Here is a 57,010-nt window from a genome sequence, read left to right as displayed (position 1 = left end):
GTGAACTCGACGACGATCCGGTCGCCGTCGATCCGGGTCATGATCCGCAATGTGCCGGCGCCCTCCATCGCATCGACCGCGTTGTCGATCAGGTTCGTCCACACCTGGTTGAGTTCGCCCGCGAAAGCGTCGATCCGCGGTACGTCGGCGCCGTACTCGCGGATCACCTCGACGCCGTCGCGTAGCTTGTGCCCGAGCATCACCAGCGTGCTCTCGATGCCCTCGGTCACGTCGATCGTCTGGATCGAGCCGCGGTCCATCTGCGAGTACGAGCGGACCGCCGCCACCAGTTCGGTGATCCGCCGCGTCGACTCCTTCACCTCGCCGAGCAACGTCGCCGCGGACAGCGTGCTGGCCACCCATTCCAGACCGGGCTCCAGAGCATCTCCGAGTACGTCGGCCGCGCGCTCGCACCACTCGACGCCGGCGCCCGCGGCGGCCAACGGCGGCGCGATCAGCCAGTCCTGGGCGACACCGTGATCGCCGAGCCAGTCCGAGATGACGTTCTCGTCGTCGGCCAGGTCGACCGGATCCGGCGCCGCCGTACCCGAGCCAAGCTCCAGCCGCAGCTCGTCCAGTGCACTGAACTGCACCGCCGAGACCTCGCCCTCCGCGAGCCGGCGCAGCGCCGACAGCAACGTGACGCACGCAGTGTCGAGCGCGCTGACCGAGCGGGCAGCGGCCGCAGCTGGATTGTTGATCTCGTGGGCCAACCCGGCCGCCAATGTGCCGAGCGTGATCAGCGACTCCCGCTGCCGCGCCGTCGACTCGATCGCCCGCGCGGTCCCGTACACGCCCCTGATCAAGTGCCCGGCGAGCGGGAACCACGCGTCGACCCGTTCCCGCAGCAGATCGGTTGGCACCCGCAGTACCCGACCTTCGGCCAGGCCGCGGCCGCTGGCGAGATAGACACCGTGCTCGTCCCACGCGCGGAACCCGCCGGCCCAGCGGCCCGGGACGTCCATCTTGCCCATCACGGTGTCCTCGCGGCCGATTTTGCGGTGCAGCGCGATCACGCCGTCGACCAGCACCCACCAGAAGTCTGCCGGCTCACCTTCGTGGAACAGGTCCGCCCCGAGCTCGATCGGCACCTCGGTGCTGCCGTCGATCAGCTCCTCGAGCTGTACGTCGGTCAGTCCCGCGAAGAGCGGGATGTCTCGCAGATCGTCGGCGCGCATCAGACGGTCGCAAGGTAGCGGTGGACGAGATAGATCGACATGGCGCCTTCGCCGACCGCGGAGGCCACCCGTTTCATCGAGTCGAGCCGAACGTCGCCCGCGGCAAACACCCCGGGCACGCTGGTCTCCAGCGCGTACGGCGGCCGCGGCAGCGACCACCGATCGAACGCGAGCACATCGGGTCCGGTCACCACGAAGCCCTTCTCGTCGCGTACCACGGAGTCGCCGAGCCAATCGGTCCGCGGGATCGCCCCGACGAAGATGAACAACCAGCTGGCGAGAACCTCCTCGACGCGACCGGAGTTGCCATCGGCCAACGTCAGGCCCTCGAGGTGGCCGTCGCCCCGACATCCGACCACCTCTGTCCGGCACCGGACCTCGATGTTCGGCGCGTTGGTGATCTTGTCGATCAGGTACCGCGACATCGAGCTCTCGAGCGACTCGCCGCGGACCAGGAGCACGACCCGCTTGGCGTAGCGCGACAGGTTGAGGGCCGCTTGGCCGGCCGAGTTCGCCGCGCCCACGACGTACACCTCGTCGTCCTGGACCTGGCTGGCCTCGCTGGCGGTGGCGCCGTAGTAGACGCCGCGGCCGGTGAGGTCTGCGAGGCCGTCGACGTCGAGGCTGCGGTACGAGACGCCGGTCGCGACGATCAGCGCGCGGGCCTCGATCTCACCGGATCCTTCGAGCAGTACGGCGTGCACGGGCCCGCGCGACTCGAGTCCGACGACCGAACGCGCGAGCACCATCTCGGCGCCGAAGCGGGATGCCTGCGCGACCGCTCGTGCCGCCAGGTCCGAGCCGGTGAGTCCGCGCGGGAAGCCGAGGTAGTTCTCGATCGCGGCGCTGAGTCCGGCCTGGCCGCCGGGCGCTTCGCGTTCGACGATCACGGTGCTGAGGCCTTCGGACGCGGCGTACACGCCGGCAGCCAGGCCTGCGGGTCCGCCGCCCACAATGCAGACGTCGTACAGCGGTTGTTCGGCTCTGGTGCGCAGGCCGAGCGCCGATGCGAGGTCGAGGGTGGTGGGGGAGCGGAGGGTGTCGCTCTCCGGGATCAGCACCAGCGGGAGATCGTTGTCGGAGGCATCGGCCAGGTCCTTCAGCCGTTGGGCTTCCGGATCGCGCTCTACGTCGTACCAGCGATACGGCACGTGGTTGCGGGCCAGGAAGGTCTTGATGTCGTGCGACCGGTCCGACCAGCGGTTGCCGACGACCCGGACATCGGAGACGTGGTCGGGGTTGGCGTGCTGCCAGTCGCCGAGCAGGTCGTCGACGACCGGGAACAGTTGGTCCTCGGGCGGATCCCACGGCTTCAGCAGGTAGTAGTCGAGGCCGATGTCGTTGATGGCCCGGATCGCGACATCGGTGTCAGCGTACGCGGTCAGCAGTAGGTACTTCGCGCTCGGTGCGTGCACGCGGGCCCGTTCGAGCAGCTCGATACCGGTCATGCCGGGCATCCGCTGGTCGGTGGCGATCAGCGCGATCGGCTGGTTGCGCAGGGCCAACTTCGTCAGCGCGGCCAGTGCCTGGTCGCCCGAGGTCGCGCGCACGACCAGGTAGTCGTCACCGTACCGGCGGCGTAGATCCCGGGAGATCGCCGCCGACACCATTGGATCGTCGTCGACAGTCAGAATCGCTGGTTTGCTCACGCGGTGCCCCCCACCAGTGAACCGATCCCGTCAGAATGCCACGGGAGTACCTCAGTCCTCTATGAGTGCACGCAACGTTTCCTGCTCGGAGTCGGGCACATACCCGCCGTAGTAGTCGTACATGTTCTGGCGGGCCAGGCGCGCGGCGGCGTGGCCGTTGCCGGTGCGGATCGCGTCGACGACGTCGGCGTGGTGGTGCAGTGACTCGAGCATCAGGGCGCGACTGTTCGGCGCGTGCGCGATCTTGTCGGAGATCAGGCTGAGTACGACGCCGCGGACGACCTCGTTGCAGGTCTGGATCAACGAGTTACGGCTGATCCGCGCGATCAGCTCGTGGAAGGCGAGATCGGCCTGGCTGAACGCGCCGAAGTCGACGTCGATCGCGGCTCGCATCGCGACCAGCGTCTCCTCCAGCTCGTCGAGCTCCTCCGGCGTCCGCAGCCGGGACGCGACCTGGATCGCGGCGCCGTCCATGATCATCCGGAACCCGATCAGCTCGCTCAGGGTCAGCTCGTCGACGCGCGCCAGGCGGACCATCTGCTTGCGCAGCGCGGACTGCGAGAACGGCAGGATCTCCGGCCCGTTGGGATCGCCCGGGCGGGAGCGGACCACGCCGTTGCTCTCCAGCACCCGCAGCGCCTCGCGGACGGTCGATCGGCTGACCGCGAACTGCGCGACCAGTTCCCGTTCGCTCGGCAGCCGCTGGCCCGGGGCCAGGTCGCCGCGGGCGAGGGCGTCCTCGACCTGTTCGACGATCCGTTCGTACGCGCGCACGGGCTGTACCGGACTGAACTGCGGTCCAGTTGTCATCCGGCGCACCCCCTAGTCGCTTGACAGGCACCTGAGCAGGGGACAAATCTAGTGGCCCAGTTACACCTAGTCCACTGGTCGGACCAGTGAAGGAGTTGGCGTGAAGTCGTCGTTTCGCATCCGGGCGGTCGCGTTCGTCGCTTCCGCGGCGGTGCTGGCCCTGACCGCCTGCTCAGCGGGTTCGAGCACCTCTTCAGGCAGTTCGCCCGGCGGGGACCAGAAGCTGTCGATCGGCCTGGTCGCCGAGCCGGCCAGTCTGGACTTCACCACCACCGACGGTGCCGCGATCCCGCAGGCGCTGCTCGGGAACGTGTACGAGACGCTGGTCAAGCAGGACGACTCCGGCAAGATCGTGCCGTCGCTGGCGAAGTCGTGGACGGTTTCGCCGGACCGCAAGACCTACACCTTCGACCTGGTCGACAACGCGAAGTTCACCAACGGCAAGCAGTTCACCGCGAACGATGCGGTGTTCAGCATCAACCGGGTGAAGACCGCGTGGACGATCTCGCTGAAGGCCGCGATGGACGTGGTCTCCGGGGCCAAGGCGCTCTCGCCGACGCAGCTGCAGGTCACGCTGTCCAAGCCGAGCAACGACTGGCTGTTCCGGATGACCACCCGGATCGGCGCGATGTTCTCGGAGAGCGGTGTCAGCGCGCTCGCGACCGACCCGGTCGGCACCGGCCCGTTCAAGTTCTCGAAGTGGAACCGCGGCGACTCGATCGTCATGGTCCGCAACGACGACTACTGGGGCAGCAAGCCGTTCTTCCAGACGATCACGCTGAAGTACTTCAAGGACGCGACCGCGCTCAACAACGCCCTACTGACCAGCACGATCAACGTGATCGGCACCGTCCAGGCGCCGGAAGCGCTCAGCCAGTTCACCAGCAACAGCAAGTACCAGGTGATCGAAGGTACGACGAACGGCGAGGTGCTGCTGTCCTTCAACAACTCCCGGCCGGTGTTCAAGGACCTCCGGACCCGCCAGGCGATCCGGATGGCGATCGACCACAAGGCACTGCTCGACACCTGCTGGGCCGGTCGCGGCAAGCTGATCGGCAGCATGGTCCCGCCGACCGACCCGTGGTACGAGGACCTCACCGGCGTCGCGCCGTACGACCTGGCCAAGGCGAAGTCATTGCTGCAGGCATCCGGTGCGACCGGCAAGACGCTCCGGCTGCGACTGCCGACGTTGCCGTACGCAACGTCCTGCGGCCAGGTGGTGAAGAGCATGCTGGAGCAGGCCGGGCTGAAGGTGCAGATCGACCAGCTCGAGTTCCCCGCCGCCTGGCTGACCACGGTCTTCAAGAACGCCGACTACGACATGTCGATCATCGCCCACGTCGAGCCGCGCGACCTCGGTGCGGTGTTCAACGCGAAGTACTACACGCGGTACGACGATCCGACCCTGCAGGGCTATCTCGCCGCCGCGGACACCGGTGACGAGGCTGCGCAGGTCGACAACATGAAGAAGGCGGCGCGCCGGCTGTCCGAGCAGGCCGCGGGCGACTGGCTGTTCCTGATCCCGAACCTGATCGTCGCTGACAAGAACATCAAGGGCCTGCCGACCAACGCCATCACCGAGAACTTCGATCTCTCCAAGCTCGCCCGATGATTCTCCGCCTGATCGAGCGCACCGGCGTGTTCTTGGTCAGTCTTGCGGTGAGCTCGGTGCTGGTGTTCGCGTTCATGGCGGTGCTGCCCGGCGACCCCGCCCGGGTCGCGCTCGGTGTGAACGCGTCCGATGAGGCGGTGGCCGAGTTGCGGCAGCAGTTCGGCCTCGACCGCCCGCTGCCGACGCAGTACTTCGACTGGTTGGGCGGACTGCTGCACGGCGACCTCGGTACGTCGTACGTGTCGAAGGTGGCGATCGGGCCGCAGGTGTTCGATCGCCTGCAGGTGACGCTGTGGCTGGTCGTGGCCGGGATGATCATCGCGCTGCTCGTCGCCGTCCCGGCCGGCACGATCATGGCCGCGCGGCACCGCAAGCTGTCCGGGTTGGCGCTGTCCGCGGTCTCCCAGGTCGGCGTCGCCGTACCGGCGTTCCTCGCCGGGATCCTGCTCATCGTCGTGTTCGCGGTGAAGCTCGGCTGGCTGCCCGCGAACGGCTGGACCCCGCCCGCGCAGGACCCCGGGATGTTCCTGAAGCAGCTGATCCTGCCGGCGCTCTCACTCGGCCTGGTCCAAGGCGCCGTCCTCACCCGGTATGTCCGCAGCGCGGTCCTCGACGTCCTCCGCGAGGACTACCTCCGTACCGCGCGAGCCAAAGGCCTGAAGCCCTTTCAAGCCCTCTGGCGTCATGGCCTCCGCAACGCCGCCGTCCCCGTCGTAACAGTCCTGGGCCTCCAGCTCGCGACCCTTCTCATCGGCGCAGTCGTCGTCGAACGAGTCTTCGTCATCCCCGGCCTCGGTAGCCTCCTCCTCGACGGCGTCTCGAACCGCGACCTCCTACTGGTCCAAGACGTCGTCATGGTCCTCGTCCTCGCCGTTCTCCTGGTCAACTTCATCGTCGACCTGCTGTACGTCGCTCTCGATCCACGCCTGAGGACGGCATCATGAGGCGACTGAACCCGAGCCTGATCGCCGGCGGCGTGATCGTCGGCCTCATCGTTCTGATGGCGCTCGTCTCGTTCGTCTGGACGCCGTACGACGCCACCCTGGTCACGCCCGCGTCGCGGTTGCTGGAGCCGTCGTGGTCGCACTGGTTCGGGACCGACAAGTTCGGGCGCGACGTGCTCAGCCAGATCATGGTCGGCTCGCGTACGACGTTGTTCGTCGGCGTCGTCGCAGTGGGCGTCGCCGCGGTCATCGGCGTACCGCTCGGGATCCTGGCCGCGATGGTCCGGCGCTGGCCGAGTGAGGTGATCATGCGCGGCAACGACCTGCTGCTCGCGTTTCCTGCGTTGCTGCTGGCAATCATGTTCGGCGCCGTGTTCGGGGCGAGCACGCTGACGGCGATGATTGCCATCGGCATCGCTTCGGTGCCGAGTTTCGTCCGCGTGATCCGGAGCGGCGCGCTGCAGGTGATGCGGACGGAGTACGTGCTCGCGGCCCGTGCGGCCGGACGACGGCCGTTGCCGGTCGCGGTCCGGCATGTGCTGCCCAACGTGACCAGTCTCATCACGGTGCAAGCCTCCGTGTCGTTCGCGATCGCCGTACTCGCGGAGGCGGCGCTCTCGTTCCTCGGATACGGCACGCCACCGCCGACACCGTCGTGGGGCCGGATGCTGCAGGAGAGCCAGGAGTTCCTGTTCAGCGCTCCGCGGCTGGCGATCTTCCCAGGGATCGCGATCGCCATCGCCGTACTCGGCTTCAACCTGCTCGGTGACGGCCTCCGCGATCGCTTCGACCCGAAACTGGAGGACCGCCGATGAGCGACGTGCTGACGGTTCGCGGGTTGTCCGTCAAAGTCCGCGACACGACGCTGGTGTCCGATGTCGACCTGACTGTCGGCGCGGGGGAGCGGGTCGGGCTGATCGGGGAATCGGGGTCGGGCAAGTCGTTGACCGCGTTGAGCGTGCTCGGACTACTTCCCGAGGACGTGTACGCCGGCGGCTCGGTCCGCCTCGACGGTGTCGACCACGAGTTGATCGGTGCCGACGAACGCCGCATGTCGCAGGTCCGCGGTCGCGACATCGCGATGGTCTTCCAGGAGCCGATGACCGCGCTCAACCCGACCATGCGGATCGGCGACCAGCTCACCGAGGCGATGCTGATCCACAAGACCAAGCCCAAGTCTGCAGCACGTGCGGCCGCCGCGGAGCTGCTCGAACGCGTTCAACTCCCGGCCGACGCCCTGCGCGCGTATCCGCACCAACTGTCCGGTGGCCAACGGCAACGAGTCGTCCTGGCGCTTGCCTTGGCCAACGATCCGTCCCTCCTGATCTGCGACGAGCCGACGACCGCGCTCGACGTCACTGTCCAGGCTCTCGTCCTCGACCTCATCGTTCGCGGCGTCATGGACCGCTCGTCCGCGCTCCTCTTCATCACCCACGACCTCGCCGTTGTCGCGACCGTCTGCGAACGAGTGCTGGTGATGTACGGCGGACGGGTCGTCGAGTCCGGTCCCGTCGCCGACGTGTTCACGCGCCCGCGCCACCGCTACACCGAGGGCCTGCTCGCGGCGTCCGACCTCGACACGACCACCCGTCGACTGACGACGATCCCCGGCAACGTGCCGCCCGCGGGCAAGTTCCCGTCGGGCTGCGTCTTCCGCACCCGCTGCGCCTACGCCACCGCGCTGTGCGAAGAGTCGCCGCCATGGTCGGGCGACGAGGCGGAGGGCTTCGCGTGCCATCACCCTGCGGGGGTGACTGATGCCTGAGCACATTCCGACGACGCACGAGCTCGAGACGCCGACCGCCATCCAGGTCGTCGATCTCGTCCGCGACTATCCGCGGCCGCGCACCTCGCTGTTCCAGCCCGCTCCGGTCGTACACGCGCTGCGCGGCGTGAGCCTGGAAGTCAAGCAGGGCGAGCGATTCGGCATCGTCGGCGAGTCCGGCTGCGGCAAGTCCACGCTGCTCCGGATCATCGCGGCCCTCGACCGCGCGACGTCCGGCAATGTGATTGTCGAAGGCACCGATATCACCCGTTTGTCCGACCGCCGCCTGCGCTTCCTCCGTGAGAACCTCCAGCTCGTCTTCCAGGACCCGATGAGCTCGCTCGACCCACGGATGCGGGTCCGCGACATCATCGCCGAACCGCTCGTCGTCCAAGGCCATCCCGCCTCGGGCGAGCGCGTACGCGAGCTACTCGAAGCCGTCGGCCTGTCCGCGGACGCCGGCGACCGGTACCCGCATCAGTTCTCCGGCGGTCAGCGTCAGCGCATCTCGATCGCGCGTGCACTCGCGCCCCGCCCGCGCATCCTGATCGCCGACGAGCCAGTCAGCGCCCTCGACGTCTCCGTCCGTGCGCAGGTCCTCAACCTGATCTCCGACCTGGTCGACGAGCTCAATCTCACGCTGGTGTTCGTCTCGCACGACCTGTCCGTGATCAAGCACGTCTGCGACCGCGTGGCCGTCATGAACGCCGGCCAGATCGTCGAGACCGGCTACACCGGCGACGTGTACGCCGCTCCGCAGCACCCGTACACGCAGCGCCTCGTCTCGGCCATCCCCACGCTTCAGCGCGCGCTGTCCGGCGCGACCACGTCCGACCTGCTCGCGAAGGGAGATCCAGCGTGAAGTTCCCAGCCGGCCTGCCGATCGGTGAGGCCTGGGTCGAGGCGGCGGCAACAGCTCCGGTCATCTTCCCGTACGACGGTTCGACGGTCGCGGACGCACCGGTCGGCGACGTCGAGCTGGCCCGGGCCGCGCTCGACAACGCCCTGTCCGTCCGCGAGACGGTTGGCCGGCTTCCGTCGTACCTGCGTCGGAAAGTCCTGCAGAGCGTGCATTCCGCGGTCCTTGCCGCACGCAACGAGTTCGTGGATCTGCTGGTGCTCGAGACCGGCAAGCCGCTTGTCGACTGCCGGGTGGAGATCGATCGGACGCTTCTGACCCTGGAGACGTCGGCGGAAGAGGTTGCTCGGCTGCACGGTGAGACGGTGCCGCTGGATCTGCTGCCGAGTGGTGAAGGTCTGCAGGGTTTCTGGGTGCGTAAGCCGATCGGCGTGGTCGTCGGGATCACCGGCTTCAACTACCCGTTGCTGCTGGCGGCGCACAAGATCGCGCCTGCGTTCGCGGCCGGCTGCCCGATCATCGTGAAGCCGGCGCCGCAGACGCCGCTTGCCACGCTGTGGCTTGTGCACCTCATGCGTTCCGCGCTTGCTGACGCGGGTGCACCGGAGAGCGCTGTTCAGTTGGTGACCGGCGGAGCGGATGTCGGCGCGGCGCTCACCACCGACGGTCGGGTTGGTGCCGTCTCGTTCACCGGATCTGCGGCTGTCGGTCATCGCATCGCGCGTGACGCTGCGCCGACGAAAGTCCTGCTCGAACTCGGCTCCAACTCCGCGCTGGTCGTTGCCGAGGACGCCGATCTGGACGCGGCCGCCGATGCGATCGTTCGCGGCGGGTACTACGCCTCCGGCCAGGCCTGCATCTCGGTCCAGCGCGTCATCGCGGTGGAGTCGATCCGCTCGGAACTGCTGGAGAAACTCGGTGCTCGGCTGCCGACCGTCGTCGTCGGCGACCCGCGCGACCCTCTGACGCGGGTGTCTGCGCTGATCAACCCGGCGTCCACCGATCGGGTCCGCCAGTGGGTCGGGGATGCCGTTCATGCCGGCGGGTCGATCGCGTACGAGGCGCCGGGCGACGTACTCGGGCCGATCGTGCTGACCGACGTACCTGATGGTCTGCCGGCGTGGGACGAGGAGATCTTCGGACCGGTCATCGCGGTGCGATCGGTGCCGGATGTCGACAGCGCGTTGCGGGCCGTGAACGAGACGCGATACGGCTTGCACGCGAGCGTCTTCACGTCCTCGCTGGACACCGCGTTCGCCGCGATCGATCGGCTCGAGGTCGGCGGAGTGGTGATCAACGACGTACCCGGATTCCGCTCCGACGTCATGCCGTACGGCGGGGTGAAGGACTCGGGCACCGGCCGTGAGGGACCGCGCTTCGCGATCGAGGAACTGACCACAACCCGCATGGCGATCATCCGTCCACGCCCGTGAGAGGTGGCCCGTATGGAGTACGCGAATCTGTTCCGGCTTGATGGCAAGCACGCGCTGGTGATCGGCGCGGGGAGTGGGATCGGGCGCGAGAGTGCGCTGGCACTGGCTGCGCAGGGTGCGCGAGTGACGTGTGCTGACCGGGACCTCGCGGCGGCTCGTGCGACGGCCGGGTCCGAGCTCACGGCGTACGAGCTGGATGTGCTGGATGACGCTGCGATCGCGCGGGCGGTGGACGAGCTGGATCCCGTCGACGTGCTGGTGTTCACGGCGGCGACCAATGTGCGGAAGCGGATGCTCGACTACACCGGCGAGGAGTTCGACCGGGTGGTGTCGCTGAACCTGCGGGCCTCGTTCGAGCTGATCCGCGCGTTCGGGCGGGGGATGGCGGCGCGGGGGAGTGGCAGCATCATCGGGTTCAGCTCGATCCGCGGGACCACGGTCGAGCCGGGGCAATCGGTGTATGCGGCAACGAAGGCCGGGCTGGTGCAGTTGTTGCGTACGGCGGCGGCCGAGCTCGGGCCGTCCGGCGTACGCGCGAACGCGATCGCGCCCGGCGTCGTCGAGACCCCGCTGACGGCGCAGATCAAGGCCGATCCCGCGTGGTACGCCGCGTACGCGCAGAAAGGTGCGCTCGGCAGGTGGGCGCAGCCGAGTGAGCTGGCGGGCGCGGTCGTGTACCTCGCGTCCGACGCGGCGAGCTTCGTGACCGGGAGCGTACTTGCGGTCGACGGCGGCTGGACCGCGGTCGACGGCCGCTTCGACCCACCGAACTGAGGGGTGTGTGTATGAGTCTCGCCGATCTGACGGCGGTTGAACTGCTGGCGAAGTACCGCGACGGCTCGGTGTCACCGGTCGAGGTGATCGAGGACGTGCTGGCCCGGGTGGACGCTCTCGAGCCGCAGATCTGTGCGCTGTACGCGCTCGACGCCGAAGGGGCACGGGCGGCGGCGCTCGAGTCGGAACGACGCTGGCGGGAGGGGGCGGCGGGTGCGCTGGACGGCGTGCCGGTGACGGTGAAGGAGAACATCGCGACCCGCGGTACGCCGGTGCCGCAGGGGACTGCGGCGACGTTGTTGAGCCCGGCGGTAGAGGATGCGCCGGCTGCTGCGCGGCTGCGGTCGGCCGGGGCGGTGATCTTCAGCAAGACGACGATGCCGGAGTACGGGATGCTCTCGTCGGGGGTGTCGACGTTCCATCATCTGACGCGGAATCCGTGGGATGTGACGAAGACTGCCGGTGGGTCGAGTGCGGGTGCGGCGGCCGCGGCGGCGGCTGGGTACGGGCCGATCCATATCGGGACGGACATCGGCGGGTCGATCCGGTTGCCGGCGGGCTGGTGTGGGTTGGTCGGGCTCAAGCCGACGCACGGGCGGGTCGCGGTCGGGAATCCGTATCCGGGGCGGGCGATCGGACCGTTGACTCGTACGGCCGGTGACGCGGCGCTGGCGTTGTCGGTGATGTCCGGGTACGACCCGCGTGACCACACGTCGTTTCCTGCTTCCGACGACGAGTTCGGGGTCGAGCTCGAGGGGCTGCGCGTTGCGTTGTTGCTCGATGCCGGGGTCGGGCTGGCGGTGGATCCGGCCGTGATCGCGGCGGTGTCGGCGACGGCCGACGTACTGTCGAAGGCGGGTGCGCTGGTCGAGCCGATCGACCCGATCATCACGCGGGAGATGCTCGACGGGCTCGATCGTTTCTGGCGGATCCGCTCCGCGACGGACATCGCCGCGCTGCCCGAGGAGCGGCGCGCGAAGGTGCTGCCGCAGATCCGGGAGTGGGTGTCGACGGCGGGGGATCTGTCCGGGTCCGACGTGTTCCACGGGTACAGCCAGATGGGTGCGATGGCGGCTGCGGTCGGGCAGGTGTTCACGGCGTACGACGTGATTCTGTCGCCGGTCGCGCCGATCACCGCGTTCCCGGCGGAGCTCGCCTATCCGACGGACGACCCGTCGAAACCGTTCGAGCAGATCGGGTTCACGGTCCCGTACAACATGTCGCAGCACCCGGCGACCACGGTCAACGTCGGGTGGTCCGCTGCGGGGCTGCCCATTGGCGCGCAGCTCGCCGTACCGCATCATCAAGACATGAGGGCACTGGCATTGGCCGGTTACCTGGCCGACCACCAGACCGAGAGCCGGGCCTGGCCGATGGAGTAGCTATGGGTGACTCCGGGTTGATCGCGCACTGCTACCGCATGCTCGGCTCCATCACCGACGCTGTTGAGATCGCTGGTTCCACGTCTGGTTATGAGGCTGCCACTCGCGCGTGTCTGCAGCGCGCGGGGAGCCGTCCGCTCCCGTCCGACCTGGCCGCTCCCAGCGCGCATCCGGAGGGAGCACTCTCGGAAAGCTCCGAGATCCTCTGGCTCGAACCCATCCCCGAACATCTGATGGACGGCCGCCCGATCGACCTCGGCCTGATCGCCGCCCTCCAACGCATCCCACCGCGGGAACGAGCCGCGACCATCCTCCACGACATCGAGGGCTGGCCCACCGCGCGCGTCACGGACCTCCTGGGCGACGTACGACCCACACCGCTCACCGTCAGACCGAGCGCCGTCGTCCCTGACGAAGCGCTCCTCGCCCGTTATCGAGCCGCCTTCGAGCAGTACGACGTACCCGCGATCGTCACGCTCTTCACCGCCGACGCGATCTGGGAGATGCCGCCGTTCACCTCCTGGTTCCGCGGCGCCCGCGACATCGGCCGCCTCATCTCCACCCACTGCCCAGCCGAACGCCCCGGCGACCAGTACCTCGTCCCCCTGAAAGCCAACGGCCTCCCCGCCTTCGCCGTCTACATGCGAGACCCCCGCGACAACCTCCACCGCGCCTTCCAGATCCAGGTACTGACCCTCACCGCGACCGCAATCGTCCACGCAGTCGCCTTCTTCGACCTCTCCCTCTTCCAAACCTTCCACCTACCCGACCTACTCCAAGGCCTCCCACCCAACCCCTACGACGGCACCCTCAAACCCCACGTAGAACGCCGCCACTAACCAACAGCCCCAAGCCGAGCAACCGCGGCGTCGGTCGGTTAGGTGTCCGTGTCCGGGCCTATCGGTTAGCGTTCGTCCAGGGGAAAGTGTGATGGGATGGAGCGGCGCCGGACGAGCTCAGCGGTTGTCCGCCGGCTGACTGGACTGCTCGCAGCCGGCCTGCTGGTCGCTGCCGTGACCGGGCTCATCAAGCTCGGCGAGCCCCACGTCCCGACACTCAGCCTGCTGGTGCTCTATCTGCTCGCCGTACTGCCCATCGCGATCTTCTGGGGTACGCCACTCGCCGTCGTCACTGCCGTGCTCAGCGTGTGGGCGTACGCGTACTTCTTCGTCAGCCCGTTGCACTCCCTCCTGCTTGCCGACGCCCAGAACGCGATCGGCTTGGGTGTGTTTCTCGTGACGGCGGTGGTCGTGGGCGAGCTTGCGGCTCGGCTACGGCGGGCGGCGCTGGAGGCCCAACGGCTGTCGAACGAACAATCCGCGCTCCGGCGGGTCGCCACTCAGGTGGCTCGAGCGGTAGCGCCGAGTGTCCTGTTCACAGCCGTGACCGAAGAGGTGGGGCGACTCTGCGGCGCCGATCTCGCGCGGATGGAGCGGTACGAACCGGACGGGACGGTCACCGGTGTCGCGGCCTGGAGCCGGGTGCCCGCCCATCTGGCCGTCGGTGAGCGGTTCGATCTCGACGGCCTGAGCATCGCCCGCGAGGTACGCCGACGCGCCGGACCGATCCGCCTGGACAGCTTCGCCGGTGCATCGGGCGCGATCGCGCAGGAGGCGCAGACCATCGGAATCCGTTCCTCGATCGGCTGCCCGGTCACCGTGGGCGGCCGCCTCTGGGGTGTCGTTGCCGCCTCCAAGACCAACGACATACCGTTCCCGGCCGCGACCGAGGCACAGATCGCGGGCTTCACCGAGCTCGTCGCCACCGCGATCGAGAACGCGGAGGCCCGGGCCGAACTGATGGCATCCCGCGCCCGCGTGGTGGTCACCGCCGACCGGACGCGTCGGCAGATCGAGCGCAATCTGCATGACGGCGCACAGCAGCGGCTCGTCTCACTCGCGCTCCGGCTGCAGACAGCCCAGACGAAAGTGCCGCCTGAGTTGTCCGAGCTCACCGCGGAGCTGGACCAGGTCCATGGCGGACTGACCGACGCCCTGGACGAGCTCCGCGAGACGGCGCGCGGAATCCACCCGGCGATCCTCGCCGAGGGCGGCCTCAGCCCGGCACTGAAGTCACTGGGCCGCCGGTCGACGATCCCCATCCGCCTGACGCTCCGTGCGCAGCCGCGCCTGTCGGAGCGGCTCGAGGCGAGCGCCTACTACTTCGTGTCCGAGGCTCTGACCAACGCCGCGAAACACTCGCAGGCTTCGCTGGTCGTGGTCACCACCGACATCACCGGCGACGCGCTCCGCGTCGAGATCCGCGACAACGGACAGGGCGGCGCGGACTTCAGCCGGGGCACCGGGCTGCTCGGCCTCCGCGACCGGGTGGAAGCGCTAGGCGGCCGGCTGAACCTCGACAGTCCCCGCGGCGCCGGAACCACCTTGACCGCCGAGTTCCCGCTGACCGGCAGCTGACGTCCGCCGGAGCCAACGTTCGATTGCACAGAGAGTCGCGTTAGCTGGAATGCGCCGGGGCCCTCGTCGCGTGATTCTGGAGCCATGGGGTTGCGCTGCTTCATCGTCGACGACAGCACTGACTTCCTGGACGCGGCGCGGTCCCGCCTCGAAAGTGACGGGGTCACCGTGGTCGGAGTCGCCTCGACGATCGACGAGGCGCTGGCGCGACTGGACGGCGCCGAACCCGACGTCGTACTCGTCGATGTGAACCTCGGCAGCGAGAGCGGCCTCGACCTGGCCCGGCGGATCCAGATCGAGACGAATGTGGACCCCGCGCAGGTCGTTCTGATCTCCACCCACGCGGCGGAGGACCTGATCGATCTCGTCGAGAGCGTGCCGGCCGCGGCTCTGCTGTCCAAGACGGCGTTGTCGGGTGACGCTCTCCGCCGGATCCTCGACGACAGGTAGGTCTACCGTGGGGAGATGACGATCGACTCGGCCGTCGATGGCGGTGCGACACGCAGCCGCGTCGTCCTGGCCGAAGACGACGTACTCCTGCGCCAGGGGCTGGCCAGCCTCCTCGAGCAGGCGGGTTTCGAGGTCGTCGGACAGACCGGCGACAGTGTGTGGATCCTCCCGCTGGTGCGGGACCTTTCGCCCGACCTGGTCGTGGTGGATATCCGGATGCCACCCACGCACAGCACCGAAGGGCTGGACGCCGCCCGGGAGATTCGGCGCGAGTTCCCGGCCGCCGGGATCCTCGTCCTGTCGGCCCACGCCGAGGTCGAGCACGCCATGGAGCTGCTCGCGTCCGGCCAGCGGATCGGCTATCTCCTCAAGAGCCGGGTGACGGATGTGGGCGACTTCATCGAGACGATGGAGCGGATCCTCAGAGGTGGCTCGGTGATGGACCCTGCCCTGGTCCAGGAACTGGTCAACGCCCGCCGGGACGGCGACCCGCTCGCCGAGCTCAGTCCACGGGAGCACGAAGTGCTCGCACTGATGGCCGAGGGTCGCTCCAACTCGGGCATCGCACGCCGGCTGTGGGTGACCGAAGCGACTGTGGAGAAGCATGTCCGGCATGTCTTCGCCAAGCTGCGCCACCCGAGACCAGCGACGACCATCGCCGGGTGCTGGCTGTGGTCCGGTATCTCGACGCCCACTGACTACCGGTCAGCCAGACCCAGGATTCCGGTTAGCGGGTAGCCCCTCTGGACGCTGGCCTTGCTGACGCCCGCCCTCCGACGGCGGATCGTAGTGACGAGATCAGCGGCCTGGGGAACGACCAGAGGGACCGATCGCGATGTTCACGACAAGGCCCCGGCCCGGAGCCGATTGGTGGCGGACCGCCGTCATCTACCAGGTCTACCTCCGCAGCTTCCACGACTCCGACGGCGACGGTGTCGGTGATCTGGCCGGTGTCCGCGCGAAGCTCCCGTACCTGCGGGCCCTGGGAGTGGACGGCATCTGGCTCAACCCGTTCTACCCCTCACCGCAGCACGACCACGGGTACGACGTCTCCGACTACTTCTCGGTCGATCCCCGCTACGGCACCCTCGACGGTTTCGACCGTCTGGTTGACGACGCGCACCGGCATGACATCAAGGTCCTCATCGATCTTGTCCCGAACCACTGCTCGACCGAGCATCCCTGGTTCGCCGCGGCGCTGGCCGCGGGCCCGGGGAGCCCTGAGCGCGCGTGGTTCCACTTCGCCGACGGCCGGGGCGAGGAACCGCCCAACAATTGGCGCTCCGTCTTCGGCGGCCCGGCCTGGCAACAGGTTCCCGACGGCCAGTGGTACCTGCACAGCTTCGCGCCGGAGCAGGCCGACTTCAACTGGCGCCACCCCGACGTGGCGGCGTACTTCGAGCAGGTACTGCGATTCTGGCTCGAGCGCGGCGTCGACGGCGTCCGAATCGACGTGGCGCACGGGTTGCACAAGGCGGCCGGACTGCCGGATCACGGGCAGGCGATCGACGACGAGCTCACCGGTGACCCGCTCAACCCGCACGCGTGGAACCAGCCCGAGGTGCACGACGTCTGGCGCCGTTGGCGGCAGATCGCCGATGGATACTCGGCCTTCACCGGCCGCGAACGCGTGCTGATCGGCGAGGTCGGCGTACTGGATACCCGGCAACTCGCGCTGTACCAGCGGCCGGACGAACTGCATCAGACCTTCTACTTCGAGTTCCTGCGCGCGCACTGGGACGCGCAGATTCTCTCCGACGTCGTCGATCGCGGGCTGGGCACGATCCAGGACGCCGGCTCCTCGGTCGCCTGGGTGCTGAACAACCACGACATGCCGAGATCCGTCACCCGCTACGGCGGTGGGGCCCCAGGCGCACACGCCGGGGACGTCGATCTCGGGACCGCACGTGCGCGGGCGAGTGCGCTGCTGATGCTCGCGCTGCCGGGAGCGGCGTACCTCTATCAAGGCGAGGAGCTCGGTCTGCCCGAGGTCACGGATCTGCCGGACAATGTGCTGACCGATCCGATGTTCCACCGCAGCAACGGGGAGCGGCGAGGCCGGGACGGCTGCCGGATTCCCTTGCCCTGGTCGGCCGGCCAGGAGGCTTTCGGCTTCTCCCGGTCAGATCCGTGGTTGCCGCAGCCTGACTGGTTCGCCATGCATGCTGTGGACCATCAGCTGGGCTGGGGCGAATCGATGCTGCATCTGTACCGCGAGGCACTCGGCGTGCGCCGGCGGCTTCCGGCACTGGCTTCGCACGACTTCGATTGGCTGGCGACCGAACCCGGCGTACTGGCCTTCACCCGCGGCGACGGCTTCTGCTGCGTCGTCAACTGCTCGTCGAGAGTGGTCGCTGTGCCGGTCGACGGCGAACTACTGCTCGCGAGTCACCAGGACGCGGGCGACAAACTCTCGCCCAACAGCGCGGCGTGGTACCTGCTGTCGTCGCCGACCCCCACCTAGCAGGCGGGCCTGGCGTCTTGAGAACCCCTCCAACACCTCGGCGCCAGGCCTGCCCCTCCAAGGAGTTCCGATGCGACAGATTCGGATAGCCAAAGTCGTTCGCAGAAAAGACAGACGGTACGACGACGACGCTGTGCTTCCGCTCGACCCCAGGGACCCGGACATCGTCCGAGCCAAGCAAGCACAACTCAGAAGTGCCGGGTCGGTCGGTAAATGAGTTCCTGGAGTATTGCTGCTAGAACTCGCCGTAGATCTGGACCTTGGTGCCGATCGGGGTGTCGGCGTAGATCTGGTGGATTTCGGGGCGCATGACTCGGACGCAGCGGTGGCTCGCGGGGTAGGGCTTGATGAGGGAGTTGACTCGGGAGCCGTGGAGGGCGATGCCGGGGCGGTCCTTCAAGAAGTACAGGGAGTCGTACATGTACGCGTCCTCGTACAGGCTGCTCTCGTGTGCGCCGGCCCACTTGCGCCAGACCTTGCCGGTGCGGTTGGGGGTGTCGTAGCCGGGGGCGCCGGTGGAGATCCAGACGATCCGCTTGTAGGTGTTCCCGACGATTTGGTACAGGATCTGGCAGGTCTTGTTGACGTAGATGCCGGGGGAGCGGGTAGGCGTCGGGCGCTTGGTTGCGTTGAGCACCGAGTACGCGTCGTTCAACGTGAGGCCGGCGCGGCTGACCGGCAGGCCGTTCGTCTCGCGCCACGCGCACAGCGCCTGCTTGGCACGCGCGGTTATGTCACCGTCGATGTCGCCGACCGGGTATCCGAGCTTGTCCAGCTGCCGTTCGACCCGCAGCGCGTAGTACGCCGGCTTCTGCTTCACCTTGGGCTTCGGCGGCACAGTCGGCTTGACCGTCGGCTTCACGGTCGGGGTGGCGCTCGGCGTCGTACTCGGGGAAGAGACTGTAGATGAAGGGGTGTCCGAGGGGCTCGTCTCGCTCGCGGCCACGTCGGAACATCCAGCGAGCACGAACGACAACACGACGGCACCGGCGACAAGACCTCGACGACGCGACACGGGCGACCCCTCTCTCAGCCTTTTCAATGTCGCAGAACCACGCCGAGTAAGCGTGCAACGACCCGCCGAGACTAATGCGCCGAAGGTTCCCCGACGGTGTCAGTAGCCATTCCCGTCACCGAACCGTTGCCGAGCTCCGGCCCCGGATCGTCCCGCAACCGGCTGTACAGATACCCGTCCCGCAGCCGCCCGGCCCGGAACTCGCACCCGCGGATCACGCCTTCGAGCCGGAAACCCGCCTTCTCCAACGACTTCTGCTCGGCCAGGTTCTCCGGATGGGTCGCGGCCTGGATCCGCTGCACCTGCGTGTGCTCGAACAGGTACGCCGTCAGCAGCGCCTGCGCCCGCCACCCGATCCCACGCCCGCGGTACTCCGGCAGCAGCGCGATCCCGATCTCCCAGTACTTCGTCCTGCCGTCGAACGACCCCGACCGCCAACTGACGAGCCCCGGCGTCTCCGCACCGGTCCGGACCATCAGCCGCCCGTCCTCAGCGCCGAGGAACCCGTCCTCGGCAAACCGCCGGACCGGCGCCTGCGCATCGCGAAACCCGTTCCAGTCCAGCCCGATCAGCCCGGGCTCCACCACAAACCGTTGGAGCAACGCGACATCGTCTTCCCTCACGGGCCCCAGCAAGACATCCATAGCTGCCAGACTAAAGGGCATGGAGTTCCGCATGCTCGGTCCGCTGGAGATCGTCGTCGACGGACGTGCGGTCCCCACGCCGGCGCCGCGGTTGTGTTCGCTGCTTGCGATTCTGCTGCTGCGCCCGCACCGCCCGGTGCCGATGGATGAGCTGATCGACGGACTGTGGCCCGACGGCGTACCTCAGCCGGCGCACCCGACCCGGACCGTCCACACCTACGTACGACGGTTGCGCGACATCGTCGGCGCCGACGTACTGCAGACCCGCGGCCGCGGCTACCTGCTCGCCGCCGAACCATCCGACCTCAACGCGTTCCGCGCCGCGTTGACTCAGGCCGCCGAGGATCCGGCCCGCCAGGTTGAGCACCTCCGCCACGCCCTCGACCAATGGCGCGGCGACCCGATCGAGGTGGAGCCAACAGCCGCGATCGGCCTGCGCGAGGAGCGGCTGACCACGATCGAGCAGTACTACGACGCGCGCCTCGCCCGCGGCGACCACGCCGACGTACTCCCGGAGCTGCAAACCCTCAGCGCACAAGAACCGCTGCGCGACAGCCTGATCGCCTTGCTGATGACCGCGCTCTACCGCTGCGGACGCCAGGCCGACGCGTTGTCGACGTACGACGGATTCGCGGGGCGGCTCGTGGACGAGTTCGGGCTCGACCCGACCGACGAACTGCGCGAGCTCCGTCAATCGATCCTGACGTCCGCGCTCGACGACGAATGGCAACACCAGGACCAGCTCCCGCTCGACATCCGCAACCTCGTCGGCCGCGACGACCTGGTGACCGACGTCGTGAATCTGCTGACCGCGACCGAAGGCGTCCGGATCGTCGCGCTCTCCGGCACACCGGGTGTCGGCAAGACGGCCGTCGCCGTACGCGTCGCGCGTGAGCTGACCGACCGTTTCCCCGACGGGCAATGGTTCGTCCGCCTCCGCGGCGCATCGGACCAGCCGCGGCGCGCGGATGACGTACTGGTCGAGCTCCTGCGCGCATCTGGCGTCGACTCGCACGCGATCCCCGACGACGGCGATGCGCGCGCTGCGCTCTTCCGGTCGCGCCTGGCGACGCGCAGCATTCTGCTCGTCCTCGACGACGCGCAGGACGCGGCCCAGATCCGTCCGCTCCTCCCTGGTACGCCGACCAGCGCCGTACTCGTCACCAGCCGGAACCCGCTGGACGCTCTCGCCGCGCTCGACGGCGGCATCCCGATCCGCGTCCCGACCCTGACCCCGGAAGCCAGCACCACTCTCATCCACTCGATGCTTCAGGCAACCAATGACGTCGAGGAGCTCGTCGACCTGTGCGCCGGCCTTCCGCTGGCTCTTCGCATCGCGGGCGCCGTCGCCTCCCGCGGCTCGGTCGCGGCCTTCGTCTCCCGCATGCATCGTACGGGCGCGCTCGCCACGCTCGCCATCGACGACGACACCGCGGTCAGCTCGGCGTTCCGAACGTCGTACGACCTGCTCGACCCCGCCGTACAACGCGGCTTCCGTCTGCTCTCGCTCTTCCCAGGTCAGGAGTTCGCCCCCGACGCGGCCGCGGCGCTCATCGGCCCGACGTACGACCAGGTCCTCAACCGCCTCGAATCCGCCAGCCTGCTGGAATCCGTCGGCCACGACCGCTACCTCATGCACGACCTCGTCAAGGAGTACGCTGCCCAGCTCGCCGCCCCGGCCCTCGACGCCTGGAAGTCCTTGTGTCGTTGGTACGTCGGCACGGCGAACGCCGCAATGCTGATCCTGGAACCAGGCGCCGTCCGCGTCCCGATGCCGTCGTACGACGTCACCGTCGCGGATCCGGAGGCGTGGCTGACGGCCGAGCTGCCCAACGTCGAGGCCGTGGCGCAGCGCGCGCTCGAGCTCGGGACGCCCGATGTCGCCTGGCAACTCGCCGATATCGTCCGGCTCTATCTCTACGAGCACAGCCGGTACGGCACGTGGCGCGCCCTGGTCCGGCTCGGTGAGCTCGGCGAACAGACGTCCGGTGACGAGGCCGGGCGCGGCGCGATGCTGCACGCGCGCGGCGTACTCGAGCGGCAGTCGGGGGCGAACGACGAAGCGATCGCACTCTTCGAGCAGGCTGCGGAGCTCTATCGCGCCTGCGGGTTCACGCTCGGCGAAGGTGCGCTGCGGTGCAACATCGGGGTCAGTTACAACGCCCAGGGGCGGTTGCGCGAGTCCGCCAAGGCGTTCGGTGAAGGGCTGGCGGTGTTCCGGGCCTGCGGTGAGTTCGCGCGGATGCCGCGCGGTCTGAACGCGCAGGCGATGAACCACATCCATCTCGGTGAGTTCCGCGAGGCCGTTGCCTGTGCCACCGAGTCGCTGCAGCACTCTGGTGCGCACGGCAACGATCGACTTGTTGCCCTGGTCAACCGAGCTGGCGCCTATAAGGAACTCGGCAATTTGGAGCTCGCGGCAACGGACCTATGCAACGCCGAGCCGCTGGTGGAGAACCGGCTCGACGGGATCCAGTGGGGGCTGGCCAAGGCCGCGGTCGAGAACCGGCTCGGTCATTTCGAGGACGCGCGCCGGATCGCGACCGACGTACTGCGTGACAGCCGCGAGATCGACAACAGCTACGACACCTGCATTTCGCTGCAGGCGCTCGCCGACTCCTACCTGCACGCCGGCGATGTCGCGACCGCCCGGACGTACTACGAGGAAGGCGACGCGCTGGCCGCGAAATCCGGCTATGCGACCGTCATCGCCGAGCTGCACTGCGACCTTGCCCTGTGCAACTTCCTCGACGGCGAGGTCGAACTCGCCCACGCCCAGGCGAGCCAAGCGCTGGCCGACTCGGTCGAGTACGGCATCGGGCGGCAGTCGGCCCGTCGCCTGCTGGCCCGCTGCTGCGAGGCCCTCGACCGTCCTGACGAGGCGGCGGCCCACCAGGCCGCCGCCGACGCGTTCTGCCGGCAGACCGGCTACGTCCCGCGCTGAGGTTTACAGACCGAGGTCGCGGAGGAACTCCGGCTTGTACGCCTGGACCACGACGTACCGCTGGTCCGGGACCTCCATGCCCGCGTTCTTCGCCGCGTCGCTGGCCGCGTCGTGCGGACCGACCGGCACGCTCGGATCGGTCCAGTCCTGCTCGGCCGGGTTCCAGCGGGTGATCGTGTATGTCGCGTCGAGGTGGTCGTCGGCGACCAGATCCTTGGCGGTCCGCTCAGCCTCCTGGGCGTCCGCGAGCGTGTGCGTGTACATCAACATCCGGTTCCCGTCTCGGGTCACCGTCACCTGACTCCCGAGCCGCTTCCGCGCGTCGTCATCCAGATCCAGCGCCCGCAACCGGTCCCAGAACGTCAACCCGTGCCCTTCGTCACTGAGCACAACCTCAACCCGAAACTCCTCATCCGCCATAGCGCACACCCTACCGACCCCCGGGCGGCGCTCCACGCGCGGACGCCTGAGATGTGGGACAGGTGAATCGATTTCTTTCGATCGACTACAGTTCTTAGTCATGGAGCTGAGGCACTTGGAACACTTCGTCGCGGTGGCTGAGCAGAAACACTTCACCCGGGCCGCCGAGGCGATGTCGATCTCGCAGTCGGGGCTGTCCGCGTCGATCCGCGCGCTCGAGCGTGAGTTGCGGGCGTCGCTGTTCGTCCGGAACACCCGCAGTGTGGAGCTCACCGAGGCGGGGCGGGCGCTGCTGTGCGAGGGCCGCCGTACCCTCGCCGCCGCCGAAGCCGCGAAGGATGCTGTTGCCGCGGTCCAGGGGTTACTCCGCGGTCACCTGACCGTCGGCCTGGAGCAGTGCCTCGGGGTGGTCGACGTACCGGCGTTGCTCGCGAAGTTCCGTTCGGCGTACCCGGCCGTCGAGATCGAGGTCCGGCAGGGCGGCTCGACGCCGATGCTCGACGAGCTCGCCTCCGGCCGGCTCGACGTCGCGTTCGTCGCCACCGCCGGCGACCCGGTCGACGGGCTGGACCTCCGGCCGCTGTCCCGCGAGTCGATGGTGCTCGTCTGCGCGCCCGACCACCGCCTCGCGAAGGCGTCCGGGGTCACGCTGGACGACCTGATCGGCGAGTCCTTCGTCGACTTCGACCCGACCTGGGGCGCCCGTGCCATCTCGGACAGCGCGTTCACCCGGGCCGGGGTCGCTCATCCCGTCACGATCGAGGTCAACGACGTACACACGCTCCTCGCCCTCGTCGCCTACGACCTGGGCGTGGCCCTCGTCCCCGAACGCATCGCCGCCAAACACGGCGACCACGTCACCGTCTCCCTGGCCCCCGGCGCCGCCTCCGCCTGGCAAGTCTCAGTAGCCGTCCCCACCGGCCCCGCCGCCTCCCTCGCCGCCGACGCCCTCATCGGCATGCTCCCCACCACCGCGGTCCACGCATAAAACAGCCGGCCGCTGATGGGGCGGCCGGCTGTTTTGACGGGTCTTACCAGGCGTAGTCCTCGGGGGAGGTCTTGTAGCCGGGGAAGATTTCGTCGAGGCGGTTCAGGGCCTTCTCGTCGAGCTTGATGTCTACTGCGCGTACGGCGGACTCGAGCTGCTCCATCGTGCGCGGGCCGACGATCGGGCCGGTGACGGCGGGCTGGTGGAGGAGCCAGGCGAGGGCGACCTCACCGGGCTCGTGGCCGAGCTCGTCCGCGAACGCTTCGTACTGCTCGATCTGCGGACGCAGACGCTCGAGCGTCTCCTTGGCCCGGCCCTCGAGCCGGCGGACGCCCTCGTTCTCCTTGCGTACGACGCCACCGAGCAGACCGCCCTGCAGCGGCGACCACGGGATCACGCCGAGGCCGTAGTACTGCGCGGCCGGCAGGACCTCGCGCTCGACGTCGCGGACGAGCAGGTTGTAGATCGACTGCTCGCTGACCAGGCCGATGTAGTTGCGGCGCGCGGCCGCCTCCTGCGCCTGCGCGATGTGCCAGCCGGCGAAGTTGCTGGAGCCGGCGTAGAGGATCTTGCCCTGCTGGATCGCGACCTCGATCGCCTGCCAGATCTCGTCCCACGGCGTCGCGCGGTCGACGTGGTGGAACTGGTACAGGTCGATGTAGTCCGTCTGCAGCCGCTTCAGCGACGCGTCGAGTGCGCGGCGGATGTTGAGCGCGGACAGCTTGCCCTCGTTCGGCCAGCCGTCGCCCATGTCGCCGTACACCTTGGTCGCCAGCACGGTCTTGTGCCGGTTCGCCGGGTCCTTGGCGAACCACTCGCCGATGATCTCCTCGGTCCGCCCCGGGTAGATGGCCCGCCCGTACCCGTTCGCGGTATCGAAGAAGTTGATGCCCTTGTCATGCGCCGCGTCCATGATCGCGTGCGCGTCCCCCACCTCGGTGTGAGGACCGAAGTTCATCGTCCCCAGCACGATCCGACTAACCGACAACCCAGTACGCCCAAGATGAGTGAAGTCCATACCCCCACCCTTGCTCGCCGCGGCCAACTCTTCCAACAAAAGAATCAGGACAGTCCCATCAGCTGAGCTTCTGAGTCAGCCTGGCGCGGACCATTTCGGTCGGCGTCGCGCCACCTTCGGCGATCGCATCGAGCAACGCCCCGACGAGCGCCGGCGCCTGGGCGTGCCGAAGCTCAACACCCTCACACCGACGGCGAAGCGCGGCGAACATCGGCGCCTCCGGTTCCGGTACCAGGCCACCTCCGACTACTACGGTCACTGGTCTGACCAGTCCACAGGTCCGCGCGAGACTGCCGATGTACTCCGTGAGCCGCTCCGCCTGCGTATCGACCAGCCCGGCCACCACCGGGTCGTCGTCGATGAGCGCAAGTACGGCGGGAGCATGCGCCGCCTGAGCCGCGAAGTTGAACGCGTTGCCGCGCGCCGTCGTGAGCTCGAGCATCTCCTCCGGCGTGGACGCACCGACCAACGGCGGGAGTACGGCGGCGAGCTTCGTCGACTCACCCATCCCGAGCTCAGCCAGATACACCGCCCGCAACGCCTCGCTCACCAGACCCGCGGCGCCGAGCGGATGCTGCAGCCACCACGACAGCGCCCATTCCTTCGCCGGCCCTCGTCCCGCGAGCGCTGCGCCCGTACCCAGCACGACCGAAATGCCCTGCCCGTCGAGCCGACCGCACCGGATGAGCGCGAAACCGTCGTTCTTGATGCTGAGCTGCTTGAAGAGCGGCTGCAGGGCCGCAGCCCAGAACTGCTCATCGGCCGGCCAGTCCACGCCCGCCAACCGGAACGCTGCGTGCTTGACGTCGGACGGCCTGAGGTCTGCAGTCTCGAGCACCTCGTCGACGAGGCCGAGGACGACCGACCTGGCCGCCTCCGGCCCCGCCGGCGCGTAGATGTCGCCGACACCGCCACGAGCAAGGCCGAGCAGGTCGCCATCAGCGGTGGTCAGACCAGCCCAGGTCTTGGTGTTCCCGGCGTCGACGGCGAGGAAAACGTCTCTCACCGCAGGAGTCTCTCCGGCAGGTACGCCGAGTGCGCGGCGGCCATCTCGTCGTACAACGGCTCAGCGATCGCCAGGTCGGGCACGAGCGGATTCGCGATCAGCGCCCGGATCGCGTCGGCGCGGTTGCCCTCCCAGGCAGCCTTCGCCGCGAGCATCTGGTAGTCGGCGAGCTGCCGCGTGATGCCCCGAACGGCAAGCGGCAAAGCTTGTTGCGGCTCGATGTGGCAACCCTTGCGGTTCACGTTGCAGTACACCTCGACGACAGTCTCCGCATCGAAACCGGGCAGCGCGCCGTCCGCGTTCGGCAGGTTGACGGGCAGGCGCGCACCCGTGTCGTTGTAGTAGGCACTCATCACGTCGATCGCCAACTCCAGCTCGTGGATCCCGCCGCGCGACCGGGCCGGATCGAGCTCGGGGTGGCTGGCCTCGGCCTGCTCGCGGTAGTGCTCCCAGTACCCAGGAACCTCGTTCATGATCACTTCCGACCGGGTCCGCGGCGCGGCCTGCTGCGCTCGGAACACCTCGTTCCGGAAGTAGTAGTAGTTGAAGTAGTCGGACGGGATCGACTGCATGACCACAGCCAGATGCAACGCGCGCTTGGAGTTGTCGTCGAGCGTCGGGTCGTCCTTGCGCTCTTCCCACGCGGCCTCGAGCAGCGGCATGACGTCCTTGCCGTCGTACAGATGCTCGTAGCTCCAGCAGTTGTGGTTCACGCCGGCCATCGTGACCTTGGCCCGCTCGGGGTCGAGGCCGGCGGCCCGCAGTACGACGGGCGGGAACACGAGCGGCCCCTCGCACATCGAGTAGATCGGGACCGAGGTGTAGCTCGAGACCGCCTGCGACACGATGTTGACCGGGTTGGTGTAGTTGAAGATCACCGCGTTCGGCGCGACCGCCTGCAGGTCGTCGGTGATGCCGCGCATGTCGTTGATCGAGCGCAGGGCCATGAAGAACCCGCCAGGGCCCTGCGTCTCCTGCCCGATCACACCGTGCTTGATCGGGATGCGCTCGTCCAGCGCCCGCGCGTCGAAGTTGCCGGGCCGGAAGCTCGTCAGTACGGCGTCGACGTCGGTCAGACCAGCACGCTGGTCCGTCGTCGCGGTGACCGTGATGCCGTCGCCGCCCTGGGCCGCGAGCTTCTCCGCGATCCGGCGGACGATCTCCAGCCGCTCCGGGTCCTTGTCGATCAGCACGACTTCCGAGCCCGCGAACTCCGGCCCGTGCCACAAGAACGACGCCATGGTGCCGGCCGCTCGGGACGATCCGCCGCCGATATAGGCCATCTTGATTCGAGCCATGTCTAGGAGACTCCTTCTCGTTCTGACTTTTGTGCGGCTTCTTCGTCCGCGTAGATGAAGGCGTTGCGGCAGTCGTGCACGATGGTTGCCGGCCACAACGGGTCGTACTGGTCGGCCTGAGTGATGCGGTCGAAGGCGTACGCCTTGTTCTCGCCCCACAGCAGCATCACCGCGGAGTGCGAGAGCTCGACGAGTTCCGCAGTACCGATCGTGACGCCGTACGACGGAACCTCGGCGGGGGACTGCAGATTGGGAAAAGTGGACACGTTGTCGCGGCGGGTCGACTCGGGTAGCTCGACGACCCGGGTGGGCGCGTGGCGCGGCGTACCGGGGCCGTTGAGGGCGACGTGACCGTCACCTTGGCCACTGGCCAGGAGAAACAGGTCGATGCCGCCGCGGTCGAGGATCTCCTGCTTGAATGCTTCGGGCTCGTTGGGGTCCGGGGTGAGGAGACTGGTCGGACCAAGGCCGAGGGGGCCAAGCAGGTTCCGTTCGGCCCAGCCGATGCAGCTGTGCGGCGCGTGCGGGTCCAGCAGCTCCCAGCGGCTGCCCTGCCTGGTGACGTACTCGTCCATCATCACGATCTGAAGGCCGTCCAGGCTGGCTCCGGATTCTTTGAGGGCAGCTGCGACGGGAGTGGCGCTGCGGCCGGCGGGGAAGCCGACGATGGCGCTGCCTGTCGTCAGTTGCTCGAGAATCCGTTGCGCTACGGCCTCGCCGAGCCGGGCAGCGTCGGGTACCACAGTGATAGGCGTTGTCACGTCACTCCTTGACCGCGCCGGCCATGACGCCGCTGATGAATTCACGCTGGAAGAACAGGTAGAGCGCCACGACCGGCAGCGACACGATCAGCGATCCGGCCGCCATCAGATTGACCTGCAGTACATGCCGTCCCTGGAAGGCGCCCAGGGCAACGGTCGCGGTCTGCTTGTCCGGATCGCCCAGGAAAATAAGGGAAAGGAAGAAGTCGTTCCAGGTCCACATGAACGACAGCAGGACCAGCGTGAGTACGGCGGGGCGCGCCATCGGGACGAGAATGCGCCACAAGGTGCTCCAGACTCCAGCACCGTCGACGGCAGCGGAATCCATCACCGAACGGGGGAGTGATCTGAACGTCGCTCGCATCCAGTACGTCCCGAACGGCACGCCCATTCCGAGTTGAATGATGACGAGCCCCAGCCAGGAGTTGGTCAGGCCGATGCTCTGGAATTCGTAGTACAGCGGGATGACGATCACTTCGGTCGAGACCATCATTCCCAGCAGGATGACCGGGAAGAGGAAGCGTTCGCCAACGACGCCGAGGACGCCGAACGCGTACCCGGAAAGGATCGCCAGCACGGTTTGCCCGACGACGGCGGACACCGTAATGACCAGGGACGCGTACATCGAGTGCGCCAGATTGCCGTCGTGCCAGGCCGCACTGAAGTTGCTCCACGCGATGTTGGAGAAATCGAGTGCGCCCGAGGTGTTCGGGCTGAGTGAGGTGAGGACGAACCACGCGACCGGGAACAGTACACCGACCGTCAGCGCGATCACGATGACGTAGTTCGAGACGCGTTCGAATCTGGAGATCATCGGTCTTTGTTCTCCATGATCCTCGTAATGCCGACCGCGATCGCGAGACACAACACAGCCAGTACGACGCCGGTCGCGGAGGCCCTACCGACATCGGGATTGACGAATGCCAACTGGTAAAGGAGAAGCGCCGGGGTTGTCGTCGCTGTCCCGGGTCCGCCCTGGGTGGTGATGTAGACCATGTCGAAGGTCCTGAGCGCGCCGGTGATGGTCAAGGTGAGGGCGATTGCCATTTGCCCGCGCAGGCTGGGCAGCGTGATCAGCCAGAACTCCTGCCACCGTGTCGATCCGTCCAGTCGCGCGGCCTCGTACAACTCGTCCGGAATCGCGAGAATGCCGGCCAGGAACAGCACCATGGTGAAGCCGAACCCGCCCCAGACTCCGATCATGCCGAGCGACGGCAGCGCCCAGGTGAAGTCGCCGAGCCAGTTGCGGGTGAGGTGTCCGAGACCGACGCCGCGCAAGATGCTGTTCAGCGGGCCGTCCGGCGCGTAGATGCGCTTCCAGATGATTGCGACGACGACGCTCGTCAGCACCTGCGGCAGGAACAGGAACCAGCGGTAGATGCCTTCGCCGCGGATCTTCGCTCGGCTGAGGAGCGCGGCGCTGATCAGGCCGAGACCGAGCGGGATCAGGCCGAACATGAGGATCAGGACGAGGACGTGCCCGAAGGCGGCGTACATCCTCGGGTCGCGCCCGAATTCGAGGTAGTTGCGCAATCCGACCCACGTCGGTTCGCTGACGCCGTCCCATTTGTAGAACGAGTAGTTGACCGTTTGGAGCAGCGGCACGAGCACGATCACGACGTACAGCAGGAGCGCGGGGGAGAGGAAGAGCAGGCCCATCCAGCGCCGTTTGCGGGCTTGCCGCGAGACGGTTCGGGTTCTGGTTTTGGTGCGACCGATCGCTAGAACGCTCATCGGGCGGCCTGGAATTTGTCGTAGTCGGCCTGCACCGCCTTGACCAGATCCGCCGGGGTACTCCGGCCGGCCAGCAGCAGTTGGACCTGACCGCCGAGCGTGTCGAGCATCGAGGGCGTCGACCAGTCGAAGTACGGAACGTATCCGTTGTCCTTGTCGAGCGACCGTTGGCCCGTGATCTCGGTGCCGAACTCGGGGTTGTCCGCGGGCGCCTTGACGTCATTCAGCAACGGCAGGAGACCGGCTTCGACGACGTACTGCGCGGTTTGCGGGCCGGCGAGGAAATCGAGGAACGCAGCTGCGACGTCGGGGTGCGCGCATTTGGATCCGAGCGCGACGGCGGTGGAGGCGCCCGTACCGACGACCTTTCCGCCGGTGGCCTGGGGGAGTTGGACGTAGCCGTACTCCTGCTTCTGATTTCCCTTGAAGGCAAGGGTTCCCGTGTACTCGAAGCGGAAGGCGGATTTGCCTTTGAGGAACGCGTCGATCGCGTCGGCGTACTGGATGCCGGCATGGTTGGGCGTGAGCCAGTTCTTGTCCTGGTACGACTTGAGATGCTCGGCCGCCTCGGACATCCCGATCTCGTCGGCCTTCACCGACCCGGTCGAATAGACGAAGTCGTTGATCTTCTTCTGATCGCCGAAAAGGTCCTGCAGGGCAAGGAGAATCGCCGTCGACGAACCCTTGTCCTGCGACCCGTAGCCGATCGGGATGATGCCCGCGGCTTTGGCCTTCGTACAGGCGTCTTCGAAGGATGCGAGATCGGTCGGCGGCTTGACGCCTGCTTTGTCGAGGACTGTCTTGTTGTAGTAGAGGCCGATCAGCGACGAGCTGGCGACGGGGGTGGCGAACAGCGACCCGCTGCCCATCTCCGCGCCGTCGGTTGTGAACTGCGTCTGGCGCAGGATCGTGCTCGGGAACTTGTCCCAGCCGAACGACTTCGAGTACCCGTCCAGGTTGAGCACCAGGCCCGCCTTCGACAGCGTGCCCAGCGACTGCCAGCCGTTGTTGACCGTGATGATGTCCGGCGGGTTCTTCTCCTTCAACCGCAGGTTGGCCGTCTGCGTCAGTTGACCCCAGTCGACCGACGTGCGCTTGATCGTGACGTTCGGGTACTTCGCCTGGAAGCCCTTCACCGCGCTGGCGACCCAACTGGCCGAATCGCCGCCCCAGAAGTCGAGCATCGTCAGCGTCACCGCGCCGGCTTTGGCGACGTCGATCGACTTGGCGGGTGTGGTCGGTGCGCTGCTCGCTTTCGTACCCTTCGGCGCGCATCCGGCCAGCGTGAACAGTCCGAGCGCGGCCCCCGACTTCAACACGTTCCGCCTGCTGACCATCGTGACTCCTTCGTCTGTGACTTCCGGCCACCTTACGACGCTGAAACCAGTTATGCCAGTGTGAACCAGTTTGGGATTGTGCCTGGCTTGGGTCGTGAAACTGGTATAGTGACCGCCGTGACTGAGCCCGCCGTTGAGCGCGTCAAGAAACGGATCCGCGAGGGGATCGTCCGCGGGAAGTACCCCAGCGGCAGCCGCCTGCCGAGCGAACGTCAGTTCGCTCTGGAGACCGGGCTCAGCCGGATGACCGTCCGCGCCGGCTTCCAGGCCGCCTCCGACGACGGCCTCATCGCCCCATCACCTCAACGCGGCTGGTACGTCCGCGACCTTGTACTGCGCGAGCCCCCGAGCCGGCTCCAGTCATTCACCGAGATGGCCCACGAACTCGGCTTCCGCCCCACCTCGGAAATCCTCGACCACCGAGAACGCCCCGCCACCCTCGACGAGGCCCACCGCCTCCACCTCGCCCCCACCGCCCCCGTCACCGCCATCCGCCGCCTCCGCGGCATGGACGGCCGCCCCGTAACCGTCGAAGACCTGGTCATTCCCTTGGCCGTAGCCCCTTGGCTACCCGGCACCGACCTGACCGACGCCTCCCTCTACGAACTCTTCTCCACCCACGGCATCGAATTCGCCTACTCCCGCTACACAGTCCAAGCCCAAAACGCCACCGAAACCCTGGCCACCCTCCTCAACCTCACCCCCGCCGCAGCCATCCTGGTAGCCACCGAAGTCGCCTACACCCAAGACACCACCCCCCTCCTCTCCGGCACCAACCACTACAGAGGCGACGCCTACCAATTCACAGCAGACCTCACCCGCTGACTTTGGTAGGAGAGAGTCGGCCCATCGCGGTGCTACGCGCGACTCCTTCGTCGCCGTGCTCCGCGCCGCACCCACCCACCCCCGGGCTTATCGCCCGGAGCATCCCTTCCGGCTATCGCCGGACGTGGCGCTGCCGCGCGTTCGACCGCCCCGCCCCGCGGCGCACCGGGATAGGCGAGCGGAACCTCTCGAGGCGCGACCGCCTCGGATGGTGCGACCGCAGTGGGTCGATCTGCGTCAGGACCTGCCCGCTCACGAGCCCTTGCGCCACGACGTGGCCCAAGCCGCGCTCCACCCCCAGAAACCTGGAGAGAGCGCCGCCATTGCGGATTCAGCGTTCGCGGGAGGGATGCCAGTCAGGAAGCGAGTCGGCGTCTCGCGGAAAGAGCCGCTCGTCTTCAATCAGAAGGCCGCGATCTGCGTCGCCATCGAAGGGTGGATTCTCATAGTCGAATTCGGCATCGAGTTGCCCGGACCTGTCGAGCGTCAACCGGGCGTTGTACCAGGTCCCCTTCCTCTCCTGATACATCGCTTCACGAAGCTCGGCCGCGGCGTCCTCGCCGTCGTCGTCAAGCTCGCACTCCCGATCGACCGTACCGTCCTCGCAGGTTGCAGCCACAATCGTCCGGGTCATTCCGCCCGCTCCGGAGACCTTCAGCTCGAGCTGCTGCCAGCCCGATGGAACGGACCGCGCGAGCGCCTGCCCGACTGCCGCGAGTTGCGCTTCCGCTTCACCGATCATGTCAGCTCCTCCCTCGCTTCGGTTTGTTGTCGATGGCAACCCGCACGACTCCACCCGCATGCTTGTAGCGAACTCGAATGGTATCCGGTCGGAGGCTGTCGTCGGAGTACTTGAACCCGACGGTGACATCGATCGACTCACCCTGCTCGATGAGCCGACGCCAATGGTTCTCCAACGTCTTGTACTGGCTGAGGTTGACGTCCGACCCGCGCATCGGAAGCAGATTCAAAGTCCCGATCGGACCTCTGAAGATGCGCGCGAAGATGTGACCGGCATGATCTCCGGGCAGCTTGCCGGCCAGCCTTCGTTGTGCGCCGGAGTCTCGCGGGTGATCGAGATCGATCAGGTCGAGCACAGCCCTTGCTCCGATCACTCGGCCCACGCCGTCAGTGTCGTACTCAAACTTGCCGTCGACGCGGATGGTTGAGTCGGCCGGCGGGCTGTTCAGTTGCGGAAGGTGGTCTGGATCTGTCGTCGAGAGTTCGATGACCTGACGCTGGTCTGTAGAGGGGGTGTTCGGCTTTGCTGAGTCTCTTTCGAGTTCGATGCGCACCTGTTGCCGTTCAGCGGGCGGGACCCGCTGAGCCACCCGTACCCCGCTGACCATCTCCTCGGCCCAGGCTCGTGCCCGTTGCGGCGCCAGACTTGCGTAGTGCGCAGCCTCGTCACAGCGTCTGGCCGCCTCATCGAGCTGAACAGCGGCCATCTGTGCGGCCCTGTTGCTGGACATCGAACCGATCAACGCTGCGTTCTCTCGACAGGCTTGAGCTGTGCGCTGCAGAAACGCAACCATCCTGGGCATTTCGTCGAGTACATCGACCAGACCCTGAGCAACACGCTGGAGTTCGGAGGACATCGACGGATGGCATCAGATCTGGTTTGCGTAGCTGCGGCATCCAGCCTCAGCGATCTGTAGTGCTTGGACGGCTTGATCGACCGATTTGCCCGCAGCATCAAGCACCGCAGCGATATCCCGATCGGCACCGGTCGCCGAGCCCGAGATTAACGCCTGAACGTGTTGACTCGTCTGCTCGAACCGAAGCTTGAACGCGGCAAGGCTCCCAGCGCCCTGCCGCGACTGGTCAGCCAAACCATGTAGCTGAAACTTAAGCTGTTCGATCTGTGAAATGTCCGCCTCACTGAGGGTCGACTGCTGAGTTGTGTTGGAACGGCTGGCGCAGTGCAGGCCTTGTCACTACACCGCGCCAGCCGGTCTCGAATTCCCGGCCAGTGGCCCTCTCGAAGGTGTCCTTGATATTGGTGACCGTTGACAGTGCGGCGAGCTGCAGCATGCTAGGAACCACAACCGCGAAGACCTGAAGATTCCGCAGGAGATAGCCCGGCGCGAGTGGCCGGCTGTAGTCCGCTGGACGGTCTAGAACCGGAGTCACCACGGATCCTTCACATGTGGCCACCACCTGGCACCGCCATAGGCTCGTTCGTAACCCGGAGACTCGCGAATCGGCGATGCATCGCCGCCTCGAACCGAGCTGCGTTTGCCTGATCAGCGAAATGCTCGATGATCTTGTGCTTGCCATACCAAACGCAGACGCGGTGGTCGTCCGGTCGTGAGTCAAGAGGAGCAGTCACAGATCGCGCACCTCGCGATTGATGTCGCGAACAAGCTCGACGTACAGCAGACAGGCGACGATGCTCAACAGCCAGAATCCCTGGCTCATGACCCACCTCCCGGTTGTTGTCCATCGCGGTTGTCCGTCGATGCACTGATCAGCCTGCTGTTCCCCCGCTTGCCGCCCAATGGCCGTCTGTGGCACTTCTGTGGCACCTTCGCTGCGAACTGGGGGTGAACCTGCTTTGATTGCAGGGAGGGAGGAATGCTGTGCGCACTGTGAACACTTGGACCGGCCGAGAAGCAAGAGCGCTCAGGCTGGCTCTGCGCTTCAGCGTGCGAGGGTTCGCCGAGCATCTCGGTGTGGGGATCCGAACAGTGTCGAAGTGGGAGTCGAACGGCGGCATGCGGCGCCCTCAGGCTGCGATGCAGGCAGCGCTGGATACCGTCTTAGCGCGCACCACCGCAGAAGAGCAGGCTCGATTCGATGAGCTGACTGCAAACTCGATAATGGTCGGTACGGGGCGGGGCACAGCGAGAGTTTGGAGCAACGACGAGTGGATCGATGATCTGGACCGTGCTCGCCTCAGTGCATCGCAGCAGAACTTCAATCTCGCCTCGATTCTGGCTGCACGATGGCTCGCTCGGACTGACTCCGGCCGGCTCGACGACGAGTCTGTCCATCTTCGGGGACGCACTTTGATGCTCCTTGGCGATGTCGCTCGCGACCAAGGACGTTTATCGGGGCCGGGCTCAGCATTGTCCGCGTACCGTCAGGCTCTCCAGGTATTCGGCGACCTGCGGGCAGAACGCCGTATGGCGCAGGTCGAGCTACTGCTCACCGTGGTACATGAGATGTCGGGACAACTCGAGCGCTCTGCCAAGAGCTATCAAGAGCTCTCAGCTGACCCGCGCCTGAGCGTGCTCGACCAGGTACGGGCACGTCTTTGGATCGGAACCGCTCTGACGAAAGTGCCGGAATCAGCCGGCATCGAGAAGTTGACGGCCGTCGCGGTGATCGAATCGGCGATCTCTGAGTTCGAGGAACTCGACGAGCCGGACGAGTGGAACGTCGGGCATCAGAAGTTGGCTCTCGCACATCTTGCACTCGACAGGTGTGATGACGCGCACCGTCACATTGATATCGCGCAGGCTGCTCAGGGAGCCGGCACGCCCCTCCAGAACGTGAAGCTCGACACCGCACGTGGACACATCCTCGTGTCCGATCGTGAGACACGTTCCGAGGGTTTGGCGACGTTGGAGCGCTGCCGAGACCTGGCCGGCACACATCAGTTGTTTCATCAGGTCGCGAGCATCGACCGAATCATTGGATCGATCGAGGCTCAAGTAAACCCATGAAAGGTGAGTTGATGACTGACGGAGTCTCGGCGAAGGAGATCCATGACGCCCGGACGATCTGGGACTACCACCTCATGCACCACCAGTTGGAACCGGTCAATGTGGGCATCGGACTGGGTAGCCATGATCTTGGAGTCGCGACTTTTGCCGCGAAGTTGTACCACGAGCAACTCTTCCCGGTGATCGTCTTCACCGGTGCCAGCAGCCGCACCACAGCGGCACGATTCCCTCGTGGCGAGGCTGTGCACTACCGCGAACACGCTGTCGAACTCGGCGTGCCTGCCACCGCAATCAGAATCGAGACGCGTGCCACCAACACCGGCGAGAATATAGCCCTGACGCGAGCCCTGCTCGCGGCTACCGGCACATCAGTCAGCTCTGTTCTGCTCATCTCCAAGCCCTACATGGAACGGCGAGCATTCGCCACCTGCCAGAAGGTTTGGCCCGAGGTCCGAGCCATCTGTGCCTCCGAGCCGATCGGTTTCGACGACTACCTCGCGAGTATTGGAGACACCAAACTCGTGCTGGACATGCTGGTTGGCGATCTCCAACGGGTGATGGAGTATCCGGCTCTTGGATTCGCAGTCGATCAGGTCGTCCCAGACGACGTTGAGTCGGCCTACCACCGCTTAATCTCGGCCGGCTATACCAGCCGCCTGATGACCGTATGAATCGATCGCCTGGACAGCTCTGCGCAATCCACCAGCCGAACCTGTTCCCGCGCCTGTCTACGCTGGCGAAGTTGTTCGCCGCAGATATCTGGATCGCACTCGACGACGTCCAATTCGCGCGCCGCGACTACCAGCACCGTGCGCGACTGGGCAGCCGTGATGACCCGAGCGCTCAGCAATGGATGTCTCTACCGGTCGGTGCACCGAACGGCCGCGACAGCCTGATCAGGGACATCCGAGTCTTGGAACGGGACCGATCAGTTCGCCGTATCCTCGGGATGACAAGGCAGCATCACGGCCGGGGTCGGCATTGGCCAGAGATCGAGGCCACCATCGCCCAGGTGACCCAAACGATCACCCAAACCGATTCACTCGCAGAGGCCGCGATCGTATCCACCGCGTGCCTTCTCGAACTACTTCGCTGGCCTGGCGCAGTCGTCCGCAGCAGCGACTTCCGCGTGTCGGCCGACCGCTCAGCGCGCCTCGCTGATCTCACCTGTGCTGTTGGTGCCGCCGAGTACGTGTGTGGAACGGGCGGCGCGCGCTACTTGCAGACGGCCCCGTTCCAAGACCGAGGTATCGAGATCGTCCACTTCTCGGTTCCAACGGATGGGAACCCAGAGGTCTGGAGGGGCGCCACGCGCATCAGCAGCCTCGCCACCTTCGCCAACGCCGGAGCGTCGGCTGTGCGCCACGCGTTCACACATGATGTCGACCTCAGACATCATCTGGGTCCCAAGAACTCGGTCGCTCGTCCGTTACCACCAGAGGTGATCCCAGAGGCTGCGCCCACCGCTCTCTGAATATGCGCTGTGGGCAACATCTACGACGAGTCGGCATCACTTGCTACGCAATCACCCTCCCTAGCTGGGTGGGGCCCAACAGGAGTGCAGACCGTGATCTAGTTGGGCCGTCGCGCCTTTCTTGGCCGAATCTCATCTGCGACTATGCCTCCGCTCGCAGTTTGGAGCCTCCGCTTTGGGCGGTCGACAATGTTTGCGGCCCTGTTCTCGTAATTCTCCAGAGGGTTTGCAGTAGCAGATGTGCAGTTGTTGCACTGTCGATCGGCCTTACCGGTCGCACTCGCAGTCGAAGCAGCAATCAGGCGACGACGGATGCAGCCTGGAAGACCTCTGTCGGCATGGGGTGGGTTAGTTGCCAGGTGATGGCTATGGGGCGGCTGCCGGTGTGTGTGGTGTAGGTAGCTGGGCCCAGGAAGAGGTAAGGGGCAGTGCCTAGGTCTGTGAGTTTGTGCTGCCGGGCGAAGATCAAGATGCTCGTGTCTAGGTCGCGATGGTTGAGGTAGCGCTGACCCGTCGGGGAGTCCACGGACGTGTTGCTCTGCGACTCCCAGTGGAACAGGGTCGGGCTGATTGCGTAGTCGCGGTACATCGTCGTGGGAGAGTAGTCCGCCTCAGATTTGGTGAGGGTGACCAGGAAGGCGTCAACGTTGCGTTCCTGGGCGTAGACGACTCCGGATTGGAACGTGCTCGGGCGCCGCTGAAGGTTGGCATAGTCGAGGGCAGCCAGGATCTCCTCGCGCTGATATTGGGCATGCACGCGCAGCGGCAGGTCGCCGAGCGGGCTGGCAAGCCGGGCGGTGCGGTGGCGAGCGTGGTCCATCGCGAACTCCGTGACCTCGAGCAGTTCGTCCCGGACGGCACGTTCCTGACGAAGTGCGTTGAGACCGTCGGCGTAGGACGAGAACCCCCCACCGTTTGGCCATAGTGAGAAGAACAGCATCCGGGCGTAGGCGCGGTGGGTCGGCGGCAGGTCGTCGTACGTCGGGCCGTCGTCCTGGAGGAGGCGTCGATACGTTTGAAGTCGCTCGGGGTCGTCCACGTGGGCCAGAGCGCGTACACGTCGCAGGAGGCTCGACTCGTGCGCGGCGCCCTGCCGAGTAGGCAGCCCGGCGTCGCGGCGGAGAGCGGTCCAGCTCCGCCCAGTCCGCAGTACGTCGCTGAGGTCGGCGCCCGATTCTTCGAGGAATGTTGGCAGGGTCTGCTCGCCTTGCGCCCTCAGCTCCTTCACCATGTCCTGCCAGCGTCCGGTGACTTGGCCGCGGAGGTTGGAGAGGACCACTTCCTGCGCGACTTTGTCGAGGACGATCTGACACCCGGATGGTAGGAGCGGGAAGCCTTGTTCGACCTGTCGCTCTAGACCTCGGCGGGTATTGCCGGTGAGAGCTCGGAATCGCAAGTCAAAGCGAAACTCTTTGCGTTGGTGTCCGACGAAGTCGAGTGCGGTGAGGACGGGTTTGCCGTCCGCCTGCCGCAGCCCGCGACCCAGCTGCTGGAGGAAGACCGTGGGACTCTCGGTCGGGCGGAGGAAGAGCACGGTGTTGACCTCGGGAAGGTCCAGCCCTTCGTTGAAAAGGTCGGCGGCGAATAGCGCGTTGACGCGGCGGTCCTTCAGGTCACGTAGCGCCTGGTCGCGCTCCGCGCTCAGGGTTAGTCCAGAGACAGACCGTGCCGGGATGCCGGCGTCGTTGAATACCTTGGCCATGTAGTCGGCGTGCGCGATCGAGACGCAGAAGCCGAGCGCTCTCATCGTGTGTACGTCGGAGAGCTTGTCCTGGACTTCACGCAGGACAATGGCTGCGCGGCTGTCGTTGCCGGTGTAGAGCTTCTCGAGCTCCTGTTCGTCGTACCGGCCACGCTTCCATTGCAGATCTGTCAACTGCGTGCCGTCTGCGATGCCGAAGTAATGAAACGGGCAGAGGAGATCGGCTGACAAGGCCTCCCAGAGACGCAGCTCGACCGCTGTTCTCCCGCCGAAGTAGCTCAGCAGGTCGAAGCCGTCGGTACGTTCCGGCGTCGCGGTCAGCCCGAGCAGTTCGCGGGGTTGGAGGTGGTTGAGAAGGCGTCGATAGGTAGGGGCAGCCGCGTGGTGGAACTCATCAACTACAAGGATCTCGAAGGCGTCGGCCGGCATCGTCGTGACGTCGTACGCGTGGAGGGCTTGCACTGATGCGAACACGTGTCGCCAGCGCTCGGGGCGCGTGCCGGAGTGGTACTCCTCCCCGAAGCTGGCATCGGCCAGCACTTCGCGGTACGTGCGGAGTGATTGCTGCAGGATCTCTCGTCGATGGGCGACGAACAGGAGCGACGGCGCAGGCTCACCACGCTGAAGCGCGGCGTCGCGCAGCCGCCGGTAGTCGAGCGCGGCGATGACGGTCTTGCCGGTACCAGTCGCTGCTACGACGAGGTTGCGATGTCTGTCGTGGACTTCACGCTCGACCTCGATCTCCTCGAGCATCTCGGCTTGATACGGCCGCGGCCGTACTTCCAGGCCAGCGAGCGAGACCGTCACACGATCCGACGCCTTGCGATTGCCCGCTTCTGCCAGCGCATCGTCGAGGCGGTCACGGTCGCGCGCCGGATCGTAGGACTCGAAGGTCGAGTCATTCCAATAGGTGTCGAAGGTTGCGCCGAACTTCTTCAGCAGACCCGGCGTGCCGATCCGCGAGAGTCGGACGTTCCACTCGACGCCATCGAGCAGAGCGGCGCGCGAGAGATTCGACGATCCGACGTACGCCGTGTCGAAGTTCGTGTTCCGCCGAAACAACCACGCCTTAGCATGCAGGCGAGTCCGCAGTACGTCGTACTGGATCTTCACCTCGGCGCCGAAGTCGTTGACCAGCCGGTCAAGGGCCGGTCGATCGGTCGCGCCGAGGTAGGTGGTGGTGATGACGCGGAATGGGGCGTCACGAAGGCGCAGACGACGCAGCTCGGGCTCGAGCAGGCGAAGGCCGTACCACTTCACGAACGCGCAGATGAGGTCGACCTCGTCGGAGGTGTCGATCTCGGCACGCAGCTCCGGCCCCAGGGATGGCTCGCCATGGGAGTTGGTGAGCAGGGCCGCGTCGGAGAGCGGAGTACTAGGACGCGCATCGCCGTACGTCGTCATGCCCGGTCGAGCCGGCGGACGTACGGCGTGCAGCTGGCGAACCGCGCCATCAGGCAGCCCGTCGGCGTGCTCCGCCAACCGCAGGAGCAGGTCGTTGACTAGCGCAACGCGCTTCCCCCCATCACGAGTACTGCCAAGCACCCGCAGTACGGCGGCACTCACATGCCGAGCCAGAACCTCAGGCTGATCAGCCTCGTCGACATCATGAAGCACAGCAACCTGCCCGCCCGCCTCCCCAGCCACGATCGCCTCAAGCAGCCCATTAGTGACGAGCGCGTCGTAAATCCCCGACTCCATCCAACAATCACCCCTTCAAGAGGAGCTTGCCAGAAGCCACCGACAGCCATCCGGATTTGAGACCGCCACAACCGTGTCTTGTCGCTTGCCGCTGGAGGCCGGATCGAAGGTGGAGGTCCAGATTGACCTCGTGTATCGCACTGACAAGAATCGTCCCGACTTGATTGCCGTCAGGTACTCGATCGACGGCGTAGTTACGCAACAGACCATTCGAAACGCACCGCGTCCTAGTAGAGGAACCTCACATGTCGATTCCTGATCAAGCGAGCCTGGAGACCATTGGTTTGGCCATGGTGAAGGGGGTGCCTGAGGGATGGGCGAAGGCTGTTCTGACGGTGTCGGCGGTCGCGGCGACCATGGAGACTCAGCTCGCGGTTGAGATGTTGGACGGCTCGGTTGAGGCGGGGCTCAGCATCGATGTCGAGGCGCAGATGGCGTGTGACGATCTGCGTGATGCGATGTACGAAGAGGGCAAGGGGACTTGGTACAACGCAGTGTTCAGCGTGACGCCGGGCGATGGCATCGAGGCGGAGTTCGACTACGACAATCCTCCGTTCGACGGCGGTGGGACGCCAGATCTGCTGGAGGACGATCAGCGTGCGTATCCGCGGGACGCCGTACACCTTCCGAGCTGGCATCCATCCCGCAGCGAGTGACGCTAAGCGCACATTCCTTGTCAGGTCCGGGGTCCGGGGTCGGGGGATCGGGTGGTGCTTGGCCGTCACCGGGGTTCGGGCGGCTCGGTGTCGGTGTCGAGGGTCCAGCCGAACTCTGTGGCGAGGTCGTCGGCGGAGATGTAGTCCTCGGGGCGGTTCGTCGTTAGGCGCCGTTGGGTGAGGTCACGGATGTCTGCGGCCTGCCTGGTGTCCTCGGCTAGTTCCTCGAGGTGCTCCCAGTGGTCGAATGGGACGACTACGGCTTCCGGGCGACCGTCGTCGCCGAAGATCAGGGGCTCGGGCTGACCTGTGCGGAAGCGCTGCAGCATCCGAGGGAGGTTGTACGCCGCCGTTGCGGTATCGATCACGTTGACCTGGTCGCCGTTCGGGTGGTCCTGCGGTGTTTCCGTCGACATCTGAGCTCCTTCGCCGGCTGTCTCCACGCTAGACGAGTCGGGGGCCGTTCCGTGATCGTTGATTGAGGCAACAGTGCTATAGCTCGTGGCCACGTGGGCCATATCTGTCGCCTGGTCTGGTGCGAGGCTCTTCTGCGGTTGGAGTGCGTCTGACGGCGCCGGAGGCCGGCGCGACGTTGGATGCTGCGGCCAGGGCTATGCGGAGGTCTGCTGGGAGGGGCTGGCGGATTGGGGCGGCGGAGCTGGGCGGGTGCCTGTTCGGTGTGGGTGATGGGCGGATGGCTCGTAGACGTGCTCCCGATTGGCGGCCGAGGCGGGATGCGGCCTCTTCAAAAGGGCGGTCGGCGGCTCGGTGGGCGTAGGCGACGACCTGTCGGTAGGGCGGGCCGCCATCTTCGGGCTCGAATTCGCGGTAGATGAGTCGGTGGGATGGGCCGAGTTCGATGTTGTGGCGTGTCTCGGGGACGACCGCGAGTTTGATCTCTGCGCAGTCGCTGAGGTCGTGGCGGTGATAGGAGAGACGCTTGCCGTCGTACTCCTCTTCCAAGCCGTCAGCGAGCGCGCGAAGGCCGATCTGCAGACCGCGGAACTCGCGTGTGCGCAGGCCGCCAGGGCCTTGGGTCTTTGCGGCCTGGCTCAGCGCCGCGAGTTGTTGCATGACTTCCGTCCGCAGCAGCAGGCGGTACTTCGTCATCGCGGCTTGAAGTCGGAGTCATCGATGTCTTCATCGAGATCCCAGCCGATCTGCGCTGCGGCCTCTTCGAGCGGGACCGAGGGCTGTGGATCCGCCAGGCGCCGGCGGACTTCGTCATAGGCGTGATCGAAGCCCTTTTCGTCGGCGGCGAGAGCGTCGAGGCGGCGCCAGAGGTCGAAGGGGATGACTACGGCCTCTGGTTGGCCGGCGTCGCCGAAGATGAGGGGTTCGGGCTCGTCGGCGCGGAAACGTTCGAGCATCTGTGGGAGGAGCCCGGCGGCGGTGGACGTCTTGATGACCCAGACGCGATCCCCATCGGGGAGGAGGTACGGCGTTTCTTCGGAGTCCATCGTTGTCCTTCCAGTGCGTGGAGCATCGTCATCAGGATAGGAGTTCAGCGTTGATGGGGAGCTGAGTTATCCACAGGGTTGAGGGTGTGCCAGAGGGTGTAGGGGATCAGGACGGCTTCGGGTTTGGTGGTGCCGAAGATCAAGGGGTCTTGGTAGCCGAGGCGGAAGCGGGTGAGCATGTGGGGGAGGAGTTCGGCGGCGGTGGTGGGGGTGATCAGGGAGGTGGGTTCGGGGTTGTTGGGAGGCATTGGTGGGCCTTTCGGTGGGGTTTTCAGCAGGATAGGAGTTGGGCATTGTGGGGTGGGGGAGTTATCCACAGGGGGCCTGGGGCAACTGATGGGAGTGGTGGATGGGTGAGCCGCGGTGGGTCGAGGTTCGGGTGGTGGCGGATGCGGGGATGGATGCGAAGCGGTGTGTGAAGGCGGTTCAGCAGCTGCGGAAGGAGTTGGCCGGGGAGGGGCTGCCTACGCAGGATGTGAAGGACGCGGGTGGGCTGGCTCAGGACGATGGGTCTATTGCGATCGCGGTGGCGTTGGTGGGGGCGGGTGGGGCGGTGCCGACGTTGGTCGCCGTACTGCGGGACTGGATCCAGCGGCGGAAGAGTCCGGGGAAGATCGTGGTGACGTTGGGGGACGACTCGATCGAGCTGGAGCGGCCGACGGCCGACGAGCGGGCGGCGTTGCTCGAGGAGTTCCTCGATCGGCCTCGGTAGTCACACGTTTGAACGGCGGCTCGGGCGTTGTCCGGGGGAACCGGCGGGCGTAGCGTCGATGGCGGGACCGGTGAGGATTGCAGGTCCCGGGGGGAGGGGATTGCGGTGGGGCGGTGCAGGATTCGGGGTGGCCTTCGGCTGCCGGTTGTTCGTTGTGGATCCGGGGGGCTGCGGCGGGACTGGCGGGAGCGCCGGCAGGTCTGAGGTCGAGCCCGACGAGGAAGCTCTGCCCGGACGTCCCTCCAGAAGGGTGGAGCCCAAAGGAGCCCGGAGTGCGTGAGCACTCCGGGCTCTCTGCGTTGCGTCGGCAGATGGCTACCGAACGTTGCGGAACCACGGCCTGACCCGCGATCATGAGTCGCGATCCTGGGAGGGTTCTGTGGGGGTTTGGGTGCAGGTGGGGTTGGTGGACGACGATCCGGAATTCGCGGATCGGGGGATTCGGCAGTTGCGGCGGGAGTTGCGCGAGTTCGACACCCGCGACGTACGAACTGTCGCGCCAGAAGGCAGTAAAGGCGACGCCGCCGTCGTCGGCCAGGTTGCGATCGCGTTGGGTGGCGCCGGTGGGATGGTGTCGGTGCTCGTCACGATTCTCAAGGACTGGCTGGTACGGCGGAGCCCGCAGCAGCGCGTGACGTTGACGATCGGCGCGGACTCGATCGAGGTCGACGCGGCGACGACCGAGGAGAAGGAACGGTTGATCGAGGCGTTCCTGCGCAAGCATGAAGCGAGCTGAGTCGTGGGGCGTCGACGGGCGTTGCTGGTGGCGACGTACGAGTACGAGGACACTGCCATGCGGCGGCTGGTCGCGCCGGCGCAGGATGCCGAAGCGCTCGCGCGAGTCCTCGAGGATCCGGATATTGCCGGGTTCGAGGTCGAGGTACTGGTCAACGAGCCGGAGAGTCGGGTCGGCCGAGCGATCGCCCGGTTCTACGCCACCAGCGAGCGTGATGACCTGACACTGTTCTACTTCAGTGGTCACGGTTTGAAAGACGAGAACGGCCGGCTGTATCTCGCGATGAAGGACACCGAGCACGACAGCCCGCGGTTCACGGGCCTGCCGACACAATTCGTGAATGAGGCGGTGGATGAGAGCGCCTCGCGGCAGAAGATCCTGATCCTGGATTGCTGCTACGGCGGTGCATACGCCGTGCAGCAGTTCGCGAAGGCGGACACGGCCGTTCACACGAAGGAGGCGCTTGGCGGCCGGGGGCGTACGGTGCTCACCGCGTCGGACTCCCTCCAGTACGCGTTCGAGGGCAGCACGATCCACGGTGAGGCGCCGCAGTCGGTCTTCACGAGGCATCTGGTGGAAGGTCTGCGCACCGGCGCGGCCGACCTCGATGCGGACGGTGACATCACTGTCGACGAGTTGTACAGCTACGTCTACGAGGCGGTCGTTGCGGAGCAGCCGAACCAGCGGCCGCAGCAGGTCGCGCAGATCGAGGGCCGGACGGTCATCGCATCCAATCCGGGCTGGCAGTTGCCGGAGTACCTGGCGACGACACTCGAGAGCCCGGTGCCGGCGATCCGGCAGACGGCGCTGAATCCACTCGGGCAGTTGCTTCAGGCAAGCAATGAGCATGTTCGGCAGACGGCCAGGGCCAAGCTCGAGGAGCTGACGGACGACGACAGCCGGGCAATTTCCGCCGCTGCGCAGGCGTACCTCGACGGTCCGACGGTGGGGCCGGTGGCAATACCCCGGGTGCGACGACCTGCACCCGCGCCGACCTTCGGTGGTGCTGCGACGGCGACGGTACGGCGTTGGCGGGATCGGGTGCGGCTGCCCACGATCGACTGGCCGGTCTTCCTGTTGACGGTGGCGGCCGCCGGGTTCGCGGTCGTGTCCGCGGTGTTGCAAGCTTCGTGGTACTCGATCGTGGTTGCGGCCGTGCTGACTGTCGCACTGATTGCCCAGTTGAGGCTCCGGGAGGCGGGGACTTCCTTCGTTGCCGGCCTGTCGGTGCCGGGGCTTGTGAGTGCTCTGTTGCTGACGAGTCGGCTGACGAATCTCATCCCGAGCGGGCTTCAGAGCCTTCCGGGTTACCTCGATGCGGCCGCGCATGTCGCTTGGTTGGCGGCGGGTGTTGTGGCCTTCGTCCGGTGGCGTCCTGGGCGGCCGCGTCCTCAGCTCCGGCTTGTGTTGCTGGGTGTGGTCGCGGCGATCCTGGTCCTCGTGATGGTGGTCGATGCCTCTCGGAGTGGACCGCACCTTCTGCAGCCGGATCTCGTCCGTCGCCTGACGCCGGTGGTCCTTGGCATCCTTGGTGCCGAGTTGGCGCTGGCCTGTCCGTTGTTCAACTTGGGACGGCCGTTCTTCGCCGGCTGGGTTCTCGGCGGATTCGTTGTCTGGATTGGGCTCTTCAACCCGGCCGGAGGGCCCACCGCGCGTTCGGTGATCTTGTTCGCGGTGTGGTTCCTGCTCGGCCTCGTCGGTGTCATCAGGCCGGCCGGGACCGGGCTGCCCACACGACGCTGGTTGATGGCGGCAACGGTGGTCGCTCCCGCAGTACTCGGTGGTGTCGCGGTCGCCGTCGTACCGCCGGCTCCGAGATCCCCGATCGCGATCGGCCTGGCGGTCAGCCCGGACAGCCAGTTCCTGTACGCCGCCGACATCGGCAACGCACGCATCCTGAGGCTGAGTACGACGACCCGCAAACAGGTCGGCGACGCGCTCCGAGTCGGGACCCAGCCCAGCCGACTCGCCCTCTCGCCGGACGGGAAGATGCTGTACGTCGCGAACTCCGGCTCCGACACGATCTCGGTCATCGACGTCGCCGCGTGGAAGGTGGTCGGCCAGCCGATCGCCGTTGCACCCGAGCCGACCGAGTTGACGGTGAGCGTTGCCGCCCATCGCGTCTACGCGCTCAGCAAGAAGAGCCAGACGATCACCGAGGTGAACACCGAGACGATGCAGACGGTCGGCGGTCCGTTGGCCAGCGGACCGAACCCGGCGGATATCGCGGTCGACGAGAAGGGCGAGCGGCTGTACGTCGCCGACAGCGTGAACTCCGTCGCGGTGATCGACACGAAGACCCGTCAGCCGACACGTACCCCGATCAAGGTGAATTCCCAGCCGCACGACCTCACGCCGGGACGGGACGGCATGTTGTACGTGATCGGCCAATCGACGTACGCGGTGATCAATACGAACGTCGAGTCGACCCGGCCGGTGCCGCAGGAGTTGCCGGACGGGGCGAGGATCGGGGCTTCGGACGGCAAGCGGCTCTACATCCTCGGCACCGAGGGCACCGACGACGTCGTCCAGATCGTTGATCTGGGCAAGCATCAGGTCGTGGGTTCACTCACCGACGACCTGGGGGCAGCAGTGGAGCTGGCCGTCAGTCCGGACGGCCAGCGGATGTACGTCAGCAACTTCTACCAGGACGGCATCCTCGTACTCGACACCGTCGGACCCAAGGTGATCGGCAAGATCGAGCTGCAAACGTGAGCGGGCCAGCTCGCCCGAGAGCGAGCCGGCCCGGTGAACTCACAGGCTGCGGAAGAACTTGCGCAGGTCGGCGGTGACGTCGTTCGGGCACTCGAGGCTGGCGTAGTGGCCGCCCTTCTCGAAGTTCGACCAGTGCACGATGTTGGTGTTGTCGCGCTCTGCCAGCGGCCGGATGGTCTTGAAGTCGTCCGCGAAGACCACAACGCCTGTCGGTGCGTTGTTGACCTGCGGCTCGACGCCGGAGTTCGCCTCTTCGTAGTGGTACCGGCCGGCCGCAGCCGAGCTGTTGGTGAACCAGTACAGCGAGACTTCGGTCAGGATCTGGTCGCGGCTGACCAGGCTGGTGCCGTTGCCGAAGCTGTTGAAGAGTTCGTTCCAGGCCAGCTGGCCGACGGGCGAGTCGGAGATGCCGACGGCAACGGTCTGCGGGCGGGTCGAGTTGATCGCGTTGTACCCGCCGACCGACTGGAACCACTTCAGGTGCTCGAGCGCCGCGTAGTCCGCCGGCGTGAACTTCTCGAACTCTGCCGGGTCGCCCGACGGGAACGAGAACAGCTGCAGCACGTGCAGCCCGAGGAAACCTTCCGGGTTCAGCAGGCCGAGCTCCCGCGAGATCATCGCGCCGCCGTCGGACCCGTGCGTGCCGTACGACTCGTACCCGAGCCGCCGCATCAGCTTGTCGTACGTCCGCGCCACCCGCGCCATCGTCCAGCCCCGGTCGACCAGCGGCGTACTGAACGCGAAGCCCGGCATCGACGGGACGACCACTGAGAAGGCGTCCTCGGCGGATCCGCCGTACGACTCCGGGTCGGTCAGCGGGCCGATCATGTCGAGGAAGTCGACGAACGAGCCGGGGTAGGTGTGCAGCAGGAGCAGCGGCGTCGCGCCCTCGACCGGGGACGGCACGTGGATGAAGTGGATCGTCTGGCCGTCGATCTCGGTCAGGTAGTGCGGGAACTCGTTCATCCGCGCTTCCTGCTCGCGCCAGTCGAACTTGTTCTGCCAGTGGTCGACCATCTCGCGGAGGTAGTGGTTCGGGGTGCCGAGATCCCAGTCGTCGCCGGGAGCTGGCTCGGGCAGCCGGGTCCGCGCGAGGCGGGCCTGCAGATCGTCCAGGTCGGCCTGGTCGATGTTGACGGTGAAGGACTGGATGCTCTCGTTTGTGCTCATGGGTTTACCGTAGAATCCGTATAGGAACATTAGATTCCTATTTGGGAGATTGCTTTGCTCGAGACTTCGCAGCGCCTTCTCAGCCTGCTCGCCTTGCTGCAGACCAGGCCGGCCTGGACCGGCACGGAGCTGGCCGAGCGGCTCGAGGTGACGACGCGGACGATCCGCAACGACATCGATCGGCTTCGCGAGCTCGGGTACCCGGTCGACGCGACCCGCGGGCCGTCCGGTCACTACCAGCTCGGCGTCGGCGCCAAGCTTCCGCCGCTGCTGCTCGACGACGAGGAGGCGGTCGCCGTCGCGGTCGGGCTGCGGACCGGTGCCGGGGTGATGGGCATGGCGGAGAGCAGTACGCGCGCGCTGACGAAGCTCGAGCAGGTCCTCCCGCACCGCCTCCAGCGCCAGGTCAACGCGATCCACCAAGCGATGGAGAAGGGGCCCGACAACACCGGCTCCAACGTCGCGGATCCCGAGATCGATCCCGCCGTACTCGCGACGATCGCCGCCTGCATCCGCGACGAGCACTACCTCCGCTTCGAGTACGCCGTCGCGCCCGGCAGCCCGGCGCGCGGGGCAGGATCCGGCGTCGTACAGGACCTGCCGATCCTCGTCGAGCCCTATCGCCTGGTGAGCTGGCAGCGCTACTGGTACCTCGTCGCGCGGGATGAGGCCGGGACGTGGCGTACCTACCGCGTCGACTGGATGTCGTTGCGGATGGCAACAGGTCGCCGCTACCAGGCCCGCCCGATGCCGGGCGACGACTACACCGATTTCGTACTGCGCGACGTCGCGTCCACCGGCTGGAAGGTCCACGCCCACATCACCGTCGACGCCCCCGCCCAGGAAGTGCTGTCCCGCATCCACGCCGCCGTCGGCATCGTCGAATCCATCGACGACAACACCTGCGTCCTCGTCACCGGCGCCGACTCCCTCGAGATCGTCGCCGTCTACATCGGCATGCTCGGCCTCGACTTCCACGTCGACGGCCCACCCGAACTCCTCACCCACCTGAAAACCATCGGCAACCGCTACCTCAAGGCAGTCCCCTAACGCGGAGGACTATTTCAGCGACCACTCCTCGAAGAGGATGCCCGTGAGATCGGCCTGGCGTTGCTCCACAATCGTTGGTGTCCAGTGGGACTGCGACAGCACCTGCGAGGTCAACGCGAACGTCGTCACGCCTCGGCGCCCTTGAAAGTACCTGGACTTCTTCTTGTCGAAGTCATAGTTCTGAGCCTCAGAGTTCTTCGACCTGTTCAACAGGACGAGGTTTCCGATCTTATGCGTCCATTTGTCGCGGTCGGCCTGCGGAAAGACCGTGAGCCACTGGCTGTCCTTGCCTGGAGTCTGAGGTAGGACATGCTCCACGGTGATGATCGGGAAGTCGTACGTCACGCCGGAGTGATCGGCCAACGCCTCATCAAGCCGAAGCAGAACGTACTTCCTGATCTTCGTCACCAGATACAGATCTCCGGACAGCCTCGCCCGAGTGTCGTCGATCTCGTCCGGACTGAGGTCGAACGCCTTCGCGTCGAGTCCGTCGCCGTCGTCCAGTTGGCGCAGGAGGTCGATGTACCGCGCCAGTCGTGGTGTCACATACACCCGGCGAATGAACATGCTAGCGGCGAGCCGTTCGAGCTTCTGCAAGAACGTTTCGATCCACGCCGGATCGCCGCGATGTTTGTGTAGCGCCCAGAGTGCAGGCGCCTGCCAGTCGCTGGTGTCGAGTTGAGCGAGGCGCTTGAACCATGTGTTGATGTCGTCTTGCTTGTAGTCGGCTTTGAAGGTGGCCGTTGTGATCTCTTCGTACGCGCGGGCGTAGGGCGAGATAACGTCGTCGACGAACTCCCTGGCACGCTGAGGCAGATACTCGCTGAGCACTTGGTCCGGGAACTCTCGCAGCAGATTCTGTTCGGACCGGCGCTTGGTCTTGATCAGTCTGATGTGCAAGAACAGGTCGGCGAATGCATCACGCCCGAGCGTTTGCTCTGCGTCGTTCCACTTCTCGGTGTAGTCGTTCTCGGCGCTGTCGGGGATCTCGCCGATCACCTTGGACTTGAAGATGTCCGCTGGGCTGAGGTCGAGGCCGCGCGAATTCATCACGCTGAAAATTCGATGCGCGGAGTCCAGATCCGGAGTGTTGACAACTACAAGGAAGGTCCGGGCATTGAGCAACGTGGCAAGGGCGGATCGTCGTTCCGCAGTCCATCCAGCCAGTTCTGCGGACAAGGCCTTGGTGTTGTCACGGACGCACTTCTGCGCATCGGTATCGAGTTGGCTGTCGCTGAGATTGACGACATCCGCAGTTCCGCCCATCTGCTGGATGTACCGAGCGAAGAAGTCCTTGTCGCGCGGTCGGAGTGTGAGCCGAGGTTTGGCCTCGCGATTCATCAGCTGCTGTCCTGGCTCGACGATCGTGTTCTGGATCTCGGCGGCGAGTCCGTGATCAGGCGAGAGATCTCGAAGTACTGCGAGCAGGATGGTCAAGGTGGTCAGTCGTTGCTGCCCGTCAATGACGGATGCGGGCGGACTGTTGTGTTCCTTGACAAGCACAATAGATCCGAGGAAATACGGCTCATCTGCATTCTGATCCAATGCGTGTGCCAGATCGTCGAGCAGTTGCATCGCTTCGTCGGTGCCCCAGGCGTACGGGCGTTGATAGTTCGGAATGGAGAAGTCGAAGTCGCTGGAGAAGATTTTGTGCAAGGAAACTTCTGAAGCCTCGAGTTGCTTCATCGGCCTGTGTCCCCCCTCGAGCTCTGGACAGGCTGTCAAGCTCGGGAGTCTTGCACAGCATCTCCCACAGTTCTAGATCTGCTCGCGATCCTTACCCCTCATTGGTCCCCAGGCCGGCGTTGCGGGCCTGGATGATCGCGGTGGCGCGGTCGGCTATGCCTAGTTTGGTGAAGATGGTGGAGACGTTGTTGGCGACGGTTTTGGAGGCGAGGTCGAGGCGGTCGGCGATGGCGGGGTTGGAGAGGCCGGCGGCGATCAGGTCGAGGATCTGGCGTTCGCGGGTGGTGAGTTCGGGGAACGGGTCGGCGGCGGGTGGTGGGGCGGAGAAGAAGGTGAGGACGCGGCGGGCGACGCCGGGGCCGAAGATGGCTTCGCCGGCGGCGACGGCGCGGATGGCTCGGGCGATCTCTTCTTGTTCCGCGCCTTTGACCAGGTAGCCGCGGGCGCCGGCGCGCATCGCGGCGAAGACCGAGTCGTCGTCCTCGAACATGGTGAGGACCAGTACTGCGGTGTCGGGGGCTGAGCGGGCTAGCTCGCGGGTCGCGGCGAAGCCGTCCAGGTCGGGCATCTGGAGGTCTAGTACGGCGACGTCGGGGCGGCTGGTGATGACCTCGCGGACTGCTTCGCGGCCGGTCGAGGCCACGCCGACCACTTCGATGCCAGGGAGAGAGGTGAGGAGTGCTGCGAGGCCGGCTCGGACGACGGGGTGGTCGTCGGCCAGGACCACGCGGATGGTCATCGGGGCTCCAGCGTGGCGAGGGGGAAGCGGGCGCAGACTCGGCCGCCGCCGGGTGTGGGGCCGGCTTCGAATTTGCCGCCGAGTTCGGCGGCGCGTTCGCGCATTGCCTGCAGGCCGACGCCGGGATGCCAGGCGCCGTTCGGTGGGCCGTCGTCGGTGACCTCGATCTCCAGGTCGCTGCCGCAGCGCAGGGCGAGTACTGCGGAGGTTGCACGGGAGTGGCGTACGACGTTCGTGAGCGCCTCGGTGGCGATGCGGTACGCCGCGACTTCCAGCGCGGCGGGCAACGTCGGCAAGCCGTTGGCGGAGACGGCGACTTTGATGGTGGCGCCGTCGGCGCGGAACGACAGCTGGTCGGCCCGTTGCCGCAATGCTCCGACGAGGCCGAGTTCATCCAACGCGGGAGGTCGCAGATCGTCGACGAGCCGACGGATGTCGCCGATCGCGGTCCGCGTGTCCGCCCGCAACCTCGCCAGAAGCTCGACAGCCTGCGAGGCGCCGGATGCGGCGCAGCGGGAGGTGTCGGAGGCGGGAGCGCGCGAGGTGCTGGAGCCGGGGGTGGGCGAGGGGTCGGAGGTCGGGGCGCGCGAGGTGTCGGCGGCGGGATCCTGCGAGGCGGCGGGGGTGGGCGGCTGGGTGGTGGGGGTGATTAGGTTGGCGACGGCGTCGGCGGAGAAGGCTATGCCGGTGAGGGTTGGGCCTAGGCCGTCGTGGAGGTCGCGGCGGATGCGGCGGCGTTCCTCTTCGCGGGATGAGATGAGTTTCTCGCGTGACGATTGGAGTTCGGCAGACAAGCGGGTTGCGTGCACAGCAACAGCGAGGGGTACGGCGACCAGCGCGAGGACGTTGCGGTCTGCCGAGGACAAGCTGGACTCGCCCGAGCGGACGCCGACGTCGAGCGACCCGACCACCTCCCCGCCGTACGAAAGCTCGACCGCCACAACATCACCCGGTCTGCCGTCCATCGCGATCACGTCGCCGTCGACCGTCAACGCGGCGTACGGCAGACGCAGCGCAGACCGGATCGCGGCGACAACGCCGGGAAGCCCCGCCGACAGCTGCTCGCCGACCCGCGATGCCACCCGCGCCGGATCGTGCCGATCGCCGTACAGCGCCCGATCGACGAGCTGCTGCAACCGGGGCAGAACCGGCGCGATGATCAACGCGACCAAGACCGTGACCGCCGCAGACCGTCCGACCTGCGAGGCGATCAGCGAGTCGAGCAGCGCCGCCAGCACCGCATAGATGCCAACGGCAACCAGCGACAGCAACCCCCAGGTCAGCGCCCGAGAGATCACCAACCGGATATCGAGCAACTGGTAGCGAACGATCGCCACCGCCACCGCGATCGGTATCAGCGGAATCGCCAGCAACACAAGGATCGGCGTACCGGCAACGAAGGCCCACGGTGTGACGAACAGGATCGCGATCACCGATGCCAGCAGCAACCACAGGAGTTGCCGTCGGCCCGTTTCGTCGGCGCGCCGATACCGGATCATCAGGCAAACAACCGCCAGCAGGATCGCGGCGAGGTTGCGAAGCTCGGCCACCGTCCACAGCGGTTGCAGCGAGTCGTACGACGGAATCGCCAGGTAACCACGCGGAAGATCAGGCGAGATCGGATCACCACTGCCGACCATCTCCACGACGAAGAGCGGCGCGGTGACGATGATCCCGAGCGCCGCCCAACGCCACCGCGGCGACAACAGACGCCCGGTCGGGAACAGCAACAACGCCAACGGCAGGAAGAGCCCGATCGACCACGGCCACGCGGCGATCGAGATCGTGACGAACACACGCTGAGCGGCAACAGAGGCGCCAGTGTCAGCGAGGTACTGCGCAAGCGCGCCGGCCAGCGGCGTCGTCGCGTGACCGATCCCGTCCGCGAGGAACAGCCAGCCGATCGGGTTCGACGGCCGGTGCCAGGCGATCACGGCGCCGCACAGACCGAACGTCAGCGCCATCAGACCGTTGGTCACCATGAACGAGTCGACCAGCTCGTGCCAGCCCCAGCCGATCGCCAGCAGATAGCCGACGGCGACCGCGACCTCCGCGACGACGAAGCCCGCGAGCAGGCCGACAAGGCCCCGTCGGCTCGTCGCGGTGGTGGTCATACCCGAAGTGTGCGCCAAAAGGGTTCCCGGCGTCTCGGGATCGCGGTCCCGGTCGGACCGGGGAACCGCCCGAGCCGCAGGGAGCGCATCCCCAGGCCCGCACCCCGCCCGGCGAGCGACGGTTGGGCAGTCGGAAACACCTGATGAGGGGGTACTGAGATGAACAAGTTCGGGTTGGTTCTGCTCGGACTGCTGGGCGTGGCGGATCTGTCCACGCCGCTGACGACGGACGGGGATCACCCGCCGATGAGCATCGCGATCGGTTCGGCCGTGATCGGGCTGCTCAGCCTGGTGCTGGTGGGACTCGCGTGGCGCGGGAAGCGGTGGGCGCTCGCTCCGCTGATCACTCTGCGGATCGCGTCCGCGCTGCTGGCGGTGCCGGCATTCTTCGCCTCCGACGTACCTGCAGCTGCGGTTGTCGCGGCCGGTGTCGGAGTCGGGGCGACGATCGTCGGTGTAGTAGCGGTGCTGCTGCCGCGGCGTGAGTTGGCAGGTGCGCGATGACGCAGACAATCACGCCGGCGACGCACGCAGACATCCGCCCGCTGTGGCGATGGTCGGCCGCACTGATCCTGCCGATCGGGCCGGCAGCGTTGGCTCTGCTCCGCTACTTCCTGCCGTACAACACGACTGACGACGTACCGACGATCGTCAACAAGATCGTCGGCAATCTCGATCGCAGTTCGTTCGTGCTGTGGCTCGGCTACATCGCGTTCCTGACGCTCGTGCCCGGCGTGTACTTCGTCGGCCGGCTGACGCGTCGCAGTACGCCGTGGCTGACCGCGGTCGCGGTGGTCCTGATGGTCGCGGGGTACCTGTCCCTGCCGTGGACGGCGTCGAGTGACGTGTTCACCTGGTCCGCGGGTACGGCGGGACTCGACCCGGCGTCGATCGCGAAGGCCGCCGACATCACGCACGGCTCGATGAACCTGGCCGGCTTCGTGTTCGTGATCGGACACGTCCTCGGCACGATCCTGCTCGGCATCGCGATGTGGCGCTCACACGTCGGTCCGCGCTGGGCCGCGGTCGCGGTGATGGTCTCGCAGCCGATCCACTTCGTGGCCGCGGTCGTCGTCAGCAGTCACACGCTCGACCTGATCGGCTGGGGCCTCGAGGCCGCCGGATTCGCCGCGGTGGGGTGGGCGATCCTCCGGATGCGCGACAACGAGTGGCAACCACTTCCATGAGACCTGCCCGGCGCTACGCTCGGGCGTACTGATAGGGGGAGATCAGCATGACCGAAACCGAAGTGCCGGGCGGGACGGGGTTCGTCACCGAGCGCGGCAGTTTCAAGGCCGCGCACGTGGCCGAGCAGAACGTCGACCGCCAGGCGTTCATCCTGGACCAGATGGCGGCCCGGCCCGCCGTACGCTCGTTGAAATCGTGGGCACTCGACCAGCTCGCACCAACGGCCGGCGAGACCGCAGTCGACGTCGGCTCGGGCACCGGCGAGGACGTCGTCGCACTCCACGAGCTGGGCGCCCGAGCGATCGGGGTAGAGCCCAGCCCCGGCCTGCGAGCCGAGGCGGTACGACGGGCAGCAGGCGCCGACGTCGAGTACGTCGACGGCCACGCCGAGGCGCTGCCCTTCGAGGACGAGTCGGTCGACGTACTGCGCTCCGAGCGAGTCCTGCAGCACGTCGACGATCCCGCCGTGGTCGTGCAGGAGATGACGCGAGTACTGCGGCCCGGCGGCCGGATCGCGCTGATCGACACCGACTGGGGTACGGCGATCATCCACCCGGCCGATCCCGACGTACTGCAGCGGATGGTCGACTACTTCCTCCGCGAATCCGCGAACCCGTACTCCGGCCGCCAACTGCGCGGACTGCTCGCCGACGCAGGCCTCGAGATCACCGGCGAGACCGCCGCGACGTGGCTCGAACCGCAGGCCGGCGCGCGGCAAGGATTCGTCGGCATGATGCATCTGACCTCGTTGCAGGCTGGCGTGATCACACCGGAAGAGGCCGAAGCGTTCGCGAAGACTCTCGGCGAAGCAGCCGATCGTGGCGCCTTCCACATGTCGCTGACGATGCACGCCGTCAGCGCGATCAAACCCCGTGCTGTTTGAAGAACGTGACCGTCCTCGCCATCGAGGTCGGCCAGGCCGGGCCGAACGCGTGCTCCTCACCGGGATAGGTGTAGAGCGTCGCGTTCTTCCCGGCCGCCTTCAGCGCGGCGACGCTCTCACGCGACCAGGCGATCGGGCAGGTCGAGTCGGACTCGCCGTGATGGACCAGGACCGGTTCGGTCACCCGGTCGAAGAAGTTCACCGCGGACAGGTTCCGCCAGAACGTCGGATTGCGTGACGGTTCGCCGTACCGGCGCAGGAGTTGGGCGGCGAGCGGGCGCTCCGGTCGGGTCCAGCGGTTGAAGTTGTCGGCGGCGTCCGAGCTCACCGGCGCGAACACGACGGCGGCTTTCACCAACCCTGGTTGGGCGACGAGCGTGTTGTACGTGACGCCGCCGCCCATCGATCGCCCGAGCATGCCGATCCGCGCGGGATCGACGGACGGCGAGGTCTTCAGCGCGAGGACCGCGTTGATGGCGTCCTCGGTGTAGCCGAGGCGGAGGGTGAGCTCGGCGTTCGGGTCCTTCGAGGACTCCGCGTGGTTGCGGTAGTCGGTGTGCAGGACGACGTACCCACGACGCGCGAGGTAGTCCTGCTCGCGCATGAGGCCGCGGCCGTTCGTGTAGACGGCGGGATCGATGTAGCCGTGGTTCAGGACGAGCGCCGGATGATGGCCCGGGGTCGCCGGGACGTTCATGATGCCGGAGATCGTCAATGAACCGCTGCGGTAGGTGACGTGGTAGCGGGTGTACGCCGAGTTGCGGGCGAGCACCCGGTCCAACTTCAATGCGCCGCCGTTGTACTTCTTGGCCATCAACGCTTGCAAGGAAACCGGATTGGGCCGAGGCGTTGAGGGCGGGGGAGTGGAGACGGATGACGTGGTGGGCGTCGGGGAGGTCGCGGTCGAAGGCGGCGCAGGGGGTACCGCGTCGTCGGTGGTGCAGCCGATCGCGGTCGTCGTCACGAACGCGACGACTCCCGCCCACGCCATCCGGCTCATACCGTCAAGTCTGCCGTGGCCTTCGGTGAAGTCCGCGAAAGTTCCGGCAACGATTGGGGCCGCCACTGGACGATGAGTACGGCGGACAGCACCAGCGCGCCGCCGATCCACTGCGTCGCGCTGAGCTTCTCGCCGAACACCAGAGCCGCCGAGGCGACCGTCACGACCGGCTCGAAGATCGACAGGATCGACGCGACCGACGGACCGACCCGCGCCATCCCCGCGAAGAACAGCAGGATCGCGGCGACCGTACTGATCAACGCCACCGCCGCCAGCCACAGCCACCCCACCGGCGCGAAGCCCAGGTCGACTCCCCGGAAGAGCCCGAGGACCAGAAAGGTGCCGAAGGCCCCGGTGCACACCAGCGCGGTCAACGCCAGCGGCGGTACGTCGGCCGTCAGCGAATCGCCCACCAGGATGTACCCGGTGTAAACGATTGGTGCTCCCAACGCCAGCAGCACACCCACCACATCGAACCGGCCGGCCAGCGCGCCGCTCAGCACCAATCCGATCCCGACCAGCGCGATCGCCAACGCCCACACCCGTCGGCGCGATGCCCGCTCCCGCCGCAGCGCGATCGCGGCGGCCATCACCAGGATCGGGTACAGGTACAGGATCAACGCGAC

At 66.6% G+C, this 57,010-nt stretch carries 52 protein-coding genes (2 of these 52 cut by a window edge); 27 read left to right on the top strand and 25 right to left on the bottom strand.

What is annotated here, in order from left to right; all coding sequences use genetic code 11:
* The 3 genes in view from FDA38_RS31905 to FDA38_RS31895 are tightly spaced (at most 51 nt apart) and all read right to left on the bottom strand, a layout consistent with a single transcriptional unit that may run on beyond the window.
* Positions 1-1,178: the 5' portion of a sensor histidine kinase gene (locus FDA38_RS31905; protein WP_137257796.1), read on the bottom strand. The gene continues 211 nt to the left of window position 1, outside the view; the window shows 1,178 of its 1,389 coding nt (coding positions 1-1,178); it begins with the start codon at positions 1,176-1,178; its stop codon lies off the left edge, out of view.
* Positions 1,178-2,827: an FAD-dependent oxidoreductase gene (locus tag FDA38_RS31900; protein WP_137257795.1), complete on the bottom strand. Its 1,650-nt coding sequence runs from the start codon at positions 2,825-2,827 to the stop codon at positions 1,178-1,180. The genes FDA38_RS31905 and FDA38_RS31900 overlap by 1 nt, the downstream gene beginning before the upstream one ends.
* A gap of 51 nt (positions 2,828-2,878) precedes the next feature.
* Entirely contained in the window at positions 2,879-3,637 is a 759-nt protein-coding gene (locus FDA38_RS31895; RefSeq protein WP_137257794.1) for a FadR/GntR family transcriptional regulator, read from the bottom strand.
* 100 nt (positions 3,638-3,737) lie between these two features.
* Here FDA38_RS31895 and FDA38_RS31890 point away from each other — a divergent pair, with 100 nt between their 5' ends.
* The 13 genes from FDA38_RS31890 (at position 3,738) to FDA38_RS31830 (ending at position 17,737) form a co-directional block, all read left to right on the top strand.
* The gene (locus tag FDA38_RS31890; protein ID WP_233715039.1) at positions 3,738-5,249 is read left to right on the top strand and encodes an ABC transporter substrate-binding protein; all 1,512 of its coding nucleotides are present in this window, start codon (positions 3,738-3,740) and stop codon (positions 5,247-5,249) included.
* Positions 5,246-6,193 (top strand): ABC transporter permease, encoded by a 948-nt coding sequence (locus FDA38_RS31885; protein WP_137257793.1) that lies wholly within the window; start codon positions 5,246-5,248, stop codon positions 6,191-6,193. Before FDA38_RS31890 ends, FDA38_RS31885 begins: the two co-directional genes overlap by 4 nt.
* Positions 6,190-7,008 carry an ABC transporter permease gene (locus tag FDA38_RS31880; RefSeq protein WP_137257792.1) on the top strand — a complete coding sequence of 273 codons (819 nt, stop codon included), beginning with the start codon at positions 6,190-6,192 and terminating at the stop codon, positions 7,006-7,008. Before FDA38_RS31885 ends, FDA38_RS31880 begins: the two co-directional genes overlap by 4 nt.
* Positions 7,005-7,958: an ABC transporter ATP-binding protein gene (locus FDA38_RS31875; RefSeq protein ID WP_137257791.1), complete on the top strand. Its 954-nt coding sequence runs from the start codon at positions 7,005-7,007 to the stop codon at positions 7,956-7,958. The genes FDA38_RS31880 and FDA38_RS31875 overlap by 4 nt, the downstream gene beginning before the upstream one ends.
* On the top strand, positions 7,951-8,820 hold the full coding sequence (locus FDA38_RS31870; protein WP_137257790.1) for an ATP-binding cassette domain-containing protein: 870 nt from the start codon (positions 7,951-7,953) through the stop codon (positions 8,818-8,820). The genes FDA38_RS31875 and FDA38_RS31870 overlap by 8 nt, the downstream gene beginning before the upstream one ends.
* Positions 8,817-10,250, top strand: coding sequence for an aldehyde dehydrogenase family protein (locus FDA38_RS31865; RefSeq protein ID WP_137257789.1), 1,434 nt, complete (start codon positions 8,817-8,819; stop codon positions 10,248-10,250). Before FDA38_RS31870 ends, FDA38_RS31865 begins: the two co-directional genes overlap by 4 nt.
* 12 nt (positions 10,251-10,262) lie before the next feature.
* On the top strand, positions 10,263-11,024 hold the full coding sequence (locus FDA38_RS31860; RefSeq protein WP_137257788.1) for an SDR family NAD(P)-dependent oxidoreductase: 762 nt from the start codon (positions 10,263-10,265) through the stop codon (positions 11,022-11,024).
* 11 nt (positions 11,025-11,035) lie between these two features.
* Entirely contained in the window at positions 11,036-12,406 is a 1,371-nt protein-coding gene (locus FDA38_RS31855) for an amidase (protein ID WP_137257787.1), read from the top strand.
* Between the two features lie 2 nt (positions 12,407-12,408).
* Positions 12,409-13,245, top strand: a complete 837-nt coding sequence (locus tag FDA38_RS31850; RefSeq protein ID WP_137257786.1) for a sigma-70 family RNA polymerase sigma factor family protein — start codon at positions 12,409-12,411, stop codon at positions 13,243-13,245.
* 96 nt (positions 13,246-13,341) lie between these two features.
* Complete coding sequence (locus FDA38_RS31845) at positions 13,342-14,823, top strand: sensor histidine kinase (protein ID WP_137257785.1); 1,482 nt, start codon at positions 13,342-13,344, stop codon at positions 14,821-14,823.
* An 84-nt stretch (positions 14,824-14,907) separates the two neighbouring features.
* Entirely contained in the window at positions 14,908-15,273 is a 366-nt protein-coding gene (locus FDA38_RS31840; RefSeq protein WP_137257784.1) for a response regulator, read from the top strand.
* Between the two features lie 15 nt (positions 15,274-15,288).
* On the top strand, positions 15,289-16,011 hold the full coding sequence (locus FDA38_RS31835; RefSeq protein WP_233715038.1) for a response regulator: 723 nt from the start codon (positions 15,289-15,291) through the stop codon (positions 16,009-16,011).
* Positions 16,012-16,108: 97 nt separating this feature from the next.
* Positions 16,109-17,737: a glycoside hydrolase family 13 protein gene (locus tag FDA38_RS31830; RefSeq protein ID WP_137257783.1), complete on the top strand. Its 1,629-nt coding sequence runs from the start codon at positions 16,109-16,111 to the stop codon at positions 17,735-17,737.
* A 235-nt stretch (positions 17,738-17,972) separates the two neighbouring features.
* On the opposite strand, the gene FDA38_RS31825 is transcribed toward FDA38_RS31830, so the two are convergent.
* Complete coding sequence (locus FDA38_RS31825; RefSeq protein ID WP_233715037.1) at positions 17,973-18,752, bottom strand: L,D-transpeptidase family protein; 780 nt, start codon at positions 18,750-18,752, stop codon at positions 17,973-17,975.
* Between the two features lie 71 nt (positions 18,753-18,823).
* Positions 18,824-19,396, bottom strand: coding sequence for a GNAT family N-acetyltransferase (locus tag FDA38_RS31820; protein ID WP_137257782.1), 573 nt, complete (start codon positions 19,394-19,396; stop codon positions 18,824-18,826).
* A gap of 19 nt (positions 19,397-19,415) precedes the next feature.
* On the opposite strand from FDA38_RS31820, the gene FDA38_RS31815 reads away from it, so the two are divergent.
* Positions 19,416-22,340, top strand: a complete 2,925-nt coding sequence (locus FDA38_RS31815) for an AfsR/SARP family transcriptional regulator (protein ID WP_137257781.1) — start codon at positions 19,416-19,418, stop codon at positions 22,338-22,340.
* Positions 22,341-22,343: 3 nt separating this feature from the next.
* Here FDA38_RS31815 and FDA38_RS31810 read toward each other — a convergent pair whose 3' ends face one another.
* On the bottom strand, positions 22,344-22,760 hold the full coding sequence (locus FDA38_RS31810; protein WP_137257780.1) for a hypothetical protein: 417 nt from the start codon (positions 22,758-22,760) through the stop codon (positions 22,344-22,346).
* A gap of 100 nt (positions 22,761-22,860) precedes the next feature.
* Here FDA38_RS31810 and FDA38_RS31805 point away from each other — a divergent pair, with 100 nt between their 5' ends.
* Positions 22,861-23,748 carry a LysR family transcriptional regulator gene (locus tag FDA38_RS31805; protein WP_137257779.1) on the top strand — a complete coding sequence of 296 codons (888 nt, stop codon included), beginning with the start codon at positions 22,861-22,863 and terminating at the stop codon, positions 23,746-23,748.
* Positions 23,749-23,791: 43 nt separating this feature from the next.
* On the opposite strand, the gene FDA38_RS31800 is transcribed toward FDA38_RS31805, so the two are convergent.
* Genes FDA38_RS31800 through FDA38_RS31770 form a run of 7 tightly spaced genes read right to left on the bottom strand, consistent with a single transcriptional unit; the run spans position 23,792 to position 30,902 of the window.
* A complete protein-coding gene (locus FDA38_RS31800; protein ID WP_137257778.1) occupies positions 23,792-24,766 on the bottom strand; it encodes an aldo/keto reductase in 975 nt (324 codons plus the stop codon).
* A 58-nt stretch (positions 24,767-24,824) separates the two neighbouring features.
* On the bottom strand, positions 24,825-25,772 hold the full coding sequence (locus tag FDA38_RS31795; protein WP_137257777.1) for a hypothetical protein: 948 nt from the start codon (positions 25,770-25,772) through the stop codon (positions 24,825-24,827).
* The gene (locus tag FDA38_RS31790; protein ID WP_137257776.1) at positions 25,769-27,070 is read right to left on the bottom strand and encodes a family 4 glycosyl hydrolase; all 1,302 of its coding nucleotides are present in this window, start codon (positions 27,068-27,070) and stop codon (positions 25,769-25,771) included. Before FDA38_RS31790 ends, FDA38_RS31795 begins: the two co-directional genes overlap by 4 nt.
* Before the next feature lie 2 nt (positions 27,071-27,072).
* A complete protein-coding gene (locus FDA38_RS31785; RefSeq protein ID WP_170989938.1) occupies positions 27,073-27,831 on the bottom strand; it encodes a sugar phosphate isomerase family in 759 nt (252 codons plus the stop codon).
* 1 nt (position 27,832) lies between these two features.
* Positions 27,833-28,645, bottom strand: a complete 813-nt coding sequence (locus tag FDA38_RS31780; protein ID WP_137257774.1) for a carbohydrate ABC transporter permease — start codon at positions 28,643-28,645, stop codon at positions 27,833-27,835.
* On the bottom strand, positions 28,642-29,565 hold the full coding sequence (locus FDA38_RS31775; RefSeq protein WP_137257773.1) for a carbohydrate ABC transporter permease: 924 nt from the start codon (positions 29,563-29,565) through the stop codon (positions 28,642-28,644). The genes FDA38_RS31780 and FDA38_RS31775 overlap by 4 nt, the downstream gene beginning before the upstream one ends.
* A complete protein-coding gene (locus FDA38_RS31770; protein WP_137257772.1) occupies positions 29,562-30,902 on the bottom strand; it encodes an ABC transporter substrate-binding protein in 1,341 nt (446 codons plus the stop codon). Before FDA38_RS31770 ends, FDA38_RS31775 begins: the two co-directional genes overlap by 4 nt.
* A 117-nt stretch (positions 30,903-31,019) precedes the next feature.
* Here FDA38_RS31770 and FDA38_RS31765 point away from each other — a divergent pair, with 117 nt between their 5' ends.
* Positions 31,020-31,727 carry a GntR family transcriptional regulator gene (locus FDA38_RS31765; RefSeq protein ID WP_202877916.1) on the top strand — a complete coding sequence of 236 codons (708 nt, stop codon included), beginning with the start codon at positions 31,020-31,022 and terminating at the stop codon, positions 31,725-31,727.
* Between the two features lie 331 nt (positions 31,728-32,058).
* Here FDA38_RS31765 and FDA38_RS31760 read toward each other — a convergent pair whose 3' ends face one another.
* A complete protein-coding gene (locus tag FDA38_RS31760) occupies positions 32,059-32,469 on the bottom strand; it encodes an immunity protein YezG family protein (protein WP_170989937.1) in 411 nt (136 codons plus the stop codon).
* Position 32,470: 1 nt separating this feature from the next.
* Positions 32,471-33,325 (bottom strand): DNA/RNA non-specific endonuclease, encoded by an 855-nt coding sequence (locus tag FDA38_RS31755; protein ID WP_137257770.1) that lies wholly within the window; start codon positions 33,323-33,325, stop codon positions 32,471-32,473.
* A 984-nt stretch (positions 33,326-34,309) separates the two neighbouring features.
* On the opposite strand from FDA38_RS31755, the gene FDA38_RS31740 reads away from it, so the two are divergent.
* Genes FDA38_RS31740 through FDA38_RS31730 form a run of 3 tightly spaced genes read left to right on the top strand, consistent with a single transcriptional unit; the run spans position 34,310 to position 36,872 of the window.
* On the top strand, positions 34,310-35,398 hold the full coding sequence (locus FDA38_RS31740; protein ID WP_137257768.1) for a helix-turn-helix domain-containing protein: 1,089 nt from the start codon (positions 34,310-34,312) through the stop codon (positions 35,396-35,398).
* A gap of 11 nt (positions 35,399-35,409) precedes the next feature.
* Positions 35,410-36,069, top strand: coding sequence for a YdcF family protein (locus FDA38_RS31735; protein WP_137257767.1), 660 nt, complete (start codon positions 35,410-35,412; stop codon positions 36,067-36,069).
* Positions 36,066-36,872, top strand: a complete 807-nt coding sequence (locus FDA38_RS31730; RefSeq protein WP_137257766.1) for a WbqC family protein — start codon at positions 36,066-36,068, stop codon at positions 36,870-36,872. The genes FDA38_RS31735 and FDA38_RS31730 overlap by 4 nt, the downstream gene beginning before the upstream one ends.
* A gap of 298 nt (positions 36,873-37,170) precedes the next feature.
* Here FDA38_RS31730 and FDA38_RS31725 read toward each other — a convergent pair whose 3' ends face one another.
* Positions 37,171-40,275 carry a DUF3427 domain-containing protein gene (locus FDA38_RS31725; RefSeq protein ID WP_137257765.1) on the bottom strand — a complete coding sequence of 1,035 codons (3,105 nt, stop codon included), beginning with the start codon at positions 40,273-40,275 and terminating at the stop codon, positions 37,171-37,173.
* Positions 40,276-40,520: 245 nt separating this feature from the next.
* Here FDA38_RS31725 and FDA38_RS31720 point away from each other — a divergent pair, with 245 nt between their 5' ends.
* Entirely contained in the window at positions 40,521-40,931 is a 411-nt protein-coding gene (locus tag FDA38_RS31720) for a hypothetical protein (protein WP_137257764.1), read from the top strand.
* Between the two features lie 65 nt (positions 40,932-40,996).
* Here FDA38_RS31720 and FDA38_RS31715 read toward each other — a convergent pair whose 3' ends face one another.
* The 3 genes from FDA38_RS31715 to FDA38_RS31705 all read right to left on the bottom strand — a co-directional run bounded on the left by FDA38_RS31715 (position 40,997) and on the right by FDA38_RS31705 (position 42,639).
* On the bottom strand, positions 40,997-41,347 hold the full coding sequence (locus FDA38_RS31715) for a hypothetical protein (protein ID WP_137257763.1): 351 nt from the start codon (positions 41,345-41,347) through the stop codon (positions 40,997-40,999).
* A gap of 690 nt (positions 41,348-42,037) precedes the next feature.
* On the bottom strand, positions 42,038-42,391 hold the full coding sequence (locus tag FDA38_RS31710) for a hypothetical protein (RefSeq protein WP_137257762.1): 354 nt from the start codon (positions 42,389-42,391) through the stop codon (positions 42,038-42,040).
* 44 nt (positions 42,392-42,435) lie between these two features.
* Entirely contained in the window at positions 42,436-42,639 is a 204-nt protein-coding gene (locus FDA38_RS31705; protein WP_137257761.1) for a hypothetical protein, read from the bottom strand.
* A 101-nt stretch (positions 42,640-42,740) separates the two neighbouring features.
* On the opposite strand from FDA38_RS31705, the gene FDA38_RS31700 reads away from it, so the two are divergent.
* The 3 genes from FDA38_RS31700 to FDA38_RS31690 all read left to right on the top strand — a co-directional run bounded on the left by FDA38_RS31700 (position 42,741) and on the right by FDA38_RS31690 (position 46,554).
* A complete protein-coding gene (locus FDA38_RS31700; RefSeq protein WP_137257760.1) occupies positions 42,741-43,103 on the top strand; it encodes an effector-associated constant component EACC1 in 363 nt (120 codons plus the stop codon).
* A gap of 379 nt (positions 43,104-43,482) precedes the next feature.
* Positions 43,483-43,839 (top strand): effector-associated constant component EACC1, encoded by a 357-nt coding sequence (locus tag FDA38_RS31695; RefSeq protein ID WP_137257759.1) that lies wholly within the window; start codon positions 43,483-43,485, stop codon positions 43,837-43,839.
* Positions 43,840-43,842: 3 nt separating this feature from the next.
* Positions 43,843-46,554, top strand: a complete 2,712-nt coding sequence (locus tag FDA38_RS31690; RefSeq protein WP_137257758.1) for a caspase, EACC1-associated type — start codon at positions 43,843-43,845, stop codon at positions 46,552-46,554.
* 39 nt (positions 46,555-46,593) lie between these two features.
* On the opposite strand, the gene FDA38_RS31685 is transcribed toward FDA38_RS31690, so the two are convergent.
* On the bottom strand, positions 46,594-47,724 hold the full coding sequence (locus FDA38_RS31685; protein WP_137257757.1) for an epoxide hydrolase family protein: 1,131 nt from the start codon (positions 47,722-47,724) through the stop codon (positions 46,594-46,596).
* Between the two features lie 54 nt (positions 47,725-47,778).
* On the opposite strand from FDA38_RS31685, the gene FDA38_RS31680 reads away from it, so the two are divergent.
* Positions 47,779-48,774 carry a helix-turn-helix transcriptional regulator gene (locus FDA38_RS31680; RefSeq protein ID WP_137257756.1) on the top strand — a complete coding sequence of 332 codons (996 nt, stop codon included), beginning with the start codon at positions 47,779-47,781 and terminating at the stop codon, positions 48,772-48,774.
* A 9-nt stretch (positions 48,775-48,783) separates the two neighbouring features.
* On the opposite strand, the gene FDA38_RS31675 is transcribed toward FDA38_RS31680, so the two are convergent.
* The 3 genes from FDA38_RS31675 to FDA38_RS31665 all read right to left on the bottom strand — a co-directional run bounded on the left by FDA38_RS31675 (position 48,784) and on the right by FDA38_RS31665 (position 53,313).
* A complete protein-coding gene (locus tag FDA38_RS31675; RefSeq protein WP_137257755.1) occupies positions 48,784-50,460 on the bottom strand; it encodes a DUF262 domain-containing protein in 1,677 nt (558 codons plus the stop codon).
* A 91-nt stretch (positions 50,461-50,551) separates the two neighbouring features.
* A complete protein-coding gene (locus FDA38_RS31670) occupies positions 50,552-51,199 on the bottom strand; it encodes a response regulator transcription factor (protein WP_137257754.1) in 648 nt (215 codons plus the stop codon).
* Positions 51,196-53,313, bottom strand: a complete 2,118-nt coding sequence (locus FDA38_RS31665; RefSeq protein WP_202877915.1) for a sensor histidine kinase — start codon at positions 53,311-53,313, stop codon at positions 51,196-51,198. The genes FDA38_RS31670 and FDA38_RS31665 overlap by 4 nt, the downstream gene beginning before the upstream one ends.
* Positions 53,314-53,472: 159 nt before the next feature.
* On the opposite strand from FDA38_RS31665, the gene FDA38_RS31660 reads away from it, so the two are divergent.
* From FDA38_RS31660 to FDA38_RS31650, 3 genes are read left to right on the top strand one after another with little or no spacing between them, the layout of a single operon-like run.
* Positions 53,473-53,817: a hypothetical protein gene (locus tag FDA38_RS31660; RefSeq protein WP_137257753.1), complete on the top strand. Its 345-nt coding sequence runs from the start codon at positions 53,473-53,475 to the stop codon at positions 53,815-53,817.
* Entirely contained in the window at positions 53,814-54,500 is a 687-nt protein-coding gene (locus FDA38_RS31655; protein ID WP_137257752.1) for a hypothetical protein, read from the top strand. Before FDA38_RS31660 ends, FDA38_RS31655 begins: the two co-directional genes overlap by 4 nt.
* Before the next feature lie 47 nt (positions 54,501-54,547).
* Positions 54,548-55,384 carry a methyltransferase domain-containing protein gene (locus FDA38_RS31650; protein WP_137257751.1) on the top strand — a complete coding sequence of 279 codons (837 nt, stop codon included), beginning with the start codon at positions 54,548-54,550 and terminating at the stop codon, positions 55,382-55,384.
* On the opposite strand, the gene FDA38_RS31645 is transcribed toward FDA38_RS31650, so the two are convergent.
* Together FDA38_RS31645 and FDA38_RS31640 are read right to left on the bottom strand one after the other, a co-directional pair.
* Complete coding sequence (locus tag FDA38_RS31645; protein ID WP_233715035.1) at positions 55,365-56,384, bottom strand: alpha/beta hydrolase family protein; 1,020 nt, start codon at positions 56,382-56,384, stop codon at positions 55,365-55,367. The two genes, FDA38_RS31650 and FDA38_RS31645, sit on opposite strands and share 20 nt — an antisense overlap.
* Positions 56,381-57,010, bottom strand: partial view of a DMT family transporter gene (locus FDA38_RS31640; protein WP_137257750.1) — the 3' portion only. Its footprint extends 276 nt past the window's final position; only the last 630 of its 906 coding nucleotides appear in the window; its start codon lies off the right edge, out of view — the gene reads right to left on this strand; the stop codon is at positions 56,381-56,383. The genes FDA38_RS31645 and FDA38_RS31640 overlap by 4 nt, the downstream gene beginning before the upstream one ends.

It is taken from the genome of Kribbella jiaozuonensis (assembly GCF_005233875.1).
Lineage (GTDB): Bacteria > Actinomycetota > Actinomycetes > Propionibacteriales > Kribbellaceae > Kribbella > Kribbella jiaozuonensis.
This window is presented reverse-complemented; position numbering and strand designations above follow the sequence as displayed.

Coding starts and splice junctions, on each gene's coding strand:
- FDA38_RS31895 (WP_137257794.1), bottom strand. CDS start 3,637: ATGACAACTGGACCGCAGTTCAGTCCGGTACAGCCCGTGCGCGCGTAC.
- FDA38_RS31885 (WP_137257793.1), top strand. CDS start 5,246: ATGATTCTCCGCCTGATCGAGCGCACCGGCGTGTTCTTGGTCAGTCTT.
- FDA38_RS31880 (WP_137257792.1), top strand. CDS start 6,190: ATGAGGCGACTGAACCCGAGCCTGATCGCCGGCGGCGTGATCGTCGGC.
- FDA38_RS31875 (WP_137257791.1), top strand. CDS start 7,005: ATGAGCGACGTGCTGACGGTTCGCGGGTTGTCCGTCAAAGTCCGCGAC.
- FDA38_RS31870 (WP_137257790.1), top strand. CDS start 7,951: ATGCCTGAGCACATTCCGACGACGCACGAGCTCGAGACGCCGACCGCC.
- FDA38_RS31860 (WP_137257788.1), top strand. CDS start 10,263: ATGGAGTACGCGAATCTGTTCCGGCTTGATGGCAAGCACGCGCTGGTG.
- FDA38_RS31855 (WP_137257787.1), top strand. CDS start 11,036: ATGAGTCTCGCCGATCTGACGGCGGTTGAACTGCTGGCGAAGTACCGC.
- FDA38_RS31850 (WP_137257786.1), top strand. CDS start 12,409: ATGGGTGACTCCGGGTTGATCGCGCACTGCTACCGCATGCTCGGCTCC.
- FDA38_RS31845 (WP_137257785.1), top strand. CDS start 13,342: ATGGAGCGGCGCCGGACGAGCTCAGCGGTTGTCCGCCGGCTGACTGGA.
- FDA38_RS31840 (WP_137257784.1), top strand. CDS start 14,908: ATGGGGTTGCGCTGCTTCATCGTCGACGACAGCACTGACTTCCTGGAC.
- FDA38_RS31835 (WP_233715038.1), top strand. CDS start 15,289: ATGACGATCGACTCGGCCGTCGATGGCGGTGCGACACGCAGCCGCGTC.
- FDA38_RS31830 (WP_137257783.1), top strand. CDS start 16,109: ATGTTCACGACAAGGCCCCGGCCCGGAGCCGATTGGTGGCGGACCGCC.
- FDA38_RS31820 (WP_137257782.1), bottom strand. CDS start 19,396: ATGGATGTCTTGCTGGGGCCCGTGAGGGAAGACGATGTCGCGTTGCTC.
- FDA38_RS31815 (WP_137257781.1), top strand. CDS start 19,416: ATGGAGTTCCGCATGCTCGGTCCGCTGGAGATCGTCGTCGACGGACGT.
- FDA38_RS31810 (WP_137257780.1), bottom strand. CDS start 22,760: ATGGCGGATGAGGAGTTTCGGGTTGAGGTTGTGCTCAGTGACGAAGGG.
- FDA38_RS31805 (WP_137257779.1), top strand. CDS start 22,861: ATGGAGCTGAGGCACTTGGAACACTTCGTCGCGGTGGCTGAGCAGAAA.
- FDA38_RS31800 (WP_137257778.1), bottom strand. CDS start 24,766: ATGGACTTCACTCATCTTGGGCGTACTGGGTTGTCGGTTAGTCGGATC.
- FDA38_RS31790 (WP_137257776.1), bottom strand. CDS start 27,070: ATGGCTCGAATCAAGATGGCCTATATCGGCGGCGGATCGTCCCGAGCG.
- FDA38_RS31780 (WP_137257774.1), bottom strand. CDS start 28,645: ATGATCTCCAGATTCGAACGCGTCTCGAACTACGTCATCGTGATCGCG.
- FDA38_RS31775 (WP_137257773.1), bottom strand. CDS start 29,565: ATGAGCGTTCTAGCGATCGGTCGCACCAAAACCAGAACCCGAACCGTC.
- FDA38_RS31770 (WP_137257772.1), bottom strand. CDS start 30,902: ATGGTCAGCAGGCGGAACGTGTTGAAGTCGGGGGCCGCGCTCGGACTG.
- FDA38_RS31760 (WP_170989937.1), bottom strand. CDS start 32,469: ATGATCGGTGAAGCGGAAGCGCAACTCGCGGCAGTCGGGCAGGCGCTC.
- FDA38_RS31755 (WP_137257770.1), bottom strand. CDS start 33,325: ATGTCCTCCGAACTCCAGCGTGTTGCTCAGGGTCTGGTCGATGTACTC.
- FDA38_RS31735 (WP_137257767.1), top strand. CDS start 35,410: ATGACTGACGGAGTCTCGGCGAAGGAGATCCATGACGCCCGGACGATC.
- FDA38_RS31730 (WP_137257766.1), top strand. CDS start 36,066: ATGAATCGATCGCCTGGACAGCTCTGCGCAATCCACCAGCCGAACCTG.
- FDA38_RS31725 (WP_137257765.1), bottom strand. CDS start 40,275: ATGGAGTCGGGGATTTACGACGCGCTCGTCACTAATGGGCTGCTTGAG.
- FDA38_RS31720 (WP_137257764.1), top strand. CDS start 40,521: ATGTCGATTCCTGATCAAGCGAGCCTGGAGACCATTGGTTTGGCCATG.
- FDA38_RS31715 (WP_137257763.1), bottom strand. CDS start 41,347: ATGTCGACGGAAACACCGCAGGACCACCCGAACGGCGACCAGGTCAAC.
- FDA38_RS31710 (WP_137257762.1), bottom strand. CDS start 42,391: ATGGACTCCGAAGAAACGCCGTACCTCCTCCCCGATGGGGATCGCGTC.
- FDA38_RS31705 (WP_137257761.1), bottom strand. CDS start 42,639: ATGCCTCCCAACAACCCCGAACCCACCTCCCTGATCACCCCCACCACC.
- FDA38_RS31700 (WP_137257760.1), top strand. CDS start 42,741: ATGGGTGAGCCGCGGTGGGTCGAGGTTCGGGTGGTGGCGGATGCGGGG.
- FDA38_RS31685 (WP_137257757.1), bottom strand. CDS start 47,724: ATGAGCACAAACGAGAGCATCCAGTCCTTCACCGTCAACATCGACCAG.
- FDA38_RS31675 (WP_137257755.1), bottom strand. CDS start 50,460: ATGAAGCAACTCGAGGCTTCAGAAGTTTCCTTGCACAAAATCTTCTCC.
- FDA38_RS31670 (WP_137257754.1), bottom strand. CDS start 51,199: ATGACCATCCGCGTGGTCCTGGCCGACGACCACCCCGTCGTCCGAGCC.
- FDA38_RS31665 (WP_202877915.1), bottom strand. CDS start 53,313: ATGACCACCACCGCGACGAGCCGACGGGGCCTTGTCGGCCTGCTCGCG.
- FDA38_RS31660 (WP_137257753.1), top strand. CDS start 53,473: ATGAACAAGTTCGGGTTGGTTCTGCTCGGACTGCTGGGCGTGGCGGAT.
- FDA38_RS31655 (WP_137257752.1), top strand. CDS start 53,814: ATGACGCAGACAATCACGCCGGCGACGCACGCAGACATCCGCCCGCTG.
- FDA38_RS31650 (WP_137257751.1), top strand. CDS start 54,548: ATGACCGAAACCGAAGTGCCGGGCGGGACGGGGTTCGTCACCGAGCGC.
- FDA38_RS31645 (WP_233715035.1), bottom strand. CDS start 56,384: ATGAGCCGGATGGCGTGGGCGGGAGTCGTCGCGTTCGTGACGACGACC.